The organism is Pseudosulfitobacter sp. SM2401 (genome assembly GCF_042932805.1).
GTDB lineage: Bacteria > Pseudomonadota > Alphaproteobacteria > Rhodobacterales > Rhodobacteraceae > Ascidiaceihabitans.
In genome coordinates this window covers 1-56,411 of sequence record NZ_CP170635.1, presented here as the reverse complement: position 1 = coordinate 56,411, position 56,411 = coordinate 1, and the positions used below count along the sequence as shown (strand labels likewise).

Here is a 56,411-nt window from a genome sequence, read left to right as displayed (position 1 = left end):
ATGTCTGCGTGATGTCAAAACAGAACCCATTGGCATCGCAAAGAATGGACAGCTTAGCCTATTCCAAAGCCCCACACGCCCTTGTCACGTACGGCGGGCAATGGAAGTCATTTTACCTGCGGGAACTAGAAGCCAAAGGGATCAAATTGAACACTGTTGTGACGATCCCGAGCCCCGCGAGCTTGCAGTATCTTTTGGCTGGGACAGATCTGATTTCCACAGTGCCAAGACGCATTGCAGAAAGCCTCGGCGCAGACGTCAAAATTGTCGAAAGCCCCTACCCTGCCGGCTTTTCAGTCTACCTCTATTGGTCAGTGCGGACCCATAATTCATCTATGCACCGATGGATCAGACGTGTTCTTTTGCAGGCTGTGGCGGAAAGCGAAAGCAAATAGTCCAGACCAGTAATTCGAGATTGCGGCAGGTTAACTTGAGCAAGATCAACGCGACAGTGACCAAGAATGACACAACAGTTTATGTGGTCCCTGAAGGATTGAAAGATAGTTTTGAATTACCCTTTAAAACCAGCCTGTTCACCTCGCTTTCGGCCTTTTCAGCAGGGTACGCCAATCGATGCTTTCATTCGATAAATCTTGGGCCAGTTTAAACGCGTACCCTCGATGATTGTTAACTGTCTCAACGCGTTCTAAAAGATAGCCCAAGACCATAAAGCTAAGTGTTGGCCCTAAATCTTTTATTGCAAACCACGTATTGCCAAGGCTCAGTTGTGAGGCAAAAGTATCCATTAAGCGGTGGCAGTCTTCTTGGCTCTTTGAAAACCTCAATTCCGAACACAGCCTTGGATAGGCGCGCTGCATTTCATCTGGGCTAACTTCAATTTTGGATAAAACCTTTTCTTCTACATACTGAGTCCTAGAAGTATCTTTGTGCCCCTCAATTTCAGGTGCTGTGGCCCTCAATTCTTCTGACTTTTCCGGTGTTATCCTCGAAATTTCCACAGTGATCTCAGTTAGCAAATCGTTGAGGGCCGTCTTTTCTGGTTGGCGTTTCAGCACGGTGCGGGCTTTGGCTAACAGGGCGTCTTCCCAGTTGGCCGGCACCAGCATTGATTTAAGGTTGGCCAGCGCCACGGCGCACATGTCACGCAATCTGCCCAACTCATCTTTTTGGTCCTGATAGGCTTGTGACATCCGCACGAATTCTGGGTGACGCTCGGCGAGGGGTAACAGCGATAGGCCGGTTGCCAGCACGATTTTACCCTGCCGATCCCTGCGTGCCCACCGCTTCCCGTTGCCGCTTGAGCGACGTGTTAACAGACCTAGGGCGACCAACTTGGCTATGTGGCGCTCAACGGTTTGGATGCTCACATGGGCGCGTTTTGCTAAAGATGCGTTGGAGGCAAAACAAATGTGCCCATCGTCGCGCGTGGCATCGACCTGATCTACCCGAAGGAACGAAATCATCGCTCTCAACAGCGAAATCGATGTGCCCTTTAGGCCTAAAGGTTCCCTGATGTCTTCGATTGTTCTGAGGAGTTGCCATTTGTTTTCGACAAACCCTCCCTGCCCCGTTGCATTGCGCAACGAGCGTGCCCCATCCGGAGCCGTTTTCTGGAATGATTTCATGTAATGCCTGTAGGCAAAGATTTCCCGTGCGCCCAAGAGCGGTTTTTTTATTGCTTAGTGATTCGGGGACTGCTACGTTCTAGGTGTCTAATCTAAGAAACGCGCTTAGCGTGATAGCCCTCGAAGCCTTGGTTTTGGGGGTTTTTCTTTGCTCACTTCCTCCTTTGTTGCTCTAACCTCTGGTGTCATCCTCAGGGTTTACAGCTGTAAACTCCTGGTAGGATTTCTTGATGATGTCTTCGAGTTCACGGTCCAACCACTCAGCGAATGCGGCGTTTTCTCCGGCTCGTTTGATCGACATCGCGATTGTCGCGCGGCCTGACTTGATGGTGACGCCTGCGACTGGTGTGACCTCCCTGCCCTCGCTTGGGCGCGCACCACGGCGTGCAATCTCTCGCAATAGATGCTCCAGCCGGTCATCCGATGACAGTGCGGTGTCCAGCTTTGACAGCATCGCAAACGCGGCCGACGCATTGACCTTTTTTGCAATGAATGCTTCTGCCAAGGCGGTCCACTTCGGACGCCCTGACTTTGGGGCTGCACCAATGCGATCCCCGACATCTTCGGGAATGTTGTCAGTGACCTTGGTCAGATGTGACAGCCCGGACGCAGACAGGCTAAGGACCTGCCGCACTGTTTTGGTGTCATGCCCCGCGGCTTGAATCACTGCCGAAAATCTGGCTTTTTCGTAAAATGACAGATTACGCCGTGCTGCGTTCTCTAGCCCCTTGGCCAAAAGCGCTGCGGCGTCATCTAAATCCTGAACGTTTGCCCGTACTTTCAGGTCCAATTCGCGACAGGCCCGCAATCTGCGGCGGCCATAAATGACCTCGAAACGTCCGGCAGTGCCAGATTTTCGCACCAGGATCGGAACTTGTTGTCCGCCCTCTTCGATGCTTGATTTCAGACTGCGAAACCCGTCGTCTTCATCTTCGGAGTTTACAGTTGTAAACCCGTCGAGGCGGTCTTTCGGCCCCCAGTCATCAATCAGATCAGGGTCTAATTCACGAATGGCAGTCAATGATCCCTGCAAAGCCCCCAGCGCGGGTGCCGACGTTTTGGCCGTGCGATCCTTGGCCTGAGGGCTGGAATCCGCTATCGCCTTGGCAATCCCGGACAGTTCATTAAGCGATTTGCGTGCCATCAGGTGCGTCCCCATGCTTGGTGGATCATTGCTTCGATTTCGCTGCCGACTGCATCCATCGACTGCTTTGCGCGGTCATAGGTCGCGCGTGTCATCTCGGAACGGATGACTTCGTAGATAGATTGTTTCAGCATCGTCGCGTCACTGATTGCCGTGCTCTTAAGCGCTGTCGCGGTCATAACGCGGTCCATAAACAAGGCCCGCATAAAAGACGTTAACTGCTGCGATGGAACATCCGTCGGCTCGTCGCGCGTGATCAAAAATTTGAAGTGATCGTACTGCAATTCGGCCCCTGCATCCTCGATGACGCCCATGTAGGCACCCGCCAGTTCCAGGAATTGCGCTGTTGATGACACGTCCAGCATTGACGGTGTCAACGGCACGATCAGCGATGTCGCGGCAGCCATTCCTGAGATTGTTAGAAAGCCAAGCTGCGGCGGGCTGTCCATCAAAACGATGTCGAACTGGTCCTCGACCTGGGCCAGTGCATTGCGGATGCGCAGAAAGAACGGTTGGTCAGGATTGCTGTTTACCGCCGATTCAGTCTCGAATTCGGTAAGCAACAGACGGGACGGGGCCAGTGACAAGCCCGGAAAATACGTCGGCATAATCACGTCCGAAAACGGCACCGGATCGTCGTAGCGAATGGCGTCGTAAACCGTGAGCCCGTCAAATTCGACCTCCGGGCTTACGCCGCACATCGAGGTCAGCGATCCCTGTGGGTCAAGGTCGACCACAAGCACCCTGTAACCATGCAGCGCCAGATAATGGGCGAGGTGGATTGTCGACGTGCTTTTGCTACTGCCGCCCTTGAAATTCATCAGCTGCCAGACCTGCAATCGCTCACCGTCCTTGCGGCCCGGCACGTATCTGCCTTTGGTCCGCGAGGTTTGCTCAAGGATCTGACGGGCATCCCACAGTTCTTGGGCGCTGTAATGACGTCGGCCTGCGCGCACGTCCTGTGGTTCTGGAACAGTGCCTTCGCCGTGAGTTTTGCGCATGAATTGACCAGACACGCCAAGCAGCTCAGCGGCCTCTGGTGCTGAAAAGGCGCGCAGTGATTTAGTGTTGTCAGGGGCAAACGCAGACAGCAAGTGCTCTCGGATGGCGCGGTTCAAACGCTCTGAAATATCAGTGGCGAGTTCCGAAGGTCGGTCTGCTACAATAGGTGTCGCGGGAATCATCTGGTTGCCTCAATTTGCTCAATGTGGCTGTTTTTGCGCCACTTGAGCCCAAAAACAGCGATTCACTGTGCTAAGTCAACGATTTTCTTAGGTTTAGTGTCTAATACGCTGCAAATTGCAAGATAGGACCTGATCCATTCATAGCGGTTTTTCACAAAGTTTACAGCTGTAAACTAATTTGCGGGCGTCTAACCCGTCCATCAGCATATTGTGCAGGCTCGGGCGTCGCTACAAAATACCAAGCGCAAATCCCGAACTCTTTTGACGAACCCGTGCCTGAAAAATCTGGACAATGACAGGGTTCGCGCAGGGAGTAGGGCAGCAGGATTACCTTCTTGGATGCGACTAGAAACAGCACGTGAGCCACAACAGTCAGACTGTAGGATATGTTGCAGGCACACTCGGAATGGTCATGCGGGTGCGCCTGGGTCACGTTAAGGTGCATCACTATTGCAGAAAGCGCGCCCATGTCACGATCCGACACAAACATTGAACATACCTTCTTTTCGGCGTTTCAACGTCCAGCTTGGGTTGTGATGATGGTCGGGCAGATGCTGTTAGGCCTCGCATTATTCATCGCACTGATCTTAAAGTACTACATGCTGGTCATTGGTCCCGACGGTTGCTTGGTCGACGGCACGACGCTGGGCAACATGATCCGTTGCACCGGAACATTGGAAATTGTCGCGAATTTTGTCTTTGCGCTGGCGGGTTTTCGTTTTGCCGCATTCATGTTCCAAGACCGTCCACGCGAAATGTTCGGCCCCCTGATGGTGGCCTTGGCGGGCGTATTCCTGATGTTCCTATCCGGCCTGACATATGAGGTCGCGACATGGTCTGTAGCCGCGACAATCCTCACGCTTATGGCGGCGATGGGCTCAATTTATGCCGCACAAGTATTTCTGCACCCACGTGATCGGTCCGAATAAGCCGCGAAAAAGAGACGTTTGGTTACACCGGCGCACTTGTTGTGATCACGCAATCGCCTGCTTTGCGTCACGCTCTTCCTTATGCCCCGGCAGTCAGTTTCGGCCGCAAGAGGGTTTAGTTTTCCTAGGGAGGAACAACCAATGAAAAAGACACTACTCGGAACAATGTCGGCCCTTGCTTTTGCGAGCGCGACGACAGTCATGGCAGACGGTCACGGTGGCACGTTGAAAATTGGCGCACTTGCGACGCTAGAAGGCACATACACTCAACTGGGTGAAGATGGCATTCGCGGCATCACAACCGCGTTGGAGGCAGCGGGCAACAAGGTCGGTGGCCGCGACGTTCAGGTCATCACGATCTCGACCGATGGTTCGCCAGACAGCGCATTGCGCGCGGCGCGCAAACTGGTTGAACAAGACGGCGTCGACATCATCTTGGGGCCACTGTCGGGGTCCGAAGGCATCGCGCTGCGCGACTATTCCAAGACGCAGCCGGGCACAACATTCATTAACGGGATCTCCGGCGCTCAGGAAACCACGCTGGTGACACCGTCCGAAAATTTCTTCCGCTTCAACACCGATGGTGCGCAGTGGTCGACAGGTCTTGGCAACTACGTGTTCAATGAAAAGGGCTACGAGACAGTTGCAACAATCGGTGAAGACTATTCGTTCATCTATACGCAAGTATTTGGCTTTGCGACGGAATACTGCGCAGCGGGCGGCGAGATCACAGAACGCTTTTGGGTGCCGTTGGGTACAAAAGATTTTGGTTCAATCATCGCAGCGCTACCGGATGATGTGGATGCTATCTACCTGGGGCTTGGCGGCGGCGACGCTGTGAACTTCCTCAACCAATACCAACAAGCTGGCGGTGATGCGAACCTGATCGGTGGCTCTATTATGGTTGACGGAACCGTCTTGAATTCCGAAGGCTCGGCCAAAGCGGCGCTGGTTGGTGTTCCGTCCTCGGGCATGATGGCTGACACGTGGGATGATCCGCGCTGGACTGATTTTGTGTCGCTGTACCAAGGCACTTTTGACGAAGGCGACCGCTTTCCATCGCCATCGCTGTTCGCACTTGGCTACTACAATTCAGCCTCGGCGATGTTGCAGTGTATGGACGCGATTGGCGGCGATCTGACTGATGGCCACGCGGCATTCCGCAGCTGCCTGAGTGGTCTTACTCTAGAGGCACCAAACGGTACAATCACGCTGGACGAAAACCGCCAAGCGGTTGGTTCGAACTTCGTTCTTGAGGTTGTCGAAAAAGCGGACGGCAGCCTTGCGACAGAGGTTGTATCCATCGTTGAAGGTGTAAACCAGACGCTGGGTATCGATGCAGAATCCTTTGCGGCGATCGGGCTTCCGGGCCGCGAAACACCTGTGTGCAAAGCGTCCTACTAATCTGAAACAGCCTGTCCGGGCGGCATGTGTTCGCCCGGACATTTCATTTCCCACCCATCAATCTGCGATCGAGGCCATGACGCTTATCAGTTATCCTACGCGCGTTCATTTTGCAGATGATGTGCTCCAAGAAGCCCTCCATTCAGAGCTGGAACGTGCCGGCAGCAAGGCACCGTTGTTGGTGTCTGAAAGTGTCTTGATTGGGTCGGAGTTCGCCGATCGCGTGCTAGAAGGATTGCCGGGATCCGCCATGCCGCAGACCCTGAATTTGGCGCCACACGCAGATCTGTCCCAATGCGTTAAGTCAGCGATGGGTCAGTTGTCTCAGCCTGATGTTATCATTGCATTCGGGTCGGCGCGTGCAATCGAATTCGGGCGAAAATGTCGATACGCACTCAAGCAGAAATACGGGGACCGGCCGCAGTTTTATGCAGTTCCTGGGCTTGATGGATTGCCGGGTCCTTGTACGCGCAATGTCGAAAACTGGCGGGCAGGATTACCGACTGTGCTGATTTGCGACCCCACAGTGACGCTGGATGCGGATCCTGAGCAGTGCTGGTTGGCGGCGGTTCTAAGTCTGGTTCGCTGCATCGAATCTTATCTGGGTGCCGCCTATAATCCACCTGCGGACGGCATGGCGTTGGACGCCCTCAGTCGCTGTGTTGTTACCTTGCCAAAATGTGCATCCAAGCCGCGTCTTGATCTGCACCGAGAGGTGATGGCCGCAGGGTTAAACGCCGCTTTGTCACAGGAAAAGGGGGTAGGGCCGTCGCTGGTGCTGGCGGCCGCGCTTGCGGAGCCAAAGCTTGGACTGAAGGTTCCCGAGCTTGCTCGATTGATCCTGCCTGCCGTAATCCAAAACGGCAGCGTCAATGCTGAAAAAGCAACTGTGCTGCTCAAGGTTCTAGGTGGCCCGGAACAGGCGTTAGACGCGGCAGTGAAACGAATTCTGGATCCGGTTCCGATGGGGCGTTCCTTGTCTGAACTTGGTATCGGGCGCGACGATCTTGACCGGGTTTCGACGCAGGTAAACGGCAAAGCTGGCCTTACGTCCGAAGGCGCGCGCGCGGTTCTTGAGACCATCTATTAGCCGCTCAATTCGCAGGTTCCCGCATCAAGAATCAGTCCTACAATTTGCATCGCGCGCATACTTTTCGACCCCAGGCTGATTTCTGTCGAGCAATTCGCGCTTTAACGCTGGCGATCGTGTTCAGACGATTGGGTATCCCACAAAAGCAGCTGACGTCTTGTGACCTTAGGCGTGTGTCAGACAGCAAGTTGGCGCTGCGTCGCGTCGGGATAAGTGGATGTCAGAAACCGTTAGTGGCAGGGAATCCGAAGCAGTGAAACTGCAGTCACGGAACTGCCGAAAATTAGTGTAATCGTTATTAAACAATAAGTTATTAGAAATTTATCGCCTTGGACGTATCAAAAGTTGCTGCCGTGATTGCACTCTTGGCGCACCTTGATGATTTACCTGATCATTCCCACGATCACTCAGGATCGACGCTGATGAAAGCGCTGCGCGGTATCTTTAGAATGCTGCTCCGCACCAAAAAATATCACTGTGCCGTTAGTCCGGCCGCATAACTTTAAGTCTGTTTCTCTGCTCTGGAGGCTTGCCAGACAGGCGACCGGTGTGTCCCGATACGGTGTGCGTAGGCGTGAATTTTCATTCGGTGAGTGGGAATTTGGATCGGGGAGGATCCTAATCATGAGCCAAGCTATTGCAGTTTCACACGGGGAGTTTGGACGGGCCGCTTTGTACCGGCTCGACAAGACGATCATCACACATGCCCACCGCGAAGGGCATCTGATTTTCCACGTAGACGAAGGCGAGGCGAGGAACTGTGTGTGTGATCAAATCGTTGAGCTAACGGCGACCCAAGCGATTGCCGTAAGCCCATGGGAGCCTCATAGTTTTGAGGTTGCCGAGGGGGACACCACGGTTTGCCTTGTTCTCTATATCAAGCCAATGTGGTTTTTGGAAAACAGCCCCTCTGCGGAATATGCGCTGAAATTCGGGTGCTCGGATGTGCAGCTGACGGATGAAATCGATCACTGCGTCAAACGTCTGACGGCGCTGTTGCTCGAAGACGAGGATCAGTCGCAATTTGATCAGCGACTGTTCAGTCTGACCAAGGCCAGTTTTGACAAGTCTTGGTCGCAGGGTAGCGCCGCATGTCGCAAGCAGTCCTACGACCGGTTTAGTGATTTTCGGGTACGCCGGTCGCTGCGTTTGATCAAAGAGCGGATGGGCGAGGACATCGAAATGGAACAATTGGCGCGCAGTGTTGGATTGTCCCGACCGCATTTTTTCAAGCTGTTCAAGCAATACATGGGCGTGACCCCGAATGTGTACATGAACACGCTGCGATCCGAGCGCGCGATCGAAGAACTGTTAAAGACCGAAAAGACAGTTACGGACATTGCGTTTGATCTGGGGTTTTCGTCACAGGCCAGTTTTACCCGCTTCTTTTCATCCAACGTTGGCATCGCGCCAAGCGAATATCGTCGGGTGGCCCACGTCACCGATGGCGCTTTTCCGATGATGTGAAAACGCAGCAGACTTTTGGGTACGCACCCAGCCAAAGCCATGTCGTAGCCTTCTTCCTGAGGTGACCCCGGTTTACGGGGCAGGGAGGAAAATTTGGATTACGTACAAACGGCTGGTGCCGTGACATGAGACGTTTCGCAAACTCTCATCCGGTGTGGACCGGCATCATTGCTCTTGCCACCGTCATTCTGCTTTGGTTGATTTTCGCGCTGTGGCCGCCCGGTCTGGTCGATGTGATCGGCAAAAAGAAGGTGTTCTTGGCCGCGTTGTTCAACGGCATCACTCTGGGTGGTTTGTACTTTCTGGTGGCCAGCGGTTTTACGTTGATTTTTGGCCTGATGCGCAACGTGAACATGGCGCATGGGACATTGTATTTGCTGGGCGGCTACGTCGGGTTTCATACGGCCAACATCACCGGTTACTGGCTGTTGGCATTCCCAGTCGCGTTTGTCGTGGTCGGGATTTGCGGTGTCCTTTTGCAGGTCCTGGTTTTTCGCCGGATGGAGGGCGAGGACCTGCGCCAAACTCTCGTAACCATCGGTCTGTCCATCGTTTTTGCCGATCTGATGCTCTGGGGCTTTGGCGGTGATTTCTTTAACATCTCGCCACCACCGTGGCTGTCAGGGCCGATCGAGACGTTCATTGTGACGGCTGAAAAACGCAGCGGTGATCTTGTTTACATGAAATACCCGATGGTGCGGATTGTGATCTTCTTTGCGGCTGTGGTGCTGGGTATTGCGATGTGGCTGGCGCTGAACAAGACGCGCGTTGGCATGATGATCCGTGCCGGTGTTGATGACCGCGACATGTTGCAAGCAACCGGTGCGCGCATCCAGATTGTGTTCATCGGCGTCTTTGCTTTTGGGGCAGGGTTGGCTGGCATTGCCGGTGTGGTGGGTGGCACGTTCCAATCCGTCGCGCCGGGCGAAGACATCCGGTTCCTGTTGGCCAGTTTGGTTGTGGTGATCGTCGGCGGCATGGGGTCGATCCCGGGCGCGGCGTTGGGGGCTTTGTTGATCGGTTTGGCCGAGCAGTTCGGCTCGGTTTACTTTCCGACCTATGCGGTGGTCCTGACGTTCCTGATCTTGGTTGTTGTGCTGGCATTCCGCCCACAAGGCCTGATGGGCATGGAGGGATAGGGCCGTGGTTGACCTAAGCTCTTCTTCGGTTGATCACGCAAAGGCGTCGTGGCTTGATGGCGTATCGCCGGCCTATTGGGTGCTTGGCGTGATCCTTTTGGTGATCCCGGCCTTTGTCAGCCCGTTCGTGATGTTTCAGCTGATGGGCTGGACATTCATCCTTGGCATCATTGCATTAAGTCTGATGTTTCTGGGCGGCTACGGCGGCATGGTCAGCATGGCGCAAATGGCGTTTGCAGGGTTCGCAGGCTACATGGTCGCGATCTTTGGAACCAGCGCAGTTGTGACGATTTCGCAGGGCTGGCCATGGTGGATCGTGATCCCCTTGGCGCTGTTTTTGACGATGCTGTTTTCGACGGCAGTGGGGTGGCTCGCCGTCAGAACCGAGGGCATCTACACCATCATGATCACCCTCGCGATTGCGGCTGCGTTCTTTTACTTTACCCGCCAGAACTACGATTTGTTCAACGGCTTTCAGGGGTTCAACTCGGTCCTTCCGCCAAAGCTGTTTGGCGTAGATTGGCGCGGACCATTTGCATTTTATTACCTGACGCTGCTCTTTGCTGTGGGCTGTTACGGGTTGGTTTTGTACATCAGCCGCGCACCGTTCGGGTTGGCCTTGCAAGGCGTGCGGGACAATCCGCGCCGGATGGCCGCCCTTGGCTACAATGTCACCGCACATCGCGTCGCCGCCTATTCGTTCGCCGGATTGATGGCGGGCGTCGGAGGCATCTTGCTGACATGGCAGTCCAGTCAGATTTCGCCCGGAACAGTGGGGATTTCACCGGCAATCGACATCCTGATCATCGCGGTTATTGGCGGTTTGCGTCACCCCATCGGGCCATTCATCGGCGCGTTTATCTACGTGATCCTCAAGACCTTTGCGGTCGATATTCTGGTCAGCCTTGGCCTTGCCGGTGAACGCTTTCAGTTGGTCATCGGCATCGGATTTTTGGTGATTGTGTTCTTTTCACCGGACGGGATCTTGGGCCTTTGCGACAAGCTGAAAGCCAGCCGGAACCGTGACCCGCTAACGGGCAAAGATCGCGGGGACAACCCGCTATGAATTCAGTCGTGGCAATACCGAACGGACCAGCGGGGCAGGGGGGTGCGGGATACGCGCTGGAACTGCGCGGCGTGTCCAAGAAATTTGGCGCCTTAGAAGCGTTGGGCGGGATCAACATGTCTGTGCGGCCGGGCGAGAGGCGCGCGGTGCTTGGCTCCAACGGTGCCGGTAAAACCACGCTGTTTAACTGCATCACTGGTGATTTCCCGCCCACAACCGGCGCGATCCGTTTCTTTGGCGAGGATGTGACCGAATTTCCTGCGCAAGAACGTATTCGGCGCGGCCTACGCAGAACCTACCAAATCTCGCTATTGTTCAACGGCCTAAGCGTTCTTGATAACGTCTATCTGGCCTGTCGCGGTGTATCGCGGGGGCGGTTTTCGTTCGTGCGCCCACGCAAATCTGACGCGCTGATGCAAACGGCCGAAGAGCTGGTGGATACGGTCAACCTGTCAGCCGTCAGCCGCATGATGGTCAGCGATCTGTCCTATGGTCAGCAGCGTCAGCTCGAGATCGCGATGGCGTTGTCCGGCGCACCGCGGTTTATTCTGTTTGATGAACCGGCAGCGGGTCTGTCACCAACCGAGCGCAATGAGCTGGTTAACATCCTTGTCGGCCTGCCCGGTCACGTGGGCTACATCATCATCGAACACGACATGGATGTGGCGCTGCGTGTCAGCGACATGGTCACGATGATGCACAACGGGCGTATTTTTAAAGAAGGCAAACCCGCCGAAATCGAAGAGGATCCCGAAGTCCAAGCGCTCTATCTTGGAGGCGGCAATGAGTAACATTCTCGATGTTCGCGACCTGAATGTGTTTTACGGCCAAAGCCACGCGTTGCAGGGCGTTAACCTGTCGCTCGGCTCTGGCGTGTTGTCGGTCGTGGGCCGAAACGGCATGGGCAAAACGACTCTGTGCAAGGCGATCATGGGCTTGGTGCCGGTGCGGTCTGGAACGATCTCGTTTGGTGGTCAGTCCTTGGTCGGGCTTGGCCCCGCAGAGATCGCGCGGCTTGGCATTGGCTACGTGCCACAGGGGCGGCGGTTGTGGAAATCGCTGACGGTGGATGAGCATCTGAAACTGGTCACAACGAAGGGCGGCGATTGGTCGCCTGAACGGATTTATTCGGTGTTTCCGCGCTTGGCCGAGCGCAAGTCAAACGGCGGCGCGCAATTGTCCGGTGGCGAGCAGCAGATGCTGGCGATTGGGCGCGCGTTGTTATTGAATCCCAAGCTGTTGGTGATGGACGAGCCGACCGAAGGCTTGGCGCCTGTGATCGTCAATCAAGTGTCCGAGATGTTGGTTCAACTGGGTCGTGAGGGTGACATCGACGTGCTCGTGATCGAGCAGAACATCGGGGTTGCGACGTCAGTGGCCCAAGACGTAGCCATTATAGTGAACGGCAAGGTCAACCGGGTCATGGATGCGGGGCTTTTGGCGGCTGATCGCGATTTGCAGCAGGCGTTATTGGGGGTCGGGCGTCACGCCCATGACGAAACACCTGAAACGGCCGCGAACACGCCTGCGCCGTCCGAACCAATCGTCGATGCGGCCACCAAAATTTACTTGTCGAACCCGCGCGTGCCGACGCGCTGGAGCCCGCCAGTGCCGGTGCATGTGATCGCGCAGTCGGCGCGGACTGTGACAGCGGTGAAGTCTCCCGGAGCAGCTGTCACAGTTCCACGTGTCGCGGACACCGGACGCAACGGGGTCATCTACGTGTGCGGCACACTGGACACCAAGGGGGACGAGCTGCGGTTCATGCGCGACATCATCAAAGGGCAGGGCCTGCGCGTGGCGCTTGTTGATTTGTCGACCAGTGGCAAGCCGTCGGGCGCCGATGTGCCGCCCACGGCTGTGGCCGGTTTCCATCCGCGTGGATCAGTGGGCGTGTTTACGGATGATCGCGGCAGCGCAATGGCCGGAATGGCCATAGCGTTTGAGCGTTGGGTACGCCAGCAGCGCGATATCGCGGGTCTGGTTGGGGCCGGTGGGTCTGGTGGCACAGCGCTGGTATCGCCCGGTTTCTGCGCCGTGCCAGTGGGTGTGCCAAAGGTCATCTTATCGACCGTCGCAAGCGGTAATACCGAACAGTATGTTGGCGCGTCTGACATCACGATGTTGCATTCTGTCGCCGATGTTCAGGGGATCAATTCGATCACCCGCGAGGTGCTTGGTAACGCGGCCAATGCGGTCGCGGGAATGGTGCGAGGGCGCAAATCTGCCCACACGAGCGAGGATAAACCGGCGATTGGTTTGACGATGTTCGGGGTGACGACACCCTGTGTTCAGCAGGTCACGGCGGCGCTCGAGGCGGACTACGATTGTCTGGTGTTTCACGCCACCGGAACGGGGGGACGCGCGATGGAATCGCTGTTGTCCTCGGGCATGCTAGAGGCGGTGCTGGATCTTACCACAACCGAGGTTTGCGACCTGATTGCGGGCGGTGTGTTCGCAGCGCAAGACACCCGTTTTGACGCCATGATCACGGATGGCCGTCCCTACATCGGGGCGTGTGGTGCGCTCGATATGGTCAATTTCAACGCGCCAGAAACGGTGCCTGCCCAGTATCAGAGCCGCTTGTTTTATGAACACAATCCGCAGATCACGCTGATGCGTACGACGCCCGAAGAGAACGCACAGATGGGCCGGTTCATTGGCGAAAAGCTGAACCAGATGAACGGTGTTGTGCGGTTTTTCCTACCTGAAGGTGGTCTGTCAGCGCTGGATACGCCGGGTCAGCCATTTTGGGATCCGGCAGCGAACAAAGCGCTTTTTGACGCATTAGAAGACACGGTGCGGCCAACCGCGAACCGTCAATTGGTGCGCGTGGCGCACAACATAAATGATCCAGAATTTGCGGAGCTGATGGTCAAGACGTTTCGGTCTTTGCACACGCGCCCCGCCCAAAGGAGAGCTTAGAGCATGTTTGATCGTGACGGTCTGATGAAAGAATTCAGAGCCATGCGGGATCGTGGCGAGCCGATTATCGGCGGCGGTGCTGGCACGGGTTTGTCTGCGAAATGCGAAGAGGCGGGCGGGATCGATTTGATCGTCATCTATAACTCGGGGCGCTACCGGATGGCGGGTCGCGGATCGCTTGCGGGGCTGATGCCCTACGGCGACGCCAATGCGGTTGTCATGGAGATGGCAGGCGAGGTTTTACCGGTCGTGCATAAGACGCCGGTGCTGGCGGGTGTCTGTGCGTCCGATCCGTTCCGGTTGATGGACAAGTTTCTGGATCAGGTAAAAGACGCAGGCTTTAGTGGTGTGCAAAACTTTCCAACCGTGGGTCTGATCGATGGCAACTTTCGCGCCAACTTGGAAGAAACCGGAATGTCGTATCAGTTAGAGGTCGACATGATCGCGATGGCCCACAAAAAGGGCCTGCTGACCACACCTTATGTGTTCAACGAAGCGGATGCGGCGGCGATGGCTAAAGCGGGTGCTGATATCATCGTGGTGCATTTGGGTCTGACAACGGGCGGCGCTATCGGGGCTGAAACCGGCTGCACGTTAGAACAAGCCCCGGCCCTGACTGATGCATGGGCAAAGGCCGCGTTGGATGTGAATCCGGACGCAATTGTGCTGGTCCATGGCGGCCCCGTCGCGATGCCCGAAGACGCAGATTACGTCCTGAAAAACACACAATACTGCCACGGCTTTTACGGTGCGTCCTCGATGGAACGCTTGCCGACAGAGGTCGCACTGACGGCGCAAACACGAAAATTCAAGAAGATCGGACGCTAAGGCGTCTCGATAGGAGGAACCGATATGACCGGCGAACTGATTGGACAGTTGATCTTGTGGCTGATTATGGCCGTGATCGTAATTTTCATCCTGTATTGGGTTATGAACTGGCTGTATCGCCGCTCTACCAAAGAGATTGCCTTTGTGCGCACGGGTTTGTTTGGCGAAAAAGTCGTGATCGACAGCGGTGCGTTTGTTTGGCCAATTGTCCATGACATCACGCCGGTGAACATGAATTCGATGGACTTGCATGTGGTTCGCGAAAAGGCTGATGCGCTGATCACCAAAGACAGGATGCGGATTGATATCGAGGCATCCTTTTACGTGCGGGTTGGTCAGTCGAAAGAGGCGGTTACCTTGGCCGCATCAACGTTGGGTCGCCGCACCCTTGAACCCGAGCGCATTCACCAATTGTTGAACGGCAAATTCGTCTCGGCCTTGCGCACGGTGGCGGCTGAAACGACCATGGAAGACTTGCATGAACGTCGCGGGGAATATGTGACGCGGGTGATCGAGGCGGCGCAGGCAGGTCTGGACAAAAACGGTCTTGATCTGGAAAGCGTCGCGATCCTGGACATTGATCAATCCGACATTGCGTATTTCAACCCGTCCAACCGGTTTGACGCCGAAGGTTTGACCAGCGTGATCCAAGCCATCGAGGGACGCCGCAAACTGCGCAATGACATCGAGCAAGATACGATGCTGCAAATCCGGACGCGCAATCTGGCAGCGGAAAAAGAGACGCTTGATATTGAACGCGAAAGCGAAAACGCGCGCCTTGAGCAGGAGCGCGAAATCGAGTTCCGCCGGGCGCAACAACGCGCTGAGTTGACCTGCGAACGGTCCGAACGCGAGAAGGAAGCAGAACAAGCCAGCCTGCTGAGCCGAGAAGCCATCGAGACGTCCCGGATCGCCAATGAACAGCAGATCGCACAGGTTCGAATTGCGTCTGAAAAGGCCATTCGCACTCAAGAGATCGAGCGTCAGCAAGTGATTGATGAAGCCGAGATCGCGACCCGCGAGACCATCGAAAAGGCGCGTATTTCACAAGAGAAAGTTCTGACTGAAACGCGGATCAAATCCACGAAAGACACCGAGGCCGCAGATATCGCAGCCAAAGAAGAGATCGAGAAAGCGCGGATTGCGCAGGATCGCAATCTGACCGAGGCGCGGATCGCCAAGGATTTGGACACGCAGAGCCAAGAGATCGAGCGCAAACGCAGCGTCGATGCCGCCGAAATTGCCGCCAAAGAGGTCATCGAAAAAGCGCGGATGGCGCAGGAAAACGAGCTGTCGCAAGCACGGATCGATCTGGACCGCGTCACCCGTGAGCGTGAGATCGCGCGCGAAAAATCAGTCGAGACCGCTGACATTGCGCGCAGCAAGGCGATTGCGGCCGAGCGGATCAATTCGGACAAAGAAACCCGTGTTCTGGAAATCGAAGCCTCAGAGGCAACATCCAAAGAGTTGATCGCCCAAGAAGAACGTGTGCGAGCCTTGGAAATTGCCCGCAACGAGGCACTGGATCAGGCGGAAATCGCCAGCCGAGAAGCCATAGACAAGGCACGAATTGCGACTGAAGCACGCACGGCTCTGGAACGGATCGAAAGCGAAGAACGCACGGCGGAACGCGATCTGGCGCGGGATCAAGCGATCGCCGTGGCCAACGAGGCCCGTGCACAGGCAGTCGAAGCCAAACGCATCGCCAAAGAGAAAGCGTTGGCGGCGGATCGCATCGCGTACGAGCAAGATATGCGGGAGCGCGAGATTGCCCGCAACAAGGCCGTCGATGTCGCCAACGTTGAGGCGCAAGAGGCTGTGAAAGCTGCAAAAATCGGCGAAGACGAGCGTACCCGCGCGGCAGAAATTGCGCGTGAGCAGGCACTTGAGGCCAAGCAGTTGGACCGTAAAAAGGCGTTGGAGCAGCTTGAAATTGCCCGCGTGCAAGTGTTGCGAGAAGCCGAGATTGCCAGCCGCGAAGAGATCGAGCGCGCGCAAATTGCCTCTGAGCGAGGCCTTGATGACGCGCGCATTGGCCATCAAACAGACCGCCGCAAATTGGAGATTGGTCGCGAGAAAGCCGTCGAAGAAGCGTCGATGGAAAAAGCGATCGCTTTGTACCAAAAGTCACTGGATGAAAGTGCCGCGGCGGTTGAGGCTGAAAATGCCCGCGCCCGCGCCATTGAGGCCGCAGAAAAAGCCACAACAGCAGGCGAGGCCGAAGTGGCCAACCGCGAAAAGGCAATTGGCATGACGCAGGCCGAGTTGGTGTCAGAGCGTCAGCGCATCCATGCGGAAGGTGAAAAAATCCGGGCGGCTGTCGAGGCAGAAGCGCAAAAGCTTATCAACGAAGCCGAGAACGTGCTGTCCGACGAGGCGCGTCACAGCCTGTTCAAGCGCAAGATGTTGGAGCATGTCGAAGGCATCGTTGCGGCCTCTGCCAAGCCGCTTGAAAAGATCAACGACATCAAGATCATGCAGCTTGGAAGCGGCGGAAATGGCGGCCTAGATTTCTCGGGTGGTGGCGGGTCTGCAAACGGACCCGGCGGCGGCGGAGGAAGCCCAACCGACGAGGTCATGAATTCGGCCCTACGCTACCGCGTGCAGGCCCCGATGGTCGACAGCCTTTTGTCCGACATCGGGATTGATGGCAGCAATATCGCCAAGTCCGACATCTTCCGAAATGTCTCTGACATGACCCGTGCAAATTCTGAAATCGCGCGGGCAGAGGCTGCGAAAAAATCCAGCAAGAAGGACGATAAATAATGGCCCGTGTTTTTGTCTCATCGGTGATCAATGCCGAAGCCAGCGCCGTTTGGGAACGTATCCGCGACTTTAACGGCATGCCGTCGTGGCATCCGCGCATCCGCGATAGCCGGATCGAGGACGCGTTGCCCGCGGATAAGATCGGCGCGATCCGGAACTTTCATTTGCAAAGCGGTGATACGATCCGCGAGCAGCTGGTGGGCATGTCGGATTATGACCTGTTTTATAGCTATTCGATGTTGGAAGGCCCTATGCCGCTTTGGGATTACATCGCGACGTTGCGTCTAACCCCTGTGACCGACGGCAACCGATGCTTTGCTGAATGGTCTGCCGAGTTTGATTGCGATCCGGCGGACGCGACGGATTTACAAAACGGCATCGCCACCAATGTGTTTCAGGGCGGCTTTGATGCCCTCAAACGGCACTTCGGGGGCTAGTCAGTGGTCAAGGTCATCCGCAGCACAATTCTACCCGCGCCGGTCGAGGCCGTGTGGGATATTTTGCGCGACTTTAACGGGCACGATCAGTGGCATCCGATTGTTGCCAGCAGCCAAATCGAGCGGCGTTTGGACGCTGACCGGGTCGGATGTGTGCGCAAATTCAAGCTGCAAGATGGCGCGGAATTACGCGAACAATTGCTGGCCTTGTCGGACATGGATCTGGCGTATTCCTACTGCCTGCTCGAGACGCCAGTGCCGTTGTTTAACTACGTCAGCCATGTGCGGTTGATCCCGGTCACGGACGTGGATCACACGTTTTGGCAATGGGAAGGTCAGTTCGATACGCCACCCGATCAGCGCGAGGCGATGATAAAAATGGTGAGCGAAGAGATTTACGAAACCGGGTTCGATGCAATCCGGACAAACATGGGTTTGGAGGGCTGAATGGTCACCGTAAGCACTTTTGATACAATGAACGAGGCTGCGAGCGGGCTGTCCACGGGTAGCAAATATCTGGCCGGCGGCACGATCGTGATGCGCGCCGTAAACTTTGGTGATCAGAGCTTTCACAACATGGTGCGCGTGCGACAACCGGAGCGGGGGATTGCGAACGATACTCTGGGGCTTCGGATTGGTGCGGCGACGACGATGGCTGATGTTTTGGCCAGTCGAGAGCTGGATTTTCTGCACCCGGTGGCGCGCTCGATCGGTGGCCCTGCGATCCGCAACATGGGCACTGTCGGCGGCAACCTGTTTGCGCAAAACCCCTACGGCGACATGGCTGCGGCGTTGCTGGCGCTGGATGCCCAAGTGGTGATGGTGAACGGGCAAGTGCGCCCAATTGAAGCGTTTCTGGCGGAGAGGGATCACACCCGCGATCTGGTCGCGGCGATTTCTGTTCCACGTCCGCAACCCGGTACGTTCAAATATGCCAAGGTCTCAAGGGTGAAACCCAAGGGCGTGGCCGTCCTGACAATCTCGGTGTTGTTGCGCAGCGGCGATCCACGGGTGGTCTACGGCAATATGGGGCCAACAGCATTACGTGCAAAAGCGGCCGAACGCGCACTGGCTCAAGGCAGCAATCCGACCGCAATCGACGCGGCCTGTGCGGTCTGTACCGACGGGTTGTCGCCGGCCGAAGATGCGCTGTCCAGCGCGTGGTACCGCACCGAGGTCGCGCCGGTACATTTACGTCGATTACTGACAAACGGAGGGCTGCGCTGATGGCAAAGACACCGATTACGTTCATGCTAAACGACGCGGAAAAAGCGCTGTTTGTTGATGATGGCGCCGCTTTGATTGACGTGCTGCGGCGCGGGGCAGGGGATCTAACGCCCAAACAAGGCTGCGCCCAAGGCACCTGTGGGGCGTGCACCGTTTTGATCGACGGCGTGCCACATCTGTCCTGCCTGACTTTGGCGGAAACCGTCGAGGGCAAGCGGATCGACACGACAGGTGGGCTTGCTAGCGGGCCAAATCTGCATGCGTTGCAGGACGCGTTTATCAGCGGGTTTGCGGCGCAATGCGGGTTTTGCACATCCGGCATGTTGATGTCGGCCAAAGAGCTGCTTGATGCCAATCCCAATCCCACGCGCGATGACGTTATCGAAGCGATTTCCGGCAATCTGTGCCGCTGCACGGGCTACGAGCCGATCGTAGACGCAATTCTAGCAGCAGCCGTGCGGTTGCAAGGAAGGAGCGCCTAATGGACAGCACCATCGAGTTTCGCAAAGACCTGTTCGCGGATGAGCGTGACGACAATCTTAAAGAAATCGGGAAGCCCACGATCCGTCAGGATATTTTGGGCCATGTAACCGGACGTACCCCGTATTACGATGATCACCTGTTTGACGGAATGTTACACATGCGGGCGGTGCGCAGCCCGCATCATCACGCTCAGATTACGTCGATTGATACGTCTGCCGCGGAAACCATGCCCGGTGTGCGCAAGGTTGCGACGGCAAAAGACGTGCCGAATAATCTAAACACTTTGCTCGCGCTCATTGGTTTTGGTCGCGACGACGAACCGTTGTGCGCCCATGACAAAGTGCGCTACGTCGGCGAGGCCGTGGCGTGGGTGATTGCCGACACGGAACGCCAGGCGCGTGACGCCGTCGCCAAGGTCAATGTCAGCTACAACGTTCTGCCACATGTTTTGGACGTAGAAGAAGCAATTGCGCCGGGTGCGCCCGTGGTCAACGAAGTTTATCCGAATAACACGTTTGATTATCACGCGAAATACGACCACCAGAAACTGCGTTTTGGCGACGTGAATGCAGCCTTCGCGCGGGCCGATCACATCATTGAGGCCGAATACCAGATGTCGCCGATCGAGCAGGCGCCGATTGAAACCTGCGGTGCGATTGCGGCCCCTGAAACCAACGATCGGTTTGTGTGCTACACCAATACTCAAGCGCTGTTTTTCTCGCTTGGAACCACGGCCAAGCTGCTGGATATCGCGTCTTCGCGCTTGCATTTCGTGGGTGGCACCGCAGGTGGCGGATTCGGCGGTAAGGTGGATTCTGTCGTGGAACCGACGGCGGTTTTGGGTTCGATGCTGACCGGAAAGCCCGTGAAGTTTGCATGGGACCGCTATGAGGAAATGCAAGTCGGCGCCCCACGCGGCGGCGAGCGGTGGCGCCTTAAGGACGGCGTGATGAACGACGGCACGATCATCGCCCGAGAATTCACCGGCTTTTTCGACAGCGGCGCCTACATGCGGCTTTCTCCCTATGCGATCATCAAGGGGACGGGGCATTTGCCGGGGCCTTATACGATCCCGAACGTTGCATCGAACGTCTATTGTTGCATCACGAACCGCACGCCCGCGACGGCAATGCGCGGCTTTGGGATCACGGCTGTGGACTTTGCGATTGAATGTCAGATGGACCGCGTAGCCGAAGCCGTTGGCATGAACCCGATCGAGCTGCGGATCATGAACGCCTATCGCGATGGCGACATCAAGGCGCACCGGCGCAAGGCCAAGAACACTGCGTTGATCGAATGCTGTCAGGTGGCGGCGGGCAAAGCGGGATGGGCGATTTCTGCGGATGCAGCGGCGCAATCTTCGTTGGTGGGTGGCGGCGCAGATCGCGCTGTGATCCCCGAAACAGTCACCGACCAAGAAGGCCGGATCGGGGAGCGACGCCAAGGACGTGTCGCCAGCACTAGCCCAAGCAAACAGCCTACCGGACGCGTGGCCGCCGGTGTTCATGGCGAAACCAAAGTGGCCGCCCCGGTGCAAAACCCTGACATGCAAATTGATGCGGACCGGATCGGACATAAAATGGGGGCATCTGATGCTGTTTTGCCTGCAACCCCTGTAACTTCTGCTGTTCCAGTTGCGCCACGACCTGCTGCGCCTCCGGTCGCGGCGACGCCAGTGGTGACGCCGACTTATGTTGCGCCAGCTGCCGCTCCGGTTGCGCCCACACCTGCCCCTGCTGACGGCCGCAAACCTTATGAGCCAAAACCCTACGCGCGAAGTGCGCGACCGGGCAGTTCATCCTTCACTTCTGGTTACCGGAGACGTTGATATGACCATTCACAAAGGACGCGGTTTTGCCTGCATCAACTATCCCATTGGTATGAACTTGGGTGGTGATCCTAGCCAAGCGCTGGTGCACTCAACGCCGGATGGAAAGTTTATGGTGGCGCTGTCGTCGATTGATCTGGGTCAGGGGATGAAATCCGTCACCCGCCAGATTGCGTCCGAAACTCTGGGCGTTCCGGTAGAGGACGTCTACGTCGATACCGCCGACAGTGATACCGGCCCGCATTGCATGGGATCGTTTGCCTCGCGTGGGACGCACCGTGTGGGCAATGCGGTGATCCGTGCCGCAGCCGAGGCGCGCGCGCAGATGATGGAAGCCGCCGCTGAAGAACTAGAGGTGAACGCGTCAGACCTTGATACCGACGGGGCGGGCAACATTCACGTAAAGGGGGCACCGTCGCGGTCAATCACAGTGGCTGACACGGCAATCGCAGCACAGTTCAAGCAAGGTCGCACGCTGTCGGGACGCGGAATTTTCCTGATCCCGCCAAATGAAGCTGACCCTGAAACCGGCGACATGACCCCGGTGACCTGCTTTGCCCATGCGGCACTTGTGATTGATTTAGAGGTGGACGACGAGACCGGTGAAGTGGTCGTGACGCAGATAAATTCGGCCTACGAAGTCGGGCGCGCGTTGAACCCTAAACTGGTTGAGCAGCAGTTGATCGGGGGTGCATGGATGGGCGTTTCCCACGCGCTGTACGAAACGACAGAGCCGTATTATCCGCGACGGGAACATGGTCCAGAGGACTTTAACACCTATCTGCAACCGGGGCCGGCGCAGACTGTCCCGCATCACATCGCGGTTTTGGAACGCCCTGCCGAGGACGCGCCGTTTGGCGGTAAAGGCCCCGGCGAAATGTGCGCAAACCCGGTATTGCCCGGCATCGCCAACGCGATTTTCAACGCTGTCGGGATCAGGTGCGACTACTTGCCGATCACGCCTGAAAAGGTGCTGAAAGGCATTCGCGACAACGGCGGTGCACAGCCAAAAGGTCTCCCTGCCTGATGGCTGTCATGCCAAATATCGCAGGGATCGGTGATCCGCCAGCGCTGCAAAAAGCGTTAACTGACGCGCAGTATTTGGCTGATGATGCATTGGCCACAGCGAGTTATCTGGCGCTGGCGTTGGGCAAACCGATGCTGCTAGAAGGCGCGCCCGGTGTTGGCAAAACCGAGGCTGCAAAGGCGCTTGGCGGTGTTTTGGGGCGCAATGTTGTGCGTTTGCAATGCTACGAGGGGATCGATGCGGCGGCCGCACTCTATGAATGGAATTACCCGCGTCAAATGTTGGCGATCCGGCAGGCGGGGGATGAGCTTGTAAACCTCTACGGCGAGGATTTTTTACTGGAGCGCCCGTTGTTGCAGGTTCTGCGCAACCCCACGCGGACCTTGCTGTTGATCGACGAAATTGACCGCGCGGATCATGAGTTCGAGGCGTTCCTGCTGGAGTTTTTGTCGGACTTCACAATCTCGATCCCAGAAACCGGCACTGTGCGCGCGACCCAGCCGCCGGTGGTTGTTTTGACCTCAAACCGGACGCGGGATTTGAACGAAGCGTTGCGGCGCCGGTGTGTGTATCATTGGATCGATTATCCCGATGCAGCACTTGAGGCGCAGATCGTGATGACGCGGGCCAGCACGGTGGCGCAAGCCACGGCGCATGCGGTTGTCGCAAGCGTTGGCATGTTGCGCCAAGAGCCGTTGACCAAACCGCCCGGCGTCGCCGAAACCGTTGAATGGGCCGAGGCCGCGACATTGCTTAACAGTCAAGGCACGCGGTGGCCCGAAGCGTTCAAACGTTCAATCGGAGTGGCGCTAAAAGATCATGACGACCTGACCTACATCGCGGACAGGTTGTCGACGATCCTACCGGGAGAAGCAGCATGACATTGCCGCGCGCCCTTGATCCGTTCATCCGGTTTTCACAGCAATTGCGTGGGGCAGGTTTTGCGATTTCGCCGGATCAAACTTCTGATTTCATTGCAAGTGTTGGCATTCTGGGTCCGCGCGACATGACCGATATTTACCGTTCTGGGCGCGCAGTTTATGCGATCGTGCCTGAGCGGGTTGCGGAATATGACGCCTTGTTTCGAGCGGTGTTTCTGGATCAGGTTATCCAAGCGCCTACGGATGGTGACGAGGATGACGATCTGGAGGCCTACGAGCCGACAGGCGAAAGCCACGAGATTGAGGCGGCAGAAGATGAAAGCGAAATAGGAGCCGAGGCAACAGCGCTCGAACGGCTTGGCCAACGGACGCTGTCGCGGGGCAGCGAAGACGCGGTACGCCGGCTTGTTCGCGAGGCCCCGAACACGTTGCCGCGACGGTTGTCCTACCGACGGCGTCCGGCCAAATCCGGCACTCAGATCGACATGCGCCGCAGTTTGCGTGACGCCGCCAAGCGCGACGGCGAGGTGCTGAAACTGTTCGAGAGCAAACGCAAAACGCGTCAACGGCGGGTGCTGATGCTGATCGACGTGTCAGGTTCAATGAAGGACCGGTCAGAGGAATTATTGCGTCTGGCGCATGCAGTTGTGCAGACGGCGGATCATACCGAAGTGTTCACACTGGGCACCCGGTTGACGCGGATCACACAGGCACTGAAACCTGCCGATCGGGGGCTGGCCTTGGGGCGTGTTGCGCAGGCAATCGCGGATTTTGACGGTGGCACGCGGATCGGTGACGCGCTCACGGCTTTCCTGTCGGTGCCGCGCTATGCGGGGTGCGCGCGCGGGGCTGCGGTGATCGTTTTGTCTGACGGGTTAGAACGCGGAACACCGGATGTGATGATCGACGCAGTGCGGCGTTTGTCGCGCAGCGCTTGGCGGCTGGATTGGTTAACACCCTTGGCCGTTGATCCAGATTACGCCCCCGTCACTGCTGGCTTGGCGGCCGTTTTACCAGTGCTCGACCATTTGGGCGACGGCAATTCAGCGGCGGCAGTAACAGAGCACATCCTAACAATGGCGAGGCGCATATGATCGACGCACACCACCACATTTGGCGGCAAAAAGACCTGCCTTGGTTGATGGGGCCAGAGCAACCTAGGATTTTTGGGCCCTACGCGGCGATCATGCGCGACTACGGCACGCGGGAATTTCTGGCTGATATTGCAGGAACCGGTGTGACCAAAACCGTCTATATTCAGGTGAATTGGGCCCGCGAACAGTTCGAGGACGAAGTCGCGTGGGTCAGCGATGAAGCCGCCGAACACGGCACAATTAGCGGTATCGTGGGCTATGCGGATTTCACCGGCGATGACACGCGCGCGCAGTTGGACCGGTTGAAAAAATACCCGCTGATGCGCGGGATAAGACAGCAATTTCATTGGCACGAAAACCCGATGTACAAGTTCGCGCAAGTTCCGAATTTGTGCCGTGATCCGTTGGTGCAACGCAATGTGGCGATGCTGGGGGATTATGGCTGGTCGTTTGATCTACAGGTGTTTTCGGGTCAGATGGAAGGTGCTGCAGAGCTGGCGCAGGCCTGCCCGAATGTGCCGTTTATTTTGCAACACGCGGGCATGAAGGAAGACACGTCTGCGGCGGGGCAGGCGGCTTGGTCGGACGGGATGAAGCGGTTGGCGCAATGCCCGAACGTGTTCAGCAAGCTGTCGGGTTTTGGCACGTTCATCCACCGCAATGACCGGAATTTCATCACACAAATGGTGGCTGATACGACGGCTATTTTTGGGGCGGATCGCTGCATGTATGGCTCTAATTACCCGATCGAAAAACTGTGGACGAGTTACACCGCCCTGTTTCATGCCTTTCAAGACGCAACCAAAGACATGCCAAAAGCGCAACGCGACGCGATTTTTCACGACACCGCAGCGCGGGTTTACCGGCTGACATAAAGGGGGACTAAATATGGCTTTAGAGATCCACGTGCTCGACTTGGGCGATATCGAACTGGAGACCAGTTTTCTGGTGTTGGGTCATGACTGCGGTCGTGTAAAACGGGTGCCGGTTTACGGCTTTTTGATCACAGGGGGCGAATATCCGATTCTGGTCGACACCGGTTACCGCGACAATGCGATCATGGAAAGCCTAGGCATGCGCGGGCTGCAAAACCACGACAATATGATCGAGCAGCAGCTTGCTAAGCATGGTCTGCGCGTGGGCGACATTCGTTACATTTTACACACGCATCTACACATCGATCATGCGGGCCAAGACGACAAATTCCCGATGAACACCACCGTGGTTTTGAACCGCCGCGAAATGGAATTCAGCGTCTCGGGCATCATGTATCCGCAATATCCCAAGCCTGACATCAAGCACCTTGTTGACCGGATTTACGAACCCGAAGCGATCCGTTTTCTGGACCTCGACATCACCGGCGCAGAAGAGATTATCCCCGGCGTTTGGTGTGAACACGCAGGTGCGCACACAGAAGGGTCGATGAATGTCATCGTAGAAACGCTCGAAGGATTGGCGTGCATTTGCGGCGATGTCATTTACGATTTCAACGACCAGATCGTGAACCACGTGAACACCAACAACTGGATGGAACCACGGGTGACGGGCAATCATTCGCAGTCCAAGCGTGAGGAAAAAGGCGCGATCAAGAAGCTGCTGAACAACTACACGTTCTTACTGCCGATCCACGACAAACCGGCCAAGATCGAACGTCAAAAAGTGGTGGGACGATTAGGAATGAAAGTGCCCGGCCCGCTGAGCGAAACGCTGCCGGACCGGCCTTGGTTTCCGGTATAGAGGGCAATCAGATGATCCATCACGCAATTTCCGACACGTTCAGCGCGCTTGTTGATGTGCACGAGCCGACGGTCCAGCTGGGCACCGGGTATATTTTTACCGAAGGGCCGCTGTGGCATCCTGTCGAGCAGACGCTGATCTTTTCGGACATGCCCGGTGATGTGCGGCGCAAATATACGCCGAACGCTGGCGTTTCCGAAATTTTGCGCCCCACCAACAAAGCCAACGGCATGACCTATGATGCCGATTTAAACCTGCTGATCTGCGAGCATTCGACGTCATCGGTGGTACGTGTGCGCCGCGATGGCACCCGTGAAACCCTGTGCAGTCACTTTGAGGGGCGAGAGTTGAACAGCCCCAATGACATTGTGGTTGGTCGCGATGGGTCCATCTATTTCACCGATCCAACTTATGGCCGGATGGAAGGCTTTGGCGTCGCGCGCCCCGTTGAGCAGTCATTTCAAGGGGTCTACCGGATTGGACCAAACCACAGGCCTGGCGATGAGCCACAATTGGTTGTCCCGCGCGAAATGTTTGGCCAGCCCAACGGATTATGTTTTTCACCTTGCGAGAAATGGATGTGGGTCAACGATACCGACCAGGTCAACATCCGCATGTTTGATGTGGCACCTGATGGCACCCTGATCAACGGGCGCGTTTTTGCGGGCGGGATTCAGGATGATGATCTGCCCGGTGTCCCAGACGGGATGAAGGCCGACCATGAAGGCAATGTTTATGTCACAGCCCCCGGCGGCGTCTGGGTATACTCGTTCCACGCAGAGCTGATCGGCAAGATCACTTGCCCTGAAATGGTTGCCAACATGCATTGGGGTGGGCTGGATTGGTCAACGCTATTTCTGTGTGCCTCGACGTCGCTCTATTCGCTGCGCACCCGTACCAAAGGCCGCGCAGAGCCGTTTATGTCTGCGCAAAGCGGTGCCGCCCTCGCGCATAATCCTCAAGGAATTTCCAACATGCAAAACAACCTCGAGGTGCTAGAGACCCTTGATTTTCGGATTGATCCTGCGCGCACGGCGATGATCATTCAGGACATGCAAAACGACGTGATGATCGATGGCGGTGCCTTTGCCCATACCGGATCGCCGGATCACGCCCGTTCGCAAAATGTCGTGGCAAACACGCGCCGTCTGGCCGATCATGTGCGTTCGCGCGGCGGAATGATCATTCATGTGTGGATGGTGCTGGAACCCGGCGCGCCCTACCTGTGTCAGCACGCGCCCTTGCAGCAAGGGTTGAAGGAAAACAACGCGCTGGTGCGCGGCACGTGGGGCGTTCAGCCTGCCGCCGGTCTTGAACCGCAACCCGGCGATCTAATTGTCGAGAAAATGAGCATGAGCGCATGGGAGACGTCGCGCCTTGATGCGTACCTGCGGCACGGTGGCCGCGACACGATTATCAACACCGGCAGCTGGACCAACATGAGCGTGGAGCACACCGCGCGCACCGGTGCTGACAAAGGCTATCACATGATCCTGCCAGAAGATTGCTGTTGTACGATGAACGATGACTGGCACCACGCTGCGATAAATTACGGGATGTCGAACGTTGCCACGGTCACGCGGAGTGACGCTGTGATTGCGGCGATGGGGTAGGGCCCCACCGCCCATTCAGACCTAGCCGGGCATCTTGCGATGCTGTGGCAGGTTCGGATCCAGTGGCGTGCTTGGCAGTGCGCTTTGGGTGAAAATATTCATCATCGGCACGATCAGTGATGCATCATCTACCGACCCCGCGCGGATGCCAATTCCGCCCGCCCGGTTCGAATTCTTGCTGAACAGCTGAGATCCACAGGTCTCGCAAAAGATCTTTGTCATGCTAGAGCCGCTGTCAGAACTGTGGCTGTAACTGCGCGGATATCCGTCGATTTTGACGGTCTCTTCGGGGACAAACATAGTGGTGCCATGGATGCTGCCCATTGCTTTGCGGCAATCTGAACAATGGCAGTTCATGATCAGCGAGGGTGTGATTTCGCAAGTGTATTTGACGCTTCCGCAAAGGCAGATGCCGGTGAATTTGGTCATTGTGTCGTCTCCAGTTAACCTAGTTTATTCGAACGCGCGCACGTCTTGGCGTTGATCACCCAGACCCTCGATGCCGAGGGTGACAACATCGCCGGGGCGCAAAAATTTCTGCGGCTTCATCCCCATGCCAACACCCGGCGGTGTGCCGGTGATGATAATGTCGCCAGGGCGCAAAGTCATAAAGCCCGACAGGAACGCCACTATCTTTTTGACCGGAAAGATCATTGTGCTGGTGTTGCCGGTCTGGCAACGCATCCCGTTCACATCAAGATACATATCCAGCGATTGCGGGTCAGGCACCTCGTCTTTGGTCACAAACCACGGGCCTATCGGGCCAAAGGTATCGCAGGATTTTCCCTTGGTCCATTGGCCGCCAAACTCGGACTGAAACGCCCGCTCTGACACGTCATTGGCGACGAAATATCCTGCAACCTGATCCAGGGCGGTTTCTTCAGAAACATGCAGTGTTTCGGCACCGATGACGACGCCCAACTCGACCTCCCAGTCGGTTTTGTGCGACCCTTTCGGGATCGTGATCGGGTCATTCGCGCCGCTAACAGGACAAGATTTCATGAACAGGATCGGAAAATCCGGGATCGGCAAGTTGGATTCTTTGGCGTGGTCAGAATAGTTCAAACCAATGCAAAACACGCGACGCACATCCGACAGAAACGGCGCATATTCACCTGCGATCAGGGGCAGGCCAGCAACATCTACCCGAGCCAAAGCAGCCAGTGCCCTGGCGGATGTGGTCGCGGGCGTAATATCGTGGACATGCCGCGAAAGATCACGCGCGTTGCCGTCGACATCTATCATCGCGGGAACAACCCCGGTGTGGGTGCGAATACGAGCTAATTTCATTAAGAGTTCCTTGTTGGTGTCTTTGAAGACCTAACACCACAAGGGTCTGATCGTATTGCCCCGCGTCTGGTTATCTTTCGGCGGTCACGGGCCGAACAGCAATTTGGATTTGAGTGCAGTCGAGTTGTTTCTTGAACCAGCTTTTATGAACCTAGTGTTGACTGACGCGGATCACGCAATCCGCTGGCCGTAAATGCCGATGGTTTAGGTCGCTCTTGCAATGGACTACAACCAGCACGGCCACGCGCCAATCCGGCTTGGTCGACACGGAAGTACGGCCTTTCTACTTTTTTGGGATGAAATGCCTCAGCCGACAGTTTCGCGTAAATTTGAGATTGGACCCCTGGTGTTTTCAACGGCCTAGTTTTCAAATGTTAGACTGGATCGGGCAGTCGCGTAGGTCGGCTTTGCTGGTGAAGCTGCCTTTTGCAGGTGCGGCCGTTGCTCACGCAGTATCTCTTCGCATGAGCAGCCACGCCTACGCACAAAATCGAAACTACAGATCCAAATTAGCAAAATATTAACTATCTTTAACACCTTATACATTTTTAGAAAATAACCCGCTGAATGGATCAGCTTGGGGGTGTAATTTGCACAAATGAGGACAAAACTCTATGAGCCCCCCGGATTCCCTATCCTCGTTTTTCGAGAAGAACACCACCACCCTGAACAATTGTGACCGAGAGCCAATTCACCTGTCTGGCAAAATACAAAGCCTAGGTGCGCTGCTGGTTATCGACCCTAAATCACTTGAAATCATCGGCGCATCCGAAAATGCCGCCGCGTTTCTGGGTGTCACTGGCGATAGCCTGCTCGATGTCCCCCTCCGACATATTGATGATGCCTTGACCGAGCAGGTAACAGAAATCGCCGATGACGGTCAGATATTGCATCAGATCCTTGATTTTGAAATTCGCAAATCTGACGTCTCATACGACTGCATTGCCCATATTCATGGGAACAAGATGATCGTTGAATTTGTCCCGAACACAATTGAATCTGCCAAAGCAGTGCGGACTACGATGCGCAAATGCAGCAGAGCTTGTTCACGGGTTCTACAATCAGACAGCTTTCATGAGGCTCTGCAAATTGCCGTGGATTCAATCCGCGAGATCACAGGATTTTCGCGGGCAAAAATCTACCGCTTCCAATCGGATTGGTCAGGCGAGGTGATCGCAGAAAGCAGTGATGGCGTATTGCCGTCCTACAAGGGCCTGTGTTTCCCGGCAGGTGATATTCCCGCACAAGTCCGGGAGATCATGAAGATTGTGCCCTACCGCGCAATCGGGACCGTGTCAGATGAATGTGTTGCGCTTGAATCCAAGAACCTAGATGTTGGGGAACTTGATCTGACGTGGTCGATTTTGCGGTCCGTATCGACGATGCATACACAATATTTGCGCAACATTGGCGTCGGCTGTAGTTTCTCATGCAGCCTGCTGAGCGAAGGCAAGCTTTGGGGAGTAATTGCCCTACATGACGATGGGGAGACGCTGCTGCCGTTTGATATCTGGGGCCTTGTCCATGAAATTGGAACGGCTCTGGTGTTAAGGTTGGCGCAGGAAGAACGCATCGAGATTGCAAATGCGATCACCCGTTTGCGGGTCATCGAAAGCCAGTTCGCAGCGCAACTGCGCCATGGTGGTGAAATCGAAGAGGTCATCTTGGGGCTTGTGCCTGAATTGCGCACCTTCCTCGGGGCGGACGGATTTGCGTTCCAATATGGCAATAACATGCATCTGTCAGGACGCACGCCTCCTACCGAATTTATTGGTCAAATCATCAAGTGGGCGACCAAACACACGGATCAACAAAACCAATTCCAAACCAATGCTCTGCACACGCTCCTTCCCGAAGCGGAGGCGCATATGGATACAGCTTGCGGCGTGTTAATCCAGCCGATGGCTGCCCATCGCGTCTGCCAATTGATCTGGTTTCGCGGGCCTATGTCGCGAACCGTTAGATGGGCTGGCCAGCCAGTAGATGCCGCTGCGAAGGGCAATCAAGACGTTCTCACTCCGCGGCATTCATTTGACCAATGGGTGCAGGAACACAATGACCAAAGCGCGCCGTGGAAGGCAGACGAACTCCGATGCGCCCAAGAGATTTTTGCGGAATTTCTGGACATTGTAGCCTCACAGCTTTTGCTCAAACAGGAAAATGCAGACCTGCGCCAGTTCGCGGCAACGGCTGCCCATGATCTCAAAGCGCCGCTAAGAGGGATCAATCTTGCTCTTGACTGGATGAGCGAAGACGATTTTGAGCCTGATGCCGTCAAACAAACCCATGCCATTGCAAAACGTTCCTCGGTGCGCATGACAGCACTGACCGAAGGGCTTGTTGAATTTGCCCTTGTCGAAAACCAACCGATGAAGAACGGGCCAGTCGCCTTGGATTCCTTGATCAACCACGTCCAAGAGTTATTGCATGTGCAACTCAGCGAGAACGGCGCAACACTCACGCATTCGCCCTTGCCAACTATCAACTGCGATCAGAGCACGATGTTGCGGGTTTTCATGAACCTCGTTGCAAACGCGCTAAAGTTTCGCAGGCAAGACGTCGCGCCGTCCATCCATGTCAGCAGCAAAACCAGCGAGAACGGAGATATTGAGCTGTCTGTAACCGACAATGGAATCGGCATTGCTCCTAAACACGCCGAGCGGATTTTCCGTCCTCTGGGGCGCCTTCATACCCAAGATGAAATTGAGGGCAGCGGGCTTGGCCTCGCAATTTGTGAGCGGATCATAAAGCTGCACGGAGGTACGATCAAATTGGACCAATCCTATAATGAGGGCGCGCGTTTCCAGATCGTTTTGCCGGTTGCGGCATTGGCTGTGATCTAATGCTGAAAGAGCTTGGTTCCGTCCGTCACTCGCTGGCACAGGCAACGTCAGCGGTCCATCAGGAATTACACTCGCACCCTTGGATATCGCGCCTCGCCAGCCGGGATTTGCAGCTCGAAACCTACGCTGGCGTTATCGGTGCCTACCGCGCATTCTTTGCGGAAATAGAAACAAAACGCCACGGATTAAAGGTTTTTCATGATCTGTCGCTCCTTCCCCAAATAACGGCCATGAAACATGATCTCGTGAAAATAGGCCATGAGCCGCGATGCTTTGACCTTGCTGGCAAGGCTTTGGTAGACAACAATCCGATGGCCATTCTGGGCGCATTATATACTTTGCACGGCGCGGGATTTGGCGCAAAAACCCTTAATGCAAATGTAAAAAGAACCCTTCCGCATGCGCCACGGAATTATCTTGCACTGGGGACTTCACCTGATGTTTGGCGCCGCCTGACGCTGCATTTGGCCGACTCTCAAAGCGAAACCTCTAATGAACGTAAGTTGTTTCAAGGGGCCAGCCAAACCTTCGTGCAGTTTGGAAAAGCCGTAACTGAGTTTTGTGAGGATGCCTGAAATCCAAGAGGTCCTGAACGTATAACGTATTGAGTTCCGACGCCATCTGACACCCGTTCCTTCTCAGCCAGGTGTTTGGTCCCGGAGTTTGGTGAAGTGTCGCCAAACCCAAAATAGCGGCAACCATAATTCTAAGTACCGCTGTTGGTGGCAGATCTGTTCACTATGTCGCAACATGAACAACGATACTTCTGCCGCATTTTTCGCTGCGAGCACACGCGGCGTGAAAACCGAATTCACAGATTGGGCTCTAAGCCGCCATAAGCTGCAAAATGTACCGGGGTTCGCATTGGAGCCCGGCCAGTGGGGCAGGTGGGCTCTTAGATTGAGAAATCCGTTTATATATTTGAAGATCGCCAGTTCAGCCTGACCTCGATGAGACGCAAGGGCCAGCATTACTGTGACTGCGTTCTGGCCCAATTGTTCGGCCCTCCGTGGTTTGCCAAAGCGTTCTCGCGCTGCCGAGATCCTGATCCCCCGGGATTTGCGTCGTTAACAATGTCTGTTCATCGTCGCGCGATAGGAGGGCGATTTCTGCCATAAAACGTCACACCCGGCTTGTCTGAGTACGGCAATTAAAATGCCAGAAAGATAGTCGTGCTGCGTGCGCGGTAAATTGCAGTGTTCAAGAAAAGTCACGTTAAAGCCTAAAGACGCTTGCGTGATTTCGGCCCAAGGCATCTTCGCTGTAGGCGATTTGAAATGTCGTGCTTTGTTTCTCCTGCGATCCGCACCCTAACTGAATGCAATTTGAATCTTAAGCGCTTGAGTGCGGTCAGATGCCAGCTCAAACGCTTTGACCGCGTCCACAAAGGGCAACGTGTGGGTTACCAGTGGCGTTACATCCAAACGGCCATTGCTCATCAAATCGATCGCGGAAAAGAATTCAGCGTGAAAGCGGAATGAGCCTTTGAAGCTGAGTTCTTTGGCGGTCATGGCCTGAATGGGGAGGGTCATGTCACCGCCAAGACCGAGCTGCACCATGGTCGCACCGGGGCGCATTGCAGGGATCGTTGAGGCCACAACCGGACCGACACCTGTGCATTCAAACAAAATATCAAAGTGCCCTTTGGCGTCGCTGTAGGCTTCAAGCGCGCCGGCATGAACTGCTACGTTGTGGGTAATATCGGCCCCAATCTCACGCGCCTTATCCAAGGTGAAATCAGTAATGTCAGTCGCCACGATCTGTGCCGCACCCGCAGCGCGTGCGACCAAAACGGCGAGCAACCCAATTGGCCCGCAGCCCGTCACCAAAACCTTTTTCCCTAGCAAATCACCCGCCTGTTTGGCAGCGTGCAAGACCACGGACAGGGGTTCTGCCATCGCGGCTTCGGCTGCTGTCAATCCATCGGCTACAGCACATTGCGACACGTCTGCCACCAGCCATTCCTGAAAGGCACCCTGAATGTGCGGGAAGGGCATGGCCGATCCGTAAAACCGCATGTTGAGGCAATGATTTGGTCGACCTTCGTGGCAGTATTCACACGCGTTGCAGGGACGTGAGGGCGATACTGCGACCAGTTGCCCCTCGGCCAGCGTGTCTACACCTTCGCCCAGCGTGTCGATTACGCCCGCGACTTCATGGCCCAGCACCATTGGCTGCTTAAGTGTGATGGGGCCAAAGCCGCCGTGGTTGTAGTAATGCAAATCCGACCCACAAATGCCACCGGCTTTCATGCGGATCAAAACCTGTCCTGCTTCAGGTTTGGGTTGAGGGTGATCCTCGATGCGCAAATCTTTAGCCGCGTGGGCTACAATGGCTTTCATGGTTTGTCCTTAAGTAACTGGGGTCAGCAGGTGTTGGCCTGCGAAATGCGCGCTGAGATTGTCCCGCAGAAGCTTGCCCATGGCTTGGCGCGTCTCGATTGTACCTGAGGCATGGTGGGGCTGCACGAGGACATTTTCCAATGCCAAAAAGCGCGGATCAAGTGCCGGTTCGCCCTCAAATACATCCAAGGCGGCAGAGCCGATCACATCGGATGAAAGCGCCGCTATCAGCGCCTCTTCGTCAATGTTCGCCGCGCGCGAGATGTTTATGACCATGCCATCCGGCCCCAAAGCCTTTAGCACGTCCGTGCCGACAATATGGCGCGTGGCGTCTGAGGCGGCGAGGGTGACAAACAGAAAATCAGCATGCGTTGCCAATGCAACTGCATCAGGCAGAAACGTCCAATCAGGCGCGTAGTCTTTGGCTGCGATATCACTGTAGGCGATGTCCATCCCGAAGCCGGCCAGACGTTTTGCGACCTCAAAACCGATGCGCCCCAACCCTAGAATGCCAGCCTTGCGCCCAAACACACGGCGCTTGAGGGGATAGAGGCCTTTGGCGTTCCATGATCCGTCCCGGACCCATTTTTCAGCGCCGATCATGCCGCGAGATTGGCAGAGCATCATCGCCACTCCAAGGTCGGCCACATCTTCGGTCAAGACGTCAGGCGTGTTGGTCACTGCAATGCCCCGTTCGCGACAGGCGGCCAGATCGACAGCGTCATAGCCAACACCGTAAACGGCAATCATTTCGAGGTTTGGGCAGGCGCTGATCATTGCACGGTCGGCACCCAATTCGCCGCGCGTGGCGATGGCACGTACATCTTTACCGACTTTTGCAAGGCAAGCGTCACGGTCGCTTGCTTCGAATAGGCGGTGTGCGTCAAACGCCGCATCCAGCGGTTCCTGATCCCAATCGGGGTAGGGGCCAACTTGCAAAATTGCGGGTTTCGACATTGTTTCATTCCTAACTTGACATACGTTGTTATCGGTAACATGTTATCGGTAACAAAATCGCTCTGTCAAGATTTTCATACCAAAAACTCAAAATGAGGGACCGCCATGTCTGACCTATTCTCGCTCGCTGGAAAAACCGCCCTGATCACGGGATCATCACAAGGCATTGGATTTGCATTGGCCAAGGGGCTGATAGCCGCTGGCGCAAAGGTTGTTCTGAATGGTCGTGACACAGACAAATTGGCTAAGGCGGCAGCGGACCTAGGAGAGGGCGTAGAAACGCTCGCTTTTGATGCCACGGACCACGAGGCCGTGCGCACAGCCGTGGACGGTTATGAAGCGGCAGGCGGATCCATAGACATCTTGGTCAACAATGCAGGCATGCAGCATCGAACCGAGCTTGAGAATTTTCCGGCAGAGGCATTTGAAAAATTGCTACAAACCAACGTGGCGAGCGTGTTTCATGTCGGGCAAGCGGTGGCGCGGCATATGATCGGGCGGGGCGCTGGCAAGATCATCAACATCGCAAGCGTTCAAACCGCCCTCGCGCGGCCGGGCATTGCACCCTACACCGCGACCAAGGGAGCTGTTGGCAACTTGACCAAAGGCATGGCAACCGACTGGGCCCAGCACGGATTGCAGTGTAACGCCATCGCTCCGGGGTATTTTGACACGCCGTTGAACGCGGCCCTGGTGGCAGACAAAGATTTCTCTGCGTGGCTGGAAAAGCGTACGCCAGCCGGTCGTTGGGGGAATGTCGATGAACTGGTGGGCGCTTGTGTCTTTCTGTCTTCTGCGGCGTCCAGCTTTGTGAATGGCCATATACTTTATGTCGATGGCGGCATTACGGCGTCGCTTTGATGCGGTGTTATGTGTTGATGGGTGTATCGGGTTGCGGCAAGTCCTCGGTGGGTGTGGCGCTGTCGGTCATGTGTGGTATGACTTTTATTGATGGTGACGACCTGCATCCGCAGAGTAACATTGAGAAAATGTCGCGTGGTGAGCCGCTGAATGACAAGGATCGGGCACCGTGGTTGGCGGATGTGGGACGGGTGCTTGCCAAAGGGTCAAAGCCTGTTGTGATAGGCTGTTCGGCCCTCAAGAAAAAATACCGCAACATCATTAGGTCCAAGGTGCCGGAGCCGGTACATTTTCTGCATCTTGATGCGCCCCAAGCTGTTTTGGCCCGCCGTGTTGCCAGACGTGTTGCCGGGCGTGGCGGGCACTTTATGCCGACTGCGTTGTTGGACAGCCAGTTCGAAACACTAGAGCATTTGCAAAAAGACGAATGGGGTGGCCAGATTGATATTGCGCAAGCCTATCCAGATGTGATCGCGCAAGCAGAGACTTACGTAAAGGAGACGATGATATGAGCGAACGCATAGCTTTGATCGGCGCAGGCGTCATGGGCGGTGCCATTGGCGCGCGTTTGTTAGAGACGGGCAATTCCCTCAAGGTTTTTGATCTGGATGCGGATAAAGTGGCGGAATTGGTGGCGAAAGGTGCGGTGGCTGCAAATTCCGCTGCCCTTGCCAGTCAGGACGTTGATTTTGTCATCACCAGCCTGAATGCCTCGCGCATCGTCGGCTTGGCGGCTTTTGGCAAGGACGGCATTGTCGAGGGGGCCGCCAAAGGCACTGTCATCATCGACATGTCGTCTATTGAGCCAGATGCCACGCAGAAATTCGCCAAGATGGCTGCTGAAAAGGGCCTTGCTTGGGTCGATAGCCCACTGTCCGGTGGCGTCCCCAAAGCACTGACCGGAGAGTTGACTTTGATGGCGGGAGGAGAGGCGGCGGATGTTGAGCGGGCGCATGTGGCGTTGAAACACGTCGCGTCCAATTACACCCACATGGGGCCGGCAGGGGCAGGGCAGACGACAAAGCTGATCAATCAGGTGTTGTGCGGTCTGGGGTTTTTGGCGGTCGCGGAGGCCACCCAGCTGGCCCTGGATGCAGGGGTTGATGCAACCAAGATACCGCAAGCGCTTAAAGGCGGGCGCGCGGATTCTGCGTTGCTTCAAGAATACTTGCCTAGGTTTGCCCAAAAGGATTACCGACGTACGGGCCGGATCGACAACATGGTTAAAGATCTAAATGCGGTGAACGATCTGGCACGTCAGACCGGCACATCGATGCCATTGACCGCACTTTGCGCAGAGATCCACCGGATGCTCACGGCTGCGGGTCTTGGTGGCGAGGATCAAGCCGCCGTCATGGAATATTTCAAAGGTGCAAAAGAGGAGTTTGGCGCATGATTACGAGATTCGCTTTGTTTGAGGGGACCGTCAAAGACGGCGAGGTCGCAGCGTTTCGTGCAGCGGTCAAGGAACGCCTTGTCCCCTTGTGGACGCAGTTCCCCGGCAATACGGACGTGCGCGTGATGTTCAGCGATGACCGTGATGATGGCGCACCTGAATTCCCACTGATCCTTGCGATCACCTATCCTGATACCAGCGTGATGGAAGCGGCACTTGAAGCACCTGCGCGCTATCAATCAAAAGAAGTCACCGGCGAAATTGTCGAAGACTTCTTTGACGGGCGCATTCATCATCATGTAACGCAACTGAATGAATACAAAGCATGATCTAGTATGACCGGCAGGGTAACGATGCGCGACGTGGCGCGGGTGGTGGGAAAATCGCCTATGACTGTCAGCCGTGCCCTGCGCGGTGACACAACAGTTAGTGCGAAAACACGCGCGTTGGTGCGCGAATGTGCGGATGAGATGGGGTATGTCTATGACAGCACTGCCCAAGTCTTTCGCACCCAGAAAAGCGGGTTTGTCGCGGTCACTGTGCCTTCAATCAACAACGCTAATTTTGCTGAAACATTTCGCGGTCTTTCAGATGGGTTGGAAGGCACAGGCATGCAATTGCTGTTAGGCAGCACGAATTACAGCGTTGATAAAGAGCTGGAGATCGTCCGCCAGATGCTGGCCCGCAACCCCGAGGCGATCGTCCTGACCGGAGGGTACCATTTGCCGCAGACGCGTGGTCTTTTGGAGAAGACGCAAATACCGGTCATCGAGATTTGGGATTTGGCCACAGATCCCTTGGGGCATGTCGTTGGGTTTTCGAACGCAGAAGCGATGTCTAAGATCGTGAACGAACTGGCGCAAAACGGGCGGCGCAAGCTTGCTTTCATTGGTGCGTCAGCGGGCAGTGATATGCGTGGTTCTGCGCGGCGTGACAGTGTGATTGCGGCGGCGCACGCTCTTGGTTTGCCAGAGGTTCGGTTCATTGACGCGGGCGCGGCACCTGTCTCGATGCGGCATGGGGCGCAGGCTGTCAAAGACCTTGGGCAGGCCGTAAATGGCTTTGATGCGTTGGTTTGCGTGTCCGACCCCGTGGCTTTTGGCGCGCTGAACGAATGCAGGCGGTTGGGCATCAGTGTACCGCAAGATATCGCGATCACCGGCTTTGGGAATTTTGATGTTGCGACCGTATCAAGCCCACGGATCACAACCGTAAACGTGCATGCCAATGAAATTGGCCGCAAAGTCGCAGGCGTTTTAGCGGATATATTCGCGGGGCAGGCCGATGCTCAACGGATAGACGTAGGGTCGACGCTGGTGCGCGGCGAAACGGTCTAAGCGCCCTTAGGGCGACGCACCGTGCTACCCGGGATCAAAGAAAAGCCGATGTCACGCACATGGGGCGTTGGTTCACCTGACAGTCGCGACATCATCATCTCAGCCGCCGCTTGGCCCAGTTTCAGATGTGGAACATGCATCGACGTCAGGCGCTTTGGCAGCACTGCTGAAATCGGCAAATCGCCCCATCCTGCGATGCCAATATCGTCGGGAACATGCAGCCCCTTTGAGAGACAGTATTGCATGCCGCCAAAAGCCATCGTGTCATTCTGATAGAAAATGCAATCAATGCCGGGGGTCGAGGCCAGCAATTGTTCGGTCCCGTAAAAGCCGGGGTAATAGCTGGCTGTGTCATGCAGGCACAGCTGTTTGGTCACCTCGCCGCCGCCCGTTTCCACGGCTTTGGAAAAACCAGTCAGCCGCGTTGTGGCGGCATTGGCTGTATCGTGCGATGTGCCCACAAAGCCGATATTACGGTAACCGCAGTTGACCAGATATCGGCCCATATCAAAGCCCGCATCAAAATGGTTAATCCCAACACTCATATCCAGCGGGCTTGAGTTGAGATCCCAGATTTCGATGATCGGAATAGGCGCATTGCGCAGCATGTCGGTGGCGCGCGCCGAATGATACCGGCCCGTCAGGATCAATCCGGCCGGCTGCCAGGACAACACGGTCTTAATCCAGTCTTCTTCTGCTTGTTGGGTGTGCTGCGTCATGCCCAGAACGCTCTGGTGTCCAAAGGACCCCAGCTTGCGATCGATGCCTTCCAGAACCAACGAAAAAACTTCGTTACCGAGGTCGGGAATAGACACGCCGACAAAGGTGGAGTTTTGGTCGCCAGCAAAAACCGTCGCCAAGCGATTCGGCAAGTAGCCCAGCAGCTCGACTTGCTCCATTACCCGCGCGCGGGTCTTTTCAGAATATCCGCCTTCGGCGCGCAAGACTCGGCTTGCTGTCATCTTGGAAACACCTGCTGCGGTGGCTACCTGATGTAGGCTTATCTTATTGTTTTTGTTTGTTTTTTCAGTCATATTTGCATTTTTACGTTACGGGTAACTTAATCGTTGACATATGCGTCGTATTCGCAAAACAATAGCATAACGTTACGGGTAACTCAACGGGAGGGTTGAGCCGTACGAACAGGGGGGGCGACGCCATGCAGAGCCTGCAATCAGGTCTGTTTTTTGACAGTATTGAAAAGCATTTTGGCGGCACATATGCGCTTAAGGATGTGTCGCTTAGCGTTGGACGCGGTGAGATTGTCGCGCTGTTGGGCGAGAACGGTGCTGGCAAATCAACCCTGATCAAAGTGCTTGGCGGAATCCATCAACCTGATGCGGGCCGTGTGCTGATCGACGGCACACCCTACCAGCACCGCCCGGCCGGTTTCGGCGAGCGGCAAAAGGTGGCTTTCATTCACCAGGACCTTGGGTTGATCGAATGGATGACGGTCGCAGAAAACATAGCGCTTGCGCTGGGATTTTCGCGCAAGAACGGTTTGATCCGCTGGTCCGAGGTCGAAAGCTTTGCGGCGGCAGCCCTCAAGAAAGTCGATTGCGATTTTGACCCTACAATGCGCGTCGAAGATCTGTCGCGTACGGAAAAATCACTCGTTGCGATTGCCCGCGCGCTGGCTGTAGACAGCGAGTTTCTCGTGCTGGATGAACCCACAGCGTCGCTACCTGCCGACGAGGTCGAACGTCTGTTTGCTGCGATCCGTCCGCTGCGCGAACAAGGCGTGGGCATGATTTACGTCAGCCACCGCCTTGATGAGATCTTTCAGGTGGCGGACAGAGTTGCCGTGTTGCGCGATGGGGTCATGGTGGGCATGCGTGAAATTGCGCACACCACACCCGAAGAGCTGGTGCAAAAAATTGTCGGTCGCAAAACCCGTGAGACGGTCAAGGGAACCGATGCGCCGGGCAGCAATGTGCTGACGCTGAATGCGTTTGAGGTGGGTGAAGTCGGGCCGCTGAACTTTGCGCTGGCCGAAAACGAGATTGTCGGCCTTGTGGGTTTGCGCGGAGCAGGGCACGAAACAATCAGCCGCGCGTTATTCGGTCTTGAGGCCTTTGACGGCACGGTCACGCTGCGTGGTAAATCGCCCGATTTGTCGACACCGCAAAAGGCGATGGCGTCGGGTATCGGTTTGGTGGCCAAGGATCGCACAGAAGAATCTGTCGCAATGAACCTGAGCATTCGCGAAAACACATTCCTCAATCCGGGTGGCATCGGGCGCCAGATCCTCAATCTATTGTCACCCCGTACCGAGGCCGAACAGGCCAGCATCATTGGTGCCGAACTGGGCCTGTCGCCCAATGACCCCAGCCTTGCCATCGAAGCGCTGTCTGGCGGCAACCAGCAAAAGGTCGTGATTGGCCGGTGGCTGGCCACCAAGCGCAGCTTGTTGATCTGCGAAGACCCCACCGCGGGCGTTGATGTGGGGGCCAAAGCCGAGATTTACGCGTTGTTAAATCGTGCGCTCGCTGAAGGGGTTGGGATTGTGATTGTTTCAACTGACTTTGAAGAGATCGCCACGATTTGCCACCGTGCCATCGTCTTTAGCCAAGGCGCGATTGTCGACGAATTGTCCGGCACGCGTCTGACCACTGAAAATCTTATCCAATCAGCCTCTGCCGGTAACATCGCGCACAAAAAGGAAGTCACGAATGCAGTCTCTTAAATCAGGGGCGTTAGAGCCGACCAAAGCTGATCTCAAAGGTGTGTCACTGGGTGGGCGCATTGCGCGGTTCTTGCCGGTTTATGGCCTCGTAATCCTGACAGTGTTTCTGATCGGGCTGTTTTCTGTCCTGCTGCCGAACACGTTTCCCACCATGCTGAACCTGCGCGCGATTGTGTCTGACAAAGCGATTATTGCGCTGTTGTCGCTGGGCGCGATGATCCCGATGGCGGCGGGCCGGATCGATCTGACTGTGGGGTATGGCATCGTGTTGTGGCACATCCTCGCCATCAGTTTGCAGACGGTTTATGGCCTGCCTTGGCCGCTGGCGGTTGCGATCGTGCTGATCTTGGGCGCGCTGTCTGGTTTCCTGAACGGTCTGCTGGTCGAAGTGGCCAAGATCGACAGTTTTATCGCAACGCTTGGCACGGGCACGGTGCTGTATGCGCTGGCGTTGTGGCACACAGGCGGGCGTCAAATGGTCGGCGTGTTGCCGGACGGGTTCTTGTCGATCAATGGCACATTTGTATTTGGCTTGCCGATCACTGGCTTTTACGTGCTGACAATCACAATCGTGATGTGGATCGTTCTCGAATATACGCCAGTTGGCCGATACCTCTATGCGATTGGGGCGAACCAAAAGGCTGCCGAGTTGAACGGCATTCCGACACGGAAATATGTGATTGGTGCGTTTCTGACGTCCGGTGCGATCACTGCATTGGCGGGCGTGATCCTTGCCTCGAAACTTCGGATTGGCCAAGCGTCGGTAGGGCTTGAATTTTTGTTGCCCGCACTGGTCGGCGCCTTTTTGGGCTCAACAACAATCAAACCGGGGCGCGTCAACGTCTGGGGCACCATCATCGGTGTCGCCATTCTCGCTGTTGGCATCTCGGGTATTCAGCAATTCGGTGGCTCCTTCTGGGTTGAGCCACTGTTCAATGGTGTCACTCTGTTGGTCGCAATCGGGATCGCAGGGTACGCGCAACGCCGAAAAGGTGCAGAAAAGAAGCGTTGAAAATTACGTTTGCAAAGGGAGGAACGACAATGAAAAAGAATACATTTTTGAACACCGTTTTGGTGGGAAGTGTCATCGCAGCGATGGGATTTCCAGCATTGGCAGAGGTGCCATTTGATGGCCCCACGACAGGACCCAAGGCCGCGACAGGCAAGTCCATCGTCGTGCTGGCGGGTGATTTGAAAAACGGTGGCATTCTAGGCGTCACAAATGGCGTTGAGGAGGCCGCAGATGCGATCGGCTGGACCGTGCGCGTGTTGGACGGCGGCGGCTCAATCCAAGGGCGCACTGCGGCGATTGGTCAAGCCATGGCCTTGCAGCCAGACGGGATCATCATCAACGGTTTTGATGCTGTGGAACAACAAGCTGCCCTTGAAGGCGTCGCAGCTGCCGACATCCCCATGGTTGCCTGGCACTCTGGCCCCAAGATTGGCTGTGACGCGCCGGGTGGCATTTTCGCCAATGTGTCCACGGACGCGATGACCGTGTCCAAAGTGGCCGCCGAATGGGCGATCAAAGACGGAGGCGACAATGTGGGTGTGGTTATCTTTACCGATAGCACTTACCAAATCGCCATCGACAAGGCCGACCGCATCAAAGAAACCATCGAACAGATGGGCGGCACCGTATTGGAATATGTCGACACGCCCATCGCAGACACCTCCAGCCGGATGGGCCCATTGACCACCAGCCTTTTGCAAAAGTACGGCGCAAGCTGGACACATGCGCTGGCGATCAATGATCTATACTTTGATTTCATGGGTCCGGCCCTCGCCTCTGCCGGGATTGGCGGCGATGGCGCGCCGCTGGCAGGCTCTGCCGGTGACGGGTCCGAGGCGGCCTTTCAACGCATTCGCAGCGCGCAGTACCAAGCGATTACCGTCGCTGAGCCATTGAACCTGCAAGGCTGGCAGTTGGTCGATGAGTTGAACCGCGCGGTGCAAGGTGAGGCATGTTCAGGCTATATCACCTCGCCTGCCTTGGTGACCCAAGAAGGGTTGGCCAAGATGGGTGACAGCAACCAGTTCGACCCCGACAGCCCATATCGCGCGGCCTACACCACGCTTTGGGGCAAATAAACAACTCCCGAAGGGTGCCTCGATTTTCGGATTAGGGCACCTGCGGGGACCATTGAACATAATTGATTAGGGGGCGGCAGATGGACACACCACTGGTGAAGATGCGCGGCGTGACGAAACGCTTTGGCGGCGTGACAGCGCTAAAAGACGTGAACCTTGATGCCCACGCGGGCGAAGTGTTGGCGATTGTTGGCGACAACGGGGCAGGTAAATCGACACTGATCAAGGTGCTAACCGGGGTCTATCAACCCTCCGCCGGCGAGATTTTTATGGATGGCAAGCCGGTGGCGTTCAGCAACCATGCCGAAGCCATCAAGATGGGGATCGACGCGGTATACCAGACGCTCGCGCTGGCGGATCACCTTGATCCCGCAGCGAATATGTTTTTAGGCAATGAGCTGACGCGCAAGGTTTTTGGCATCACCATCCTCGACAACAAACGCATGCGCGCCGAAGCAGAACGCGTATTGATGGAGCGTTTGGGTGTGCAGCTCAAGTCAATGGACGCCCCCACAGACAGCCTGTCTGGTGGGCAGCGCCAAGCCGTCGCGATTGCACGCGCGGTCTATCACGAAGGTCTGCGCGTTTTGGTGATGGATGAGCCCACAGCGGCCCTTGGCCCTCAGGAAACTGCGCGTACATTGAAGCTGATTGAGGCGGTCAAAGCGCAAGGTTTGGCCGTCATTCTGATCAGCCACTCACTGGATGACGTCTTTCAGGTTGCGGACCGGGTCCATGTGCAACGGCGTGGGCAATGTGTCGGCGTGGTCAAAACCGCAGACAGCAATACACAAGAGGTGCTTGGCATGATTGTCGGTGCCACAGAGGAGGTCGCGTAATGGCTGCGTTAGATACGAACACACGGTCTATGTCCGAACGGTTAGAACCCTATGTGGCTATCATTGGCCCAATGGTCATGATCCTTGCCATTTTGGCGTTCATGGGGGTGGTGGAACCCGTGCGCTATTTCCGGGCCACAAACCTGAACCTGATCTTACTGGATGCCGCACTTTATATGCCGATGGCGATGGCCATGACGTTTGTGATTACACAACGCGGCATTGACCTGTCTATCGGGTCAATTGCCGCCTTGTCAGGCATCATCATGGCATTCCTGATCAAGCAATACGGGTTCTCGGTCTATGTCGCTGTGCCGATTGCGATTGCGCTGGGGGCGGTGATGGGTCTGATCAACGGGCTGATTATTACGCGATTCAACGTGCCTGATCTGATTGGCACGCTGGCGATGGATCTGGTTTATCGCGGCTTTGCTCTGGTACTTGCCAAGGGACTGGTTCTGGCGCGGTTCCCTGATTTCCTGACGGACATTGGGCGTGGTCAGATACCGGGTTTCGTGCCCATTCCTGTGCTGATTGGCACAGCCACGATGATCGCGGGCTATGTGCTGCTGACGCGCACCTATTTTGGTCGCTACACGATTGCAATCGGCTCTAACCCCGAAGCGGCAGAGCTGACGGGCATCTCGGTCAAGCGGCACAAAGTATACGCTTATGTTTTATGCGGGGCATGTGCCGCTTTGGCGGGTGTCATGCTGACCGGTAAATTGAATGCGATCCAAGCAACTTCGGCGCCCTATTTCAATCTGCATGTCATCGCCGCTGTCGTCGTGGGCGGCACATCCCTGTTTGGCGGACGCGCCGCAATTGTTGGTTCATTTACAGGCGTGTTGCTGCTGTCGATGATGATCAATGCGCTTGTCACCCTACGGATCGAATTCTTCTGGCAGTCGGTTGCATCCGGCGTCGTCATCATCAGCTCGGTCGCTCTTTACACATGGATGCAAAAGAAAGACCGCGACGGGGCGGGGGGCATCCTTGCGGGGCTCACCACACCTGATGGACAGAAAATGCTGCGCTTTTGTGCGGCTCTCATCGGCATTCTGATTGCGCTGTTTGCAATTGGATTGCTGTCGGCTGGAAACCCAAAAGCAAGCGGGTAACGGCCATCAAATGCGGGGTGGTCGGGTCAGGGGTGCATCCTGACACCGACCTGTGGCTCCGCACTCATTGCAAAGGGAGGAACCGCAATGAAGCTATTAATGACAACTGTTCTAATGACAAGTACCTTGCTGACAGGTGCTGCATCCGCGGACGGGCACGCACAGCTGCCCCTGAAAGAACTGCCCGGGATTGCAGATCGCGAACATTGGGTGCCGGGCGAAGTAAACGCGCCAGGCAAATTGGAAGCGTTGCAAGCCGTGGTCGGTGGTGAGGCTGTGCCGTTCACAGGCTCTATCGACAAACCAGTGCAGATTGCGCTGATTTATCCGTCTGCTGATACCTCAGACTTTTGGGCACGTAACTATCTGGCGATGACAAAACGGCTCGAGCAATTGGGCATTGCCTATGAGACAACCGAGTTTGCCAGCCGTCAGGTCGAGCATTCGTTGCAAGCAACCTACGCCAGCCAAGTGGATCAAGATGCGGACCTTTACGACTATGTCATCTTTGGCCCTTCCGAATTGGCGATCCAAGGTGACAACATCGAGAAACTGGCCGGGAATGACGGGTTCTCGACCTATGTTTGGGCCTTCCACACACCGCTGAAATATCTCAAGCAACAACCGGCCGTTTGGTTCGATTTTTCGTCCGCCGCTGGGGCGCTGACGATGTGTGATTACATGCTGGGACGTCTCGGCAACGATATCACAATGGCGATGAACCGCGGTATTCCAGGGATCACCGACAACCAACGTTCGGGCGATTTCAAAGCCTGTGTTGAGGAAAAGGGCAACTGGAACACCGTCTATGAGCACTACGGTGAGTATCAGACCGAAGGTGGGTTTGAAGGCACGTCGCTGATCATGCAGTCCTATCCAGAGGCCAAGATCATCCACAACGCCAACACGGCAATGGCCATGGGATCGGTTGAAGCACAACTTGCCATGGGTAAGGAAAAGGAGATCTTTTCAACCGGTTGGGGCGGTACTGGCCTTGAGCTGGAAGCGATCCGCCGCGGTGAGCTGGATGCGACACCCATGCGCATGGGCGACGATGTCGGTGCGGCAACAGCCGAAGCGATCAAAGCTGATCTGGAAAACCGTGGCGCAGACTTGCCGCTGGTGTTCTTGGGCCGCATCACAATTGCCCACGACCAGATGAGCGCGGACGAGCTGAACGCGCTGGAAACAGAAGCGTTCCGCTTTTCCGGTGTTGGTGCATTGAACCGCTAAGCTTGTAACCTGCGACACCTTGAGCCAAATTGTGAGCGTTCACAAAGGAAGGTTTGGGGTGTCGCAATTCGATAAGAAAAGTTCCGCAGTGACCATGCGAGACGTGGCGCGCGCCGCCGGGGTCTCTCGGATGACCGTGTCGCGCGCTTTGAAAAAGGACAGCCCTGTGTCCTCGGCGACCCGCTCGCATATTCTGCAAGTCGTGCGCGAAATGAACTATGTTCCCGACCAAATGGCTGGCAGCCTAACAACCAAAAAATCTGGTTTTGTGGCCGTGTTGGTGCCCTCATTGAACAATTTACACTTTGGCGAAACGGTACAGGCGTTGACCCAAGAACTCGAAGCGAACGGGTTGCAAATTTTGTTGGGCTATACTGATTATTCGATCGAACGCGAAGAGCAACTGATCGAAACGATGTTGCGCCGCCGCCCCGAGGCGATCGTGTTGTCCTATGACGGCCATACCGATCGCAGTTTGCAGCTTTTGAACAGTGCGCAAGTGCCTGTCATCGAATTGTGGGAGCGCCCCGAAGACCCGGTCGCCCACACTGTTGGTTTTTCCAATTCAGACGCGGCGGCGCAGATGACCAGCGCACTGATTGATCGCGGCTATCGCAACATCGCCTTTCTGGGCGAGGAGGATGACGATTGGACCCGTGGTGCTGCGCGCCGCGCTGGGTTTATCGCCGCTATGGAACAGGCCGGCCTGTCTGCGCATCGGTTGCTGATGGTCGGAAAGCCGCCGTTGTCCATCGAGGACGGCGCGGCTGCGGTCCCGCCGCTTTTGGCCCAATACCCGGATACTGATTGTATCTTTTGCGTCTCTGACTTGCCTGCCTTTGGTGCTTTGTCAGCACTGAGCGCGAGCGGGCACAAAGTGCCGGGCGAAATTGGCGTTGTCGGTTTTGGCAATTTTGAAGTGTCCCGCTTTGCTTCGCCGACGATCACGACAGTTGTTGTCGATCCAAAGGCCATCGGTTCTGCCACCGGCAAGATGATTGCGGAACTCTTGGCCAACACGCCATCGTCCGCGACAGGCACGCGTCAAATCAGTGTAGATGTTGATCTGAATTTTCGCGGCAGTACGAAATAATCTAATAATTGCGTATTTTCAGTGCGTTGGTCTTACGCATAAATTGCTTGTGTTACCGGTCACAATTGTTAATGTGACCGGTAACACAAGCGAGCGAGCGAATCCATGCCAACGATCCACCTTGAAAACCTCATCAAACGCTATGGCAACGTGCAGGTGCTGCACGGCATCGAGCTGGAGATGGCAGATAATGAATTTACCGTTCTGGTCGGCCCGTCGGGTTGCGGAAAATCCACCACTCTGCGGATGATTGCAGGGTTAGAGGACGTGACAGAGGGTGAGATTTATGTTGGCGGCAAGCCAATCAGCCATCTCGAACCCAAGGACCGGGATCTGGCAATGGTTTTTCAGGATTATGCGCTTTATCCGCACATGAATGTGGCCAAAAATATGTCGTTTGCTTTGCGATTGCAGAAACGACCACAGGCAGAGATCCACAAAAAGGTGCGGGATGTCGCCGAGACTCTTGGACTAACAGATTACCTGCACAGGAAGCCCGGGGAATTGTCAGGCGGCCAACGCCAGCGCGTTGCAATGGGCCGCGCGCTGACCCGTGATGCAGGTCTGTTTTTGTTTGATGAGCCGCTGTCAAATCTTGATGCAAAACTGCGTGGCCAAATGCGCGCCGAATTGGCCATGATGAGCCAGCGTGTTCAGAAAAACATGATCTACGTGACCCACGACCAGATCGAAGCAATGACACTCGCCGACCGGATCGTCGTGATGCACGGCGGCTATATCCAGCAGCAAGGCTCCCCCGAAGAGCTGTTCAAGCGTCCCGTCAACAAGTTCGTTGCGGGTTTTCTGGGCATGCCACCCATGAACTTTCTCGAGGGCGAAATTGTCGCGCGGGACATGGATGTTTTTGTTGAGGGGGACGGGTTCGCCGTCAAGCTGGACGGCGCAAAAGCCCAGACTGCGAAAGCACATTCCAGCAAGCAAATTACCATGGGCGTGCGGCCTTCTGATCTTGTCTATGACGCTGATGCAAGCAGCGGCGCCGCCTTGGAATTAAGGGTCATGGTTTCGGAATATGTCGGCGCGCAATCGGTTTTGCTGTGCCAGTGTGGCGCTGCCAAAGTGATGGTCGAGATGAATTCCGAAACACCTGTGGCTTTGGGTCAAACGCTCAAATTCGCGATCAACCCAGTTGGGGTACATCTGTTTGATCGCACAAGTGAAGTCGCACTCTAGCGACAAAAAATAATGCATAAGGGAGGAAACATGCATACATTTCTTAAATCATCCGCAGTTGGCCTGACGACCGCTGTGTTCATGGCAAGCACCGCCTTCGCGGGCCCTTATGACGTCTATGAAGGGACGACGTTGATCGTAAACTTCCCCGCACACCCGCACTACGACGCGGTCATGCAAATCCTGCCGGAATTCACGAAAGAAACCGGCATCGAGGTTGAAGTCGACCAACTGCCCTACCTCAAAATGCGCGAACGCCAAACGCTCGAACTGGCACAGGAAGAGGGCGATTATGACCTCATTGCCTATGTTGTGTTTTCAAAGGCGGATTATGTATACGCCGACCAGCTTGAAAACCTGGCTAAGTATTTCATGAACCCCAAGTTGGCAAACCCGGCGTATGATTCCGCTGATCTGATTGACGGTTACGTCTACAATATCGGCTTTGCTGGCGGCGATCGCGGGTATCTGTCCGGTGCTACAGGGTCGCTGTTCGGGATGCCTTATGGTTCCGAGACGTCCGTGCTGGGTTACCGCAAGGACATCTTTGAAAAGCACGGTCTTGAAGTGCCGCAAACCTACGACGAACTGCTTGCTCTGGCGTGCCAAATTCCTGAGCTTGAGCCGGGCATGGGCGGTTTGGCATCGCGCGCGGCTTCTGGTCATCACGCAGCGCATGCGTTCCTGTTGCATCTCAACCCATTGGGCGGTGCGATCTTTGACGAAAACTGGGAACCGGTTGTGAACAATGCCGCAGGCGTCAAAGCCGCCGAAGCGTTGAAAACCATTGTGGATTGTGGTGCCGAAGGATCTGTGAACTTTGGCTTTGGTGAAGCGTTGGGGTCTTTCCTGAATGGCGATACAGCCATGTTCCTAGATACCACAATCGTGGCCGGTCAGGTCGACAACCCAAACAAAAGCCAGGTTGTGGGCAAGGTCGGGTGGGCATTGCACCCGATGGGCACTAAGCGCGCCAGCCAAACAGGTGGTTTTGGCATCGGCATTCCGGCCAATGCTGAAAACAAGGACGCGGCGTTCCTCTTGATGCAGTGGCTTACCTCCAAAGAGGGTGACAAGCTGGTCGCGATGGCAGGCGGCAACCCTTCGCGGTTCTCGACCCACGCGGATGCGGATGTGAACGCCAAGTTCCCGCACATGGCCACTTTTGGTGAAGCGCTTCAGCACGCCGATCCTGACTGGCGCCCGATCATCCCCGTCTGGGGCAAGATCAACGCCGATTTGGGCACAACATTGTCCAAAGTCCTAACTGAAGATCTTGATGTTCAAGACGCTCTCGATGGCGTTGCAGCCCGCGCACGCGTGGTGATGGACGAAGCAGGCTACTACACTTGGAACGACTGAACCTCGTGTCAAAATAATGCTGTGCGGGGCCTTGCGCCTTGCACAGCACCCTCGTCCCTCTCTGGAAAGAAAGCCCCGTCATGTCACGTGCACTGGCAAATCGTTTAACGCCCTACATGTTTATGGCACCCGCTGTCGTTATCATGGCCATGGCCCTGATTTACCCTTTGGGGTATATGATTTGGGGCAGCTTCCGGGACTGGAATCCAAGCCAATCCATTGGCGAGGCAGAGTTTGTTGGCCTAAAGAACTACGTTACTCTTTGGAACGATCCGAATTTTCACGAGAGCCTTGGCGTCACCCTCAAGTTCGCTTTCTTCGTTGTGTCCTTCGAAATGATCATCGGCGTTGGCCTCGCCCTACTGCTTGATCGCAACATTCGTGGCATGTCCGTTTTGCGCACGTTGTTTATCCTGCCAATGATGATTGCCCCTGTCGTGGTTGGCCTGATGTGGCGCTATATGTACCACCCGACAGTTGGCACGTTTAACCGTTTTCTGGACGATTGGGGCCTGCCCAAAATCGACTGGCTCGGGCAACACGCGCTGGGGTCCATCATTATTGCCGACATTTGGCAGTGGACGCCTTTCATCTTTATTCTGTCACTGGCCGCATTGCAGTCCTTGCCGGGTTCCGCGCTTGAGGCTGCAAAAATTGACGGCGCAACGTCTTGGCAGCAGATCGTTCACATCAAGATACCGCTGATGATGCCGGTGCTGATCGTGACCTGCCTGTTGCGTTTGATTGATGCCTTCAAAGTGCTTGAGGTGATCCTTGTGATGACCCAAGGCGGGCCCGGACTGTCGACTGAAATTCTGGCCTTGCGTATCTCGCGGACAGCCACTGAATTCCGCGAACTTGGGGTGGCTGCGGCAATGTCCAACTACCTTTTGCTGCTGCTGCTTACGCTGACTGTCGGCATGTTCTTGTTCACACGCCTGCAAGAGGCCCGTGCGGCCCGCATCCGCGCAATCATTGATGAGGACGCATAAGATGAGCACCAAATACGAAAAGCAGAACCCGGCCTTTTATGTGCTGATCGCAATTCTGGTGCTTATGTCGATTGGGCCGGTGCTGCTGATGCTGGTCAATTCTTTTAAGCTGGACGTGGACATCCTCAGCGGCACGTCCGGTCTACTGTTCCTGCCAACCATCCAAAACTATGAAACTGCTTTGTGTGACGTGTTGTGGTACGAACCTGACCACCTCGACTTTTGCCAACTCAAGTTTGGTGGCGCCTTTGTCAATTCACTGATTATCGCGTTGGTTTCTACTGCGCTGACATTGGTGATCGGGTGTATGGCGGCCTATGCACTTGTGCGGTTCCGGTTCATGGGGCGCGATACCGTGTCACTGACCACGTTGATGGTGCGTATGGTGCCACCTGCGGTGCTTTTGGTGCCGGTGTTTGGTCTGTGGAACAACGAATTCTGCCTCGACAAAGACGGGTTGATCGGCGGGCTGATCCGCGATTCCTTTGGCGGGCGGGGCGATGTTTGCCTTGCAGGCACCCATTCGGGGATCATTCTGATCTACGTTGCGATGAACCTGCCGTTTGTGATCTGGATCCTGCAAAGTTTCATCGTGCAAGTCCCGCGTTCACTTGAAGAAGCAGCCCGTGTCGACGGGGCAGGGCCGTTTCAAGTCTTTTTCAAGATCGTATTACCGCTCATCAAGCCCGGCCTTGCCGCCGCCGCGATCTTTACCTTTCGCATTGCGTGGAACGAATATTTGCTGGCTTCTGCGCTGTCGGATCGTGACACAAAGACTGTGCCGATCCTGATCGTGAACAACATGTCCGAATTCAATGTCGAGTGGGGTGTGATCATGGCGACGGGGATGTTGCTGGCCATTCCTCCGATCATCTTTACGCTTTTTGCCTCGCGGCAGATCATCACGGGTATGACTGCTGGGGCGGTCAAAGGTTAATGTGGGAATGGCTACTCTCTCCTGTTGATGCCAGCCGCGCACATGATGTGGGGTGGGCCGTGTCATGGCATGCCCGCGCGATGGTGATGGGGTGGGGCGTCTTGGCACCTTCAGCTGTGTTGATCGCCCGTTTTTTCAAAGTCATGCCGGGGCAGAAATGGCCTGAGCAACTTGACAACAAAGTCTGGTGGCGCAGTCATTGGATGGGGCAATCGGTTGTATTCATGCTTACTTTGCTGGGGTTGGCCCTGGTCTGGCCCCCAAGTTGGCAGGATTTGGATTTGCACCGCATCTTGGGGTACTGTGTGCTGCTTGGGCTGCTGTTTCAAACACTGCTTGGCATCGCACGCGGCTCAAAAGGGGGCCCGACAGAAACCACGCCTGATGGCTCCTTGCGCGGTGACCATTACGACATGACCCCCCGACGCATTGTGTTTGAGCGGGTCCACAAGACATTTGGATACCTTTTGCTGATACTTGCAGCGGCCACAATTGTCGTTGGCTTGTGGGACGTGAACGGCCCCCGTTGGATGTGGCTTGCCCTTGCGTTCTGGTGGGTGTTTTATGCCTGTACTTTCGCAGCGTTACAGCGTCGTGGTATGGCGGTAGACACATACCAGGCCATTTGGGGCGCGGACCCCGCGCACCCTGGAAACCAACAGGCGGTTTCAAATTGGTGGCAACACACCACAAGGAGAAGATGATGTTTGGCGTGATCGAAGGAACAGGTTTCGAGGTGTTGGAACCTTCATTCAACGACTGCATCATCGGTCATGCACGGGTTGAGCGGTTGTGGACCGGCGCGCGCTGGTCAGAGGGGCCGGTGTGGTTTGCAGCAGGTCGCTATCTGCTGTGGTCCGACATTCCCAATAACCGCATCATGCGCTTTGATGAAACAGACGGATCGGTGTCCGAATTCCGCGCGCCGTCAAACAACAGCAACGGCCACGCGGTAGACCGGCAGGGCCGGTTGATCAGCTGCGAGCATTTGACCCGGCGTGTGACACGCACCGAACATGACGGGTCAGTCACCGTTCTTGCCGATAAATATGACGGCAAGCGGTTGAATTCTCCGAATGATGTTGCGGTCAAAAGTGATGGGTCAATTTGGTTCACGGACCCGTCTTATGGCATCATGATGGACTATGAAGGGATGCGTGCAGAAAGCGAGATCGATGCCTGCCACGTCTACCGGATTGACCCACAAACCCGTGCCGTCACAATTGTGGCCGATGACTATGTCAAACCAAACGGCTTGGCCTTTTCGCCTGATGAAAGCCTGCTTTATATTGCGGACACAGGCGTTACACACACGCCGGGCGGCCCTGCGCATATTCGGCGTCACACTGTTGGTGCAGACGGTGCTCTGAGCGGCGGCGAGGTGCTTGCCGAGTGCAGCGAAGGTGTCTTTGACGGTTTCCGCGTAGATACCGACGGGCGCATTTGGACCTCGGCGGCGGACGGCGTGCACTGCCTATCCGCAGACGGCACACTGATTGGCAAAATCCGTATTCCCGAACTCGTCGCCAATGTCTGTTTCGGCGGGCCAAAACTGAACCGCTTGTTCATTTGCGGGACAACCTCGCTTTATGCCGTTTATTTGAACGTTAACGGTATTTCGCCAATTTGAACCCCACCTCAGGAGGCCCAAAAAGATGAAGTACGTCATTGAAACACTTGAATTGACCCATACTGCTGTTCTTGAGATGCTGAATGCGGCGATCATAGCTGCCGAGTCTATGGATCAACCTCAATGCATTGTAATTGTTGATAAAAGTGGCGAGACACTTGCCAGTTTTAGAATGACAGGGGCCAAATACCTGAGCATGTTAAGTGCGCGGACCAAAGCCCGCACTGCCGCCTCTATCCGGGGCGACAGCAGCGCGATCCCTGCAGAGGTCGCACCTCTGATAGCAGCGGCGACCCAAGATCAGGTGACCGGCTTAGGGGGCGGCCTGCCGATCTTTGTCAACGGTGTGCTGGTCGGCGGGATCGGGGTTGGATCTGGAAGCGCGGATCAGGACATCGCCGTCGCCAAAGCCGCCATTGCCATGTTGGATTCGAAATGCAACAGCGCGCCGTTGCGTTGAAGCAAGCCAGCGGTCGTCGCTGACAACACCTTGGTGCGCCAGTTTGAAGAGAGAACGCCTGATCGTGTCTGGGTGACTGACATCACTTACATCAGAACCCATGAGGGATGGTCATACTTGGCGGTGGTCATTAATCTGTTTTCCAGGCACGTCATCGGCTGGTCGATACAATCTCGTTTGACAACCGACCTTGCGTTGCAAACTCCACAAACGCTCTCACGCTTGCGCTCAGATTACGGTGTCGTGGATAGTAGAGGCACAAGCCGGGGTAAGCTGGTGTCCAATCATTAAGGGCTTGGACCAATGTGCCATTGGCCAAGTCGCTTTCAGCAACACACGTCACGGCCATGTCCAAAACCTAAGCCCGCGCGATCTGCACGCACGATTTGATCTGAACCGTCAAAGGTCATCGTCGTGCCAAATTTGTTCCCATGAAAGGCCATGTTTACGAGGGAAGTACCTTCAATGGTGACTTTGGTTTTATCGGCCTTCCTCAGTTCGAATTTTTTTTCCCACGGTACGCGCCCTTGGATCGTGGACACCGGCGCATAGGTCGTTTGATGGCTCACACCATCCACCCTATGATTGCTCTGGGCTACAACTACCCCTGGCGCGGAACGATGTGGACCTTGGGTGATAGCGGCCGGCCTGTCTAGAAGAGCGCCACAGCCTACTCTTACGCATCTCAAAAAGGTGTGAGCGATACGTGAACCGCGACTACTATTGCTTTTCAGGGTAGGGTGATTGACCCATTTCCGCCAACATGTTTTCTCTGAAGACCTCGGCAGGTGTTTTCCATCCCAAGCATTTGCGCGGTGTATTGTTGAGCTGGTCGCTGATCACCTTGATGTCTTTGTCTGTCATCAATCTGATGTCACGTTTGCGGGGTAACCCCCTTCGCGCCCTGCGATTGGTGTTCTCGACTGTTGCTTTTTGCCACGGTGAGGAAGGGTCGCAGAACCAAGTTAGTGTACCGATTTTAGCCTGCAGTTGGGGCCAGCTGACGAACTTGCTACCACGGTCAAATGTGATCGATCTGCGAGCGATATGAGGCAGGTCTGTCCCCGCGTCTGTTCAAACAGCATTAAATCACCTTCCCAGTGGCCAAACTGGCGACGGTGGGCGACATCGTCTGGCCTGAACAGAATGCTGACATCTCGATCAAACTTGGATTTCTGGCGTTTGCGGGCACGGCGAGGAGTGCGGTTCTTTCGATGCAAGGGCAGGTACCACCAAAGCTCCTGTGCCATGCCTTCTTTTGAGTAGATGTGTCGATAGATCGTTTCCTGGCAAACTCGTTGTTTGACCCCGTCATAGATCATTCGATTGCCGATCTGTTCGGGCGTCCAGCCAACCTTGAGATGGCCCACAATGCGCTGGCACAACTCAGGATACCGGATCAGCTTGCGCTGCGTTGAGCGCCGTCGTTGCGTGCGCTGATGCGCAGCCATTCCAAAGTACCCGGCGTATTTCTTGGGCAAAGAGTCATCCGCCCAGAAATTGCGCTTGATCTCGCGAAAGATCGTCGACTTGTGACGCTTCAAAGCCCGCGCCATCTCGGCGACAGACACCTTTGCATGCCACCCCAGTCTTCAATTCTGCGTCGTTCTTGCATGCTCAGTTGCGTATAAACGGCTCCCATGCGATGTTCCTCCTATTAGATAAACCATTGTTTTCTAATAGGAACCGCACTTCAAAGTAGCGCGCACCGGTTACATATCAAACTACGCATAATTGTTGTTATGCTAATAAATTTAATATGATCTAACCACCCGCTGATCCAGACTGTTTGTAATGTATCAAAATTGCGAAAACGGGCGTTCACTGTCGAGTTAAGCGACGGCGCTGGGTCATCTTGTTCAAGACAGTTACGCGTAGTTTCGAGCGCCACA

54 protein-coding genes and 2 pseudogenes (1 of these 56 running past the window's edge) are annotated in these 56,411 nt (G+C 55.6%); 44 read left to right on the top strand and 12 right to left on the bottom strand.

All coding sequences use genetic code 11. From position 1 onward, the window contains the following. Positions 1–395 carry the end of a LysR substrate-binding domain-containing protein gene (locus ACFIO0_RS21350; RefSeq protein WP_390915446.1) on the top strand. Its footprint begins 571 nt before the window's first position, so the window shows 395 of its 966 coding nt (coding positions 572–966); the start codon falls outside the window, past its left edge; its stop codon occupies positions 393–395. Positions 396–533: 138 nt separating this feature from the next. Here the strand turns inward: ACFIO0_RS21350 and ACFIO0_RS21345 are convergent, their stop codons facing one another. From ACFIO0_RS21345 to repA, 3 genes are all read right to left on the bottom strand, one after another. Further along, positions 534–1,586, bottom strand: a complete 1,053-nt coding sequence (locus tag ACFIO0_RS21345; RefSeq protein ID WP_390915445.1) for a helix-turn-helix domain-containing protein — start codon at positions 1,584–1,586, stop codon at positions 534–536. 172 nt (positions 1,587–1,758) lie between these two features. Beyond that, the gene (gene repB, locus ACFIO0_RS21340) at positions 1,759–2,730 is read right to left on the bottom strand and encodes a plasmid partitioning protein RepB (protein WP_390915444.1); all 972 of its coding nucleotides are present in this window, start codon (positions 2,728–2,730) and stop codon (positions 1,759–1,761) included. Then, positions 2,730–3,914: a plasmid partitioning protein RepA gene (repA, locus tag ACFIO0_RS21335; protein ID WP_390915443.1), complete on the bottom strand. Its 1,185-nt coding sequence runs from the start codon at positions 3,912–3,914 to the stop codon at positions 2,730–2,732. The genes repB and repA overlap by 1 nt, the downstream gene beginning before the upstream one ends. Positions 3,915–4,381: 467 nt before the next feature. On the opposite strand from repA, the gene ACFIO0_RS21330 reads away from it, so the two are divergent. The 21 genes from ACFIO0_RS21330 (at position 4,382) to ACFIO0_RS21230 (ending at position 27,855) form a co-directional block, all read left to right on the top strand. Next, positions 4,382–4,843, top strand: coding sequence for a hypothetical protein (locus ACFIO0_RS21330; protein WP_390915442.1), 462 nt, complete (start codon positions 4,382–4,384; stop codon positions 4,841–4,843). A gap of 141 nt (positions 4,844–4,984) precedes the next feature. Beyond that, complete coding sequence (locus tag ACFIO0_RS21325) at positions 4,985–6,247, top strand: ABC transporter substrate-binding protein (protein WP_390915441.1); 1,263 nt, start codon at positions 4,985–4,987, stop codon at positions 6,245–6,247. A 76-nt stretch (positions 6,248–6,323) separates the two neighbouring features. Then, positions 6,324–7,337 (top strand): iron-containing alcohol dehydrogenase, encoded by a 1,014-nt coding sequence (locus tag ACFIO0_RS21320; protein WP_390915440.1) that lies wholly within the window; start codon positions 6,324–6,326, stop codon positions 7,335–7,337. A 624-nt stretch (positions 7,338–7,961) separates the two neighbouring features. Further along, complete coding sequence (locus ACFIO0_RS21315; RefSeq protein WP_390915529.1) at positions 7,962–8,804, top strand: helix-turn-helix domain-containing protein; 843 nt, start codon at positions 7,962–7,964, stop codon at positions 8,802–8,804. A gap of 125 nt (positions 8,805–8,929) precedes the next feature. Further along, positions 8,930–9,943 carry a branched-chain amino acid ABC transporter permease gene (locus tag ACFIO0_RS21310; RefSeq protein WP_390915528.1) on the top strand — a complete coding sequence of 338 codons (1,014 nt, stop codon included), beginning with the start codon at positions 8,930–8,932 and terminating at the stop codon, positions 9,941–9,943. A 4-nt stretch (positions 9,944–9,947) separates the two neighbouring features. Next, on the top strand, positions 9,948–11,009 hold the full coding sequence (locus ACFIO0_RS21305; RefSeq protein ID WP_390915527.1) for a branched-chain amino acid ABC transporter permease: 1,062 nt from the start codon (positions 9,948–9,950) through the stop codon (positions 11,007–11,009). Further along, a complete protein-coding gene (locus ACFIO0_RS21300; protein ID WP_390915526.1) occupies positions 11,006–11,800 on the top strand; it encodes an ATP-binding cassette domain-containing protein in 795 nt (264 codons plus the stop codon). Before ACFIO0_RS21305 ends, ACFIO0_RS21300 begins: the two co-directional genes overlap by 4 nt. Then, positions 11,793–13,934: a Tm-1-like ATP-binding domain-containing protein gene (locus ACFIO0_RS21295; protein ID WP_390915525.1), complete on the top strand. Its 2,142-nt coding sequence runs from the start codon at positions 11,793–11,795 to the stop codon at positions 13,932–13,934. The genes ACFIO0_RS21300 and ACFIO0_RS21295 overlap by 8 nt, the downstream gene beginning before the upstream one ends. A 3-nt stretch (positions 13,935–13,937) precedes the next feature. After that, complete coding sequence (locus ACFIO0_RS21290) at positions 13,938–14,762, top strand: phosphoenolpyruvate hydrolase family protein (RefSeq protein WP_390915524.1); 825 nt, start codon at positions 13,938–13,940, stop codon at positions 14,760–14,762. Positions 14,763–14,786: 24 nt separating this feature from the next. Beyond that, positions 14,787–17,528, top strand: a complete 2,742-nt coding sequence (locus ACFIO0_RS21285) for a flotillin domain-containing protein (RefSeq protein WP_390915523.1) — start codon at positions 14,787–14,789, stop codon at positions 17,526–17,528. Continuing rightward, positions 17,528–17,965 carry an SRPBCC family protein gene (locus ACFIO0_RS21280; RefSeq protein WP_390915522.1) on the top strand — a complete coding sequence of 146 codons (438 nt, stop codon included), beginning with the start codon at positions 17,528–17,530 and terminating at the stop codon, positions 17,963–17,965. The genes ACFIO0_RS21285 and ACFIO0_RS21280 overlap by 1 nt, the downstream gene beginning before the upstream one ends. Positions 17,966–17,968: 3 nt before the next feature. Continuing rightward, a complete protein-coding gene (locus ACFIO0_RS21275; RefSeq protein ID WP_390915521.1) occupies positions 17,969–18,412 on the top strand; it encodes an SRPBCC family protein in 444 nt (147 codons plus the stop codon). Next, positions 18,413–19,192 (top strand): FAD binding domain-containing protein, encoded by a 780-nt coding sequence (locus ACFIO0_RS21270; RefSeq protein WP_390915520.1) that lies wholly within the window; start codon positions 18,413–18,415, stop codon positions 19,190–19,192. Beyond that, positions 19,192–19,674, top strand: coding sequence for a 2Fe-2S iron-sulfur cluster-binding protein (locus tag ACFIO0_RS21265; RefSeq protein ID WP_390915519.1), 483 nt, complete (start codon positions 19,192–19,194; stop codon positions 19,672–19,674). Before ACFIO0_RS21270 ends, ACFIO0_RS21265 begins: the two co-directional genes overlap by 1 nt. Further along, complete coding sequence (locus ACFIO0_RS21260) at positions 19,674–21,503, top strand: molybdopterin cofactor-binding domain-containing protein (protein WP_390915518.1); 1,830 nt, start codon at positions 19,674–19,676, stop codon at positions 21,501–21,503. The genes ACFIO0_RS21265 and ACFIO0_RS21260 overlap by 1 nt, the downstream gene beginning before the upstream one ends. 1 nt (position 21,504) lies before the next feature. Next, positions 21,505–22,530: a molybdopterin cofactor-binding domain-containing protein gene (locus ACFIO0_RS21255; protein ID WP_390915517.1), complete on the top strand. Its 1,026-nt coding sequence runs from the start codon at positions 21,505–21,507 to the stop codon at positions 22,528–22,530. Further along, the gene (locus tag ACFIO0_RS21250) at positions 22,530–23,411 is read left to right on the top strand and encodes an AAA family ATPase (RefSeq protein ID WP_390915516.1); all 882 of its coding nucleotides are present in this window, start codon (positions 22,530–22,532) and stop codon (positions 23,409–23,411) included. The genes ACFIO0_RS21255 and ACFIO0_RS21250 overlap by 1 nt, the downstream gene beginning before the upstream one ends. Continuing rightward, positions 23,408–24,505 carry a VWA domain-containing protein gene (locus tag ACFIO0_RS21245; RefSeq protein WP_390915515.1) on the top strand — a complete coding sequence of 366 codons (1,098 nt, stop codon included), beginning with the start codon at positions 23,408–23,410 and terminating at the stop codon, positions 24,503–24,505. The genes ACFIO0_RS21250 and ACFIO0_RS21245 overlap by 4 nt, the downstream gene beginning before the upstream one ends. Next, positions 24,502–25,380 (top strand): amidohydrolase family protein, encoded by an 879-nt coding sequence (locus ACFIO0_RS21240; RefSeq protein ID WP_390915514.1) that lies wholly within the window; start codon positions 24,502–24,504, stop codon positions 25,378–25,380. Before ACFIO0_RS21245 ends, ACFIO0_RS21240 begins: the two co-directional genes overlap by 4 nt. A gap of 13 nt (positions 25,381–25,393) precedes the next feature. Beyond that, a complete protein-coding gene (locus tag ACFIO0_RS21235) occupies positions 25,394–26,242 on the top strand; it encodes an MBL fold metallo-hydrolase (RefSeq protein WP_390915513.1) in 849 nt (282 codons plus the stop codon). 11 nt (positions 26,243–26,253) lie between these two features. Next, positions 26,254–27,855 carry an isochorismatase family protein gene (locus ACFIO0_RS21230; protein ID WP_390915512.1) on the top strand — a complete coding sequence of 534 codons (1,602 nt, stop codon included), beginning with the start codon at positions 26,254–26,256 and terminating at the stop codon, positions 27,853–27,855. Between the two features lie 21 nt (positions 27,856–27,876). Here ACFIO0_RS21230 and ACFIO0_RS21225 read toward each other — a convergent pair whose 3' ends face one another. Together ACFIO0_RS21225 and ACFIO0_RS21220 are read right to left on the bottom strand one after the other, a co-directional pair. After that, positions 27,877–28,284 carry a GFA family protein gene (locus ACFIO0_RS21225; protein ID WP_390915511.1) on the bottom strand — a complete coding sequence of 136 codons (408 nt, stop codon included), beginning with the start codon at positions 28,282–28,284 and terminating at the stop codon, positions 27,877–27,879. A gap of 24 nt (positions 28,285–28,308) precedes the next feature. Next, positions 28,309–29,145, bottom strand: a complete 837-nt coding sequence (locus tag ACFIO0_RS21220) for a fumarylacetoacetate hydrolase family protein (protein ID WP_390915510.1) — start codon at positions 29,143–29,145, stop codon at positions 28,309–28,311. Positions 29,146–29,759: 614 nt separating this feature from the next. On the opposite strand from ACFIO0_RS21220, the gene ACFIO0_RS21215 reads away from it, so the two are divergent. Further along, positions 29,760–31,988, top strand: coding sequence for an ATP-binding protein (locus ACFIO0_RS21215; protein WP_390915509.1), 2,229 nt, complete (start codon positions 29,760–29,762; stop codon positions 31,986–31,988). After that, positions 31,988–32,563 carry a hypothetical protein gene (locus tag ACFIO0_RS21210; protein WP_390915508.1) on the top strand — a complete coding sequence of 192 codons (576 nt, stop codon included), beginning with the start codon at positions 31,988–31,990 and terminating at the stop codon, positions 32,561–32,563. The genes ACFIO0_RS21215 and ACFIO0_RS21210 overlap by 1 nt, the downstream gene beginning before the upstream one ends. A 735-nt stretch (positions 32,564–33,298) precedes the next feature. Here ACFIO0_RS21210 and ACFIO0_RS21205 read toward each other — a convergent pair. Both ACFIO0_RS21205 and ACFIO0_RS21200 read right to left on the bottom strand, forming a co-directional pair. Beyond that, positions 33,299–34,330, bottom strand: coding sequence for an alcohol dehydrogenase catalytic domain-containing protein (locus ACFIO0_RS21205; protein WP_390915507.1), 1,032 nt, complete (start codon positions 34,328–34,330; stop codon positions 33,299–33,301). Between the two features lie 9 nt (positions 34,331–34,339). Next, positions 34,340–35,287: an NAD(P)-dependent oxidoreductase gene (locus ACFIO0_RS21200; protein WP_390915506.1), complete on the bottom strand. Its 948-nt coding sequence runs from the start codon at positions 35,285–35,287 to the stop codon at positions 34,340–34,342. 105 nt (positions 35,288–35,392) lie between these two features. Between ACFIO0_RS21200 and ACFIO0_RS21195 the strand changes: the two genes are divergently transcribed. Genes ACFIO0_RS21195 through ACFIO0_RS21175 form a run of 5 tightly spaced genes read left to right on the top strand, consistent with a single transcriptional unit; the run spans position 35,393 to position 38,881 of the window. Beyond that, positions 35,393–36,148, top strand: a complete 756-nt coding sequence (locus tag ACFIO0_RS21195; protein ID WP_390915505.1) for an SDR family oxidoreductase — start codon at positions 35,393–35,395, stop codon at positions 36,146–36,148. Further along, positions 36,148–36,660: a gluconokinase, GntK/IdnK-type gene (locus tag ACFIO0_RS21190; protein WP_390915504.1), complete on the top strand. Its 513-nt coding sequence runs from the start codon at positions 36,148–36,150 to the stop codon at positions 36,658–36,660. The genes ACFIO0_RS21195 and ACFIO0_RS21190 overlap by 1 nt, the downstream gene beginning before the upstream one ends. After that, a complete protein-coding gene (locus tag ACFIO0_RS21185; protein WP_390915503.1) occupies positions 36,657–37,544 on the top strand; it encodes an NAD(P)-binding domain-containing protein in 888 nt (295 codons plus the stop codon). Before ACFIO0_RS21190 ends, ACFIO0_RS21185 begins: the two co-directional genes overlap by 4 nt. Then, entirely contained in the window at positions 37,541–37,873 is a 333-nt protein-coding gene (locus ACFIO0_RS21180) for a hypothetical protein (RefSeq protein WP_390915502.1), read from the top strand. The genes ACFIO0_RS21185 and ACFIO0_RS21180 overlap by 4 nt, the downstream gene beginning before the upstream one ends. A gap of 6 nt (positions 37,874–37,879) precedes the next feature. Next, a complete protein-coding gene (locus ACFIO0_RS21175) occupies positions 37,880–38,881 on the top strand; it encodes a substrate-binding domain-containing protein (protein WP_390915501.1) in 1,002 nt (333 codons plus the stop codon). Here the strand turns inward: ACFIO0_RS21175 and ACFIO0_RS21170 are convergent. Further along, the gene (locus tag ACFIO0_RS21170) at positions 38,878–39,915 is read right to left on the bottom strand and encodes a substrate-binding domain-containing protein (protein WP_390915500.1); all 1,038 of its coding nucleotides are present in this window, start codon (positions 39,913–39,915) and stop codon (positions 38,878–38,880) included. The two genes, ACFIO0_RS21175 and ACFIO0_RS21170, sit on opposite strands and share 4 nt — an antisense overlap. 125 nt (positions 39,916–40,040) lie before the next feature. Here ACFIO0_RS21170 and ACFIO0_RS21165 point away from each other — a divergent pair, with 125 nt between their 5' ends. The 15 genes and pseudogenes from ACFIO0_RS21165 to ACFIO0_RS21095 form a co-directional block, all read left to right on the top strand. Then, positions 40,041–41,567 carry an ATP-binding cassette domain-containing protein gene (locus ACFIO0_RS21165; RefSeq protein WP_390915499.1) on the top strand — a complete coding sequence of 509 codons (1,527 nt, stop codon included), beginning with the start codon at positions 40,041–40,043 and terminating at the stop codon, positions 41,565–41,567. Beyond that, a complete protein-coding gene (locus tag ACFIO0_RS21160; protein WP_390915498.1) occupies positions 41,554–42,579 on the top strand; it encodes an ABC transporter permease in 1,026 nt (341 codons plus the stop codon). Before ACFIO0_RS21165 ends, ACFIO0_RS21160 begins: the two co-directional genes overlap by 14 nt. Positions 42,580–42,608: 29 nt before the next feature. Beyond that, entirely contained in the window at positions 42,609–43,658 is a 1,050-nt protein-coding gene (locus ACFIO0_RS21155) for a substrate-binding domain-containing protein (RefSeq protein WP_390915497.1), read from the top strand. Positions 43,659–43,738: 80 nt separating this feature from the next. Next, positions 43,739–44,497, top strand: a complete 759-nt coding sequence (locus ACFIO0_RS21150; RefSeq protein WP_390915496.1) for an ATP-binding cassette domain-containing protein — start codon at positions 43,739–43,741, stop codon at positions 44,495–44,497. Continuing rightward, entirely contained in the window at positions 44,497–45,618 is a 1,122-nt protein-coding gene (locus ACFIO0_RS21145) for an ABC transporter permease (protein ID WP_390915495.1), read from the top strand. The genes ACFIO0_RS21150 and ACFIO0_RS21145 overlap by 1 nt, the downstream gene beginning before the upstream one ends. A gap of 99 nt (positions 45,619–45,717) precedes the next feature. After that, positions 45,718–46,851, top strand: coding sequence for a substrate-binding domain-containing protein (locus ACFIO0_RS21140; RefSeq protein ID WP_390915494.1), 1,134 nt, complete (start codon positions 45,718–45,720; stop codon positions 46,849–46,851). 58 nt (positions 46,852–46,909) lie between these two features. Next, positions 46,910–47,944, top strand: coding sequence for a substrate-binding domain-containing protein (locus tag ACFIO0_RS21135; protein WP_390915493.1), 1,035 nt, complete (start codon positions 46,910–46,912; stop codon positions 47,942–47,944). Between the two features lie 105 nt (positions 47,945–48,049). Then, positions 48,050–49,138 (top strand): sn-glycerol-3-phosphate ABC transporter ATP-binding protein UgpC, encoded by a 1,089-nt coding sequence (locus ACFIO0_RS21130; protein ID WP_390915492.1) that lies wholly within the window; start codon positions 48,050–48,052, stop codon positions 49,136–49,138. 30 nt (positions 49,139–49,168) lie between these two features. Next, a complete protein-coding gene (locus ACFIO0_RS21125) occupies positions 49,169–50,500 on the top strand; it encodes an extracellular solute-binding protein (RefSeq protein WP_390915491.1) in 1,332 nt (443 codons plus the stop codon). An 80-nt stretch (positions 50,501–50,580) separates the two neighbouring features. Then, on the top strand, positions 50,581–51,492 hold the full coding sequence (locus tag ACFIO0_RS21120) for an ABC transporter permease subunit (RefSeq protein ID WP_390915490.1): 912 nt from the start codon (positions 50,581–50,583) through the stop codon (positions 51,490–51,492). A gap of 1 nt (position 51,493) precedes the next feature. Beyond that, the gene (locus ACFIO0_RS21115) at positions 51,494–52,429 is read left to right on the top strand and encodes an ABC transporter permease subunit (protein WP_390915489.1); all 936 of its coding nucleotides are present in this window, start codon (positions 51,494–51,496) and stop codon (positions 52,427–52,429) included. Beyond that, positions 52,429–53,133, top strand: a complete 705-nt coding sequence (locus ACFIO0_RS21110; protein ID WP_390915488.1) for a cytochrome b561 domain-containing protein — start codon at positions 52,429–52,431, stop codon at positions 53,131–53,133. Before ACFIO0_RS21115 ends, ACFIO0_RS21110 begins: the two co-directional genes overlap by 1 nt. Continuing rightward, on the top strand, positions 53,133–54,059 hold the full coding sequence (locus tag ACFIO0_RS21105) for an SMP-30/gluconolactonase/LRE family protein (protein ID WP_390915487.1): 927 nt from the start codon (positions 53,133–53,135) through the stop codon (positions 54,057–54,059). The genes ACFIO0_RS21110 and ACFIO0_RS21105 overlap by 1 nt, the downstream gene beginning before the upstream one ends. Positions 54,060–54,084: 25 nt before the next feature. Then, positions 54,085–54,519 (top strand): heme-binding protein, encoded by a 435-nt coding sequence (locus ACFIO0_RS21100; RefSeq protein ID WP_390915486.1) that lies wholly within the window; start codon positions 54,085–54,087, stop codon positions 54,517–54,519. Between the two features lie 3 nt (positions 54,520–54,522). Beyond that, positions 54,523–54,723 (top strand): annotated as a pseudogene (locus ACFIO0_RS21095) (DDE-type integrase/transposase/recombinase); the annotation flags it as partial. Here the strand turns inward: ACFIO0_RS21095 and ACFIO0_RS21090 are convergent. The 4 genes and pseudogenes from ACFIO0_RS21090 to ACFIO0_RS21075 form a co-directional block, all read right to left on the bottom strand. Continuing rightward, positions 54,671–54,868 (bottom strand): LysR substrate-binding domain-containing protein, encoded by a 198-nt coding sequence (locus tag ACFIO0_RS21090; RefSeq protein WP_390915485.1) that lies wholly within the window; start codon positions 54,866–54,868, stop codon positions 54,671–54,673. The pseudogene ACFIO0_RS21095 and the gene ACFIO0_RS21090 sit on opposite strands and share 53 nt — an antisense overlap. Next, positions 54,846–55,088 carry a hypothetical protein gene (locus ACFIO0_RS21085; RefSeq protein ID WP_390915484.1) on the bottom strand — a complete coding sequence of 81 codons (243 nt, stop codon included), beginning with the start codon at positions 55,086–55,088 and terminating at the stop codon, positions 54,846–54,848. The genes ACFIO0_RS21090 and ACFIO0_RS21085 overlap by 23 nt, the downstream gene beginning before the upstream one ends. A gap of 151 nt (positions 55,089–55,239) precedes the next feature. Further along, positions 55,240–55,383 (bottom strand): integrase, encoded by a 144-nt coding sequence (locus tag ACFIO0_RS21080; protein WP_390915531.1) that lies wholly within the window; start codon positions 55,381–55,383, stop codon positions 55,240–55,242. Between the two features lie 3 nt (positions 55,384–55,386). Further along, a pseudogene (locus tag ACFIO0_RS21075) lies at positions 55,387–56,075 on the bottom strand (IS30 family transposase); the annotation flags it as partial. Positions 56,076–56,411: the final 336 nt, after the last annotated feature.

What these genes read in the sequence shown, in the direction of transcription:
- ACFIO0_RS21265 (WP_390915519.1), top strand. Translation starts at nt 19,192, where the DNA reads ATGGCAAAGACACCGATTACGTTCATGCTAAACGACGCGGAAAAAGCG.
- ACFIO0_RS21220 (WP_390915510.1), bottom strand. Translation starts at nt 29,145, where the DNA reads ATGAAATTAGCTCGTATTCGCACCCACACCGGGGTTGTTCCCGCGATG.
- ACFIO0_RS21080 (WP_390915531.1), bottom strand. Translation starts at nt 55,383, where the DNA reads ATGACAGACAAAGACATCAAGGTGATCAGCGACCAGCTCAACAATACA.
- ACFIO0_RS21225 (WP_390915511.1), bottom strand. Translation starts at nt 28,284, where the DNA reads ATGACCAAATTCACCGGCATCTGCCTTTGCGGAAGCGTCAAATACACT.
- ACFIO0_RS21290 (WP_390915524.1), top strand. Translation starts at nt 13,938, where the DNA reads ATGTTTGATCGTGACGGTCTGATGAAAGAATTCAGAGCCATGCGGGAT.
- ACFIO0_RS21200 (WP_390915506.1), bottom strand. Translation starts at nt 35,287, where the DNA reads ATGTCGAAACCCGCAATTTTGCAAGTTGGCCCCTACCCCGATTGGGAT.
- ACFIO0_RS21285 (WP_390915523.1), top strand. Translation starts at nt 14,787, where the DNA reads ATGACCGGCGAACTGATTGGACAGTTGATCTTGTGGCTGATTATGGCC.
- ACFIO0_RS21190 (WP_390915504.1), top strand. Translation starts at nt 36,148, where the DNA reads ATGCGGTGTTATGTGTTGATGGGTGTATCGGGTTGCGGCAAGTCCTCG.
- ACFIO0_RS21205 (WP_390915507.1), bottom strand. Translation starts at nt 34,330, where the DNA reads ATGAAAGCCATTGTAGCCCACGCGGCTAAAGATTTGCGCATCGAGGAT.
- repB (WP_390915444.1), bottom strand. Translation starts at nt 2,730, where the DNA reads ATGGCACGCAAATCGCTTAATGAACTGTCCGGGATTGCCAAGGCGATA.
- ACFIO0_RS21215 (WP_390915509.1), top strand. Translation starts at nt 29,760, where the DNA reads ATGAGCCCCCCGGATTCCCTATCCTCGTTTTTCGAGAAGAACACCACC.
- ACFIO0_RS21120 (WP_390915490.1), top strand. Translation starts at nt 50,581, where the DNA reads ATGTCACGTGCACTGGCAAATCGTTTAACGCCCTACATGTTTATGGCA.
- ACFIO0_RS21125 (WP_390915491.1), top strand. Translation starts at nt 49,169, where the DNA reads ATGCATACATTTCTTAAATCATCCGCAGTTGGCCTGACGACCGCTGTG.
- ACFIO0_RS21105 (WP_390915487.1), top strand. Translation starts at nt 53,133, where the DNA reads ATGTTTGGCGTGATCGAAGGAACAGGTTTCGAGGTGTTGGAACCTTCA.
- ACFIO0_RS21320 (WP_390915440.1), top strand. Translation starts at nt 6,324, where the DNA reads ATGACGCTTATCAGTTATCCTACGCGCGTTCATTTTGCAGATGATGTG.
- ACFIO0_RS21160 (WP_390915498.1), top strand. Translation starts at nt 41,554, where the DNA reads ATGCAGTCTCTTAAATCAGGGGCGTTAGAGCCGACCAAAGCTGATCTC.
- ACFIO0_RS21250 (WP_390915516.1), top strand. Translation starts at nt 22,530, where the DNA reads ATGGCTGTCATGCCAAATATCGCAGGGATCGGTGATCCGCCAGCGCTG.
- ACFIO0_RS21310 (WP_390915528.1), top strand. Translation starts at nt 8,930, where the DNA reads ATGAGACGTTTCGCAAACTCTCATCCGGTGTGGACCGGCATCATTGCT.
- ACFIO0_RS21210 (WP_390915508.1), top strand. Translation starts at nt 31,988, where the DNA reads ATGCTGAAAGAGCTTGGTTCCGTCCGTCACTCGCTGGCACAGGCAACG.
- ACFIO0_RS21185 (WP_390915503.1), top strand. Translation starts at nt 36,657, where the DNA reads ATGAGCGAACGCATAGCTTTGATCGGCGCAGGCGTCATGGGCGGTGCC.
- ACFIO0_RS21175 (WP_390915501.1), top strand. Translation starts at nt 37,880, where the DNA reads ATGACCGGCAGGGTAACGATGCGCGACGTGGCGCGGGTGGTGGGAAAA.
- ACFIO0_RS21235 (WP_390915513.1), top strand. Translation starts at nt 25,394, where the DNA reads ATGGCTTTAGAGATCCACGTGCTCGACTTGGGCGATATCGAACTGGAG.
- repA (WP_390915443.1), bottom strand. Translation starts at nt 3,914, where the DNA reads ATGATTCCCGCGACACCTATTGTAGCAGACCGACCTTCGGAACTCGCC.
- ACFIO0_RS21110 (WP_390915488.1), top strand. Translation starts at nt 52,429, where the DNA reads ATGTGGGAATGGCTACTCTCTCCTGTTGATGCCAGCCGCGCACATGAT.
- ACFIO0_RS21100 (WP_390915486.1), top strand. Translation starts at nt 54,085, where the DNA reads ATGAAGTACGTCATTGAAACACTTGAATTGACCCATACTGCTGTTCTT.
- ACFIO0_RS21140 (WP_390915494.1), top strand. Translation starts at nt 45,718, where the DNA reads ATGACAACTGTTCTAATGACAAGTACCTTGCTGACAGGTGCTGCATCC.
- ACFIO0_RS21280 (WP_390915522.1), top strand. Translation starts at nt 17,528, where the DNA reads ATGGCCCGTGTTTTTGTCTCATCGGTGATCAATGCCGAAGCCAGCGCC.
- ACFIO0_RS21295 (WP_390915525.1), top strand. Translation starts at nt 11,793, where the DNA reads ATGAGTAACATTCTCGATGTTCGCGACCTGAATGTGTTTTACGGCCAA.
- ACFIO0_RS21145 (WP_390915495.1), top strand. Translation starts at nt 44,497, where the DNA reads ATGGCTGCGTTAGATACGAACACACGGTCTATGTCCGAACGGTTAGAA.
- ACFIO0_RS21230 (WP_390915512.1), top strand. Translation starts at nt 26,254, where the DNA reads ATGATCCATCACGCAATTTCCGACACGTTCAGCGCGCTTGTTGATGTG.
- ACFIO0_RS21270 (WP_390915520.1), top strand. Translation starts at nt 18,413, where the DNA reads ATGGTCACCGTAAGCACTTTTGATACAATGAACGAGGCTGCGAGCGGG.
- ACFIO0_RS21240 (WP_390915514.1), top strand. Translation starts at nt 24,502, where the DNA reads ATGATCGACGCACACCACCACATTTGGCGGCAAAAAGACCTGCCTTGG.
- ACFIO0_RS21260 (WP_390915518.1), top strand. Translation starts at nt 19,674, where the DNA reads ATGGACAGCACCATCGAGTTTCGCAAAGACCTGTTCGCGGATGAGCGT.
- ACFIO0_RS21165 (WP_390915499.1), top strand. Translation starts at nt 40,041, where the DNA reads ATGCAGAGCCTGCAATCAGGTCTGTTTTTTGACAGTATTGAAAAGCAT.
- ACFIO0_RS21255 (WP_390915517.1), top strand. Translation starts at nt 21,505, where the DNA reads ATGACCATTCACAAAGGACGCGGTTTTGCCTGCATCAACTATCCCATT.
- ACFIO0_RS21130 (WP_390915492.1), top strand. Translation starts at nt 48,050, where the DNA reads ATGCCAACGATCCACCTTGAAAACCTCATCAAACGCTATGGCAACGTG.
- ACFIO0_RS21245 (WP_390915515.1), top strand. Translation starts at nt 23,408, where the DNA reads ATGACATTGCCGCGCGCCCTTGATCCGTTCATCCGGTTTTCACAGCAA.
- ACFIO0_RS21300 (WP_390915526.1), top strand. Translation starts at nt 11,006, where the DNA reads ATGAATTCAGTCGTGGCAATACCGAACGGACCAGCGGGGCAGGGGGGT.
- ACFIO0_RS21345 (WP_390915445.1), bottom strand. Translation starts at nt 1,586, where the DNA reads ATGAAATCATTCCAGAAAACGGCTCCGGATGGGGCACGCTCGTTGCGC.
- ACFIO0_RS21325 (WP_390915441.1), top strand. Translation starts at nt 4,985, where the DNA reads ATGAAAAAGACACTACTCGGAACAATGTCGGCCCTTGCTTTTGCGAGC.
- ACFIO0_RS21195 (WP_390915505.1), top strand. Translation starts at nt 35,393, where the DNA reads ATGTCTGACCTATTCTCGCTCGCTGGAAAAACCGCCCTGATCACGGGA.
- ACFIO0_RS21150 (WP_390915496.1), top strand. Translation starts at nt 43,739, where the DNA reads ATGGACACACCACTGGTGAAGATGCGCGGCGTGACGAAACGCTTTGGC.
- ACFIO0_RS21170 (WP_390915500.1), bottom strand. Translation starts at nt 39,915, where the DNA reads ATGACTGAAAAAACAAACAAAAACAATAAGATAAGCCTACATCAGGTA.
- ACFIO0_RS21330 (WP_390915442.1), top strand. Translation starts at nt 4,382, where the DNA reads ATGTCACGATCCGACACAAACATTGAACATACCTTCTTTTCGGCGTTT.
- ACFIO0_RS21090 (WP_390915485.1), bottom strand. Translation starts at nt 54,868, where the DNA reads ATGGCCGTGACGTGTGTTGCTGAAAGCGACTTGGCCAATGGCACATTG.
- ACFIO0_RS21315 (WP_390915529.1), top strand. Translation starts at nt 7,962, where the DNA reads ATGAGCCAAGCTATTGCAGTTTCACACGGGGAGTTTGGACGGGCCGCT.
- ACFIO0_RS21155 (WP_390915497.1), top strand. Translation starts at nt 42,609, where the DNA reads ATGAAAAAGAATACATTTTTGAACACCGTTTTGGTGGGAAGTGTCATC.
- ACFIO0_RS21115 (WP_390915489.1), top strand. Translation starts at nt 51,494, where the DNA reads ATGAGCACCAAATACGAAAAGCAGAACCCGGCCTTTTATGTGCTGATC.
- ACFIO0_RS21180 (WP_390915502.1), top strand. Translation starts at nt 37,541, where the DNA reads ATGATTACGAGATTCGCTTTGTTTGAGGGGACCGTCAAAGACGGCGAG.